We start from the raw sequence: 57,671 nt of genomic DNA on the forward strand, positions 1-57,671 counted from the left end.
GGCGATGGAGGAATGCATGACCTGTATGAAAACAGAACTCCGGTTTATACAAAAGGATATACAACTGATTTGCTTGGCGCAAAAACAATTTCATTCTTACAACAAAAACACAACAAGCCATTCTTTTTAAGCCTGCAGTTTACTGCGCCGCATTGGCCATGGCAGGGACCAAACGATCCTGCTTTGCCAGATACTGTTCCTATGAGTGGGAAACTCATGCAATCAATGGGTACGCCTGAAGTATATAAAGCGATGATGAAAAGTCTGGATGATCAGGTTGGAGTGATTATGAAAACATTGGAAGAAACAGGATTAGTCGCAAACACGATCGTGATCTTTACCAGTGATAATGGCGGTGAAAAATTTTCAGACATGGGACCATACGCAAAAATGAAGATGACGGTGTGGGAAGGTGGCGTGCGTGTTCCTGCATTTGTACGATGGCCCGGAAAAATAAAAGCGAATACGGTATCGCAGCAACAGGTGATCACCATGGATTGGACAGCAACCATTCTTGCAGCTGCGGGAGCGAAAGCAAATAAAAAATATGCACTTGATGGTATTGATCTCCTTCCGGTTCTTACAGGCAATCAACAAACTTTAGCAAGAACATTTTACTGGCGCATCTTTCAACGCCGCAATCAACACGCCATACTTGATCATAACTGGAAATACATTATTGATGAAACCGGTGAACATCTTTTTGATTTATCGGTTGATGAAGGAGAACGCAACAATCTTATTACCATCAAACCTGCAAAAGCAGAAGAGCTTAAGAAGAAATATAAAAGCTGGGAGCAATTGGTGTTAAAGCCGCTGCCATTGCAATGATTTTTTTGATCTTTTTTTGATATCGAACGTCCTAGTCAATAAAATCGCCAAGAGAAAAAGAACCTAGTCTATCATTCATCAGATTCGAACACACCTGCTTCCTCCATTTGCATTATCGATTCATAAATTGTCATGCTATGATAAATTTCGTCAGTATTATTCGATTCTTCCAGCATGTTCCAAAGCAATTGGGCCCCGTTTTTAGGAACACTTTTTATAATAACATAATGCCCATTTTCAGCTTTGAATAATTTGGAATTCTTTGGAAGATCAAATGTTGTTTCTTCAACCAGTTTGCTTTTTTTCAAAAAATCGTGGATGAGCTTATTGTTAAACAAACAACATTCCACAATCGGTTCATCGGATTTCTCATTCCGATAAACAACTAAATACTTAGTAATTAAATCGTAATCATCATATGATTCGCAAATATAAAACGGGTTTCCTTTTATTGATAAGCTCTGGTCAACAGCATACAATCCATTTTCTAATCTAAAAATTTTTGCTAACCCTGAAAAGTCATAAAGTGGAAATTTCAGATGAAATGAGGTATCGTTCAAACTTGAATCATTTGAATTGCAAAGAACTCCATCATATTTATTCACAAGTTGATAAAATGTTTCTTTCTCCTTTAGAACCAAAAAAGTAACAATCTTTTGCTCAGGAAGTATGGTATATCGAATATAACTTCCCAATTTTTTGATTTGTTCTTCCATTTCAAATTGTGTTTTTATCATTCTTGCCCTAGTAGCTCGTCGAGTTATATTTCCTGATTCATGAAACTGTAAAATACAACAAAGCCAAAAATAAAAAAGCGGCTCTTTTCAAAGCCGCTCTACTGTTTTCATTGCAGGTTTATATTTTGAATAACCATTCGTGTATATCTGCTGCTTTCCCTTCACGTATATCAGTTAAACGACGTTTCACTTCGGGAGAGATCGTCCACTTATCTGTATCAAACTTCATTACATTGTCTTTGTAACACAATTCTTTGATCATGGAAATGGTTGCAGCTGTACCTGTACCAAATACCTCTTTCAATGTGCCGCTGTTGTAAGCGTCCACTACTTCATGAATACTAATGGGTCGTTCTTCAACAGTTAAACCCATGTCTTTCAGAATTGCAATAACGCTGTCTCTTGTAACACCAGCAAGTATGGTGCCTTCATCAAGATTTGGAGTGATGGCTGTGTTACCAATGATCACAAATCCATTCATCATACCAAATTCCTGCAGGTATTTATGTTCAACTGCATCTGTCCACAATACCTGGTCGTATCCTTTTTTCTTTGCTTCGTTTGTAGGATACATCGATGAACCATAGTTACCAGCTGCTTTTGCAAAACCAACACCACCCGGTACTGCACGAACAAATTGCTCTTCCACATAGATCTTCATGGGCACTGCGTAGTACGGACCTGTTGGACAAAGAATGATCATGAACTTATATTTATCACTCGGCTTCACTCCTATTACATCATCATTCGCAAACATGAACGGACGGATATACAATGAATGATCCTTTTTCATCGGGATCCAATCCTTATCCACTTCAATGAGCTTACGCATGCCTTCAATAAAAATTTCTTCAGGCACAGCAGGCATCTGCATACGCTCTGCTGATTTGTTGAAACGATTATAATTATCGTATGGGCGGAAAATATAAGCTTCTCCATTTTCATGACGAAACGCTTTAATGCCTTCAAATATGCTTTGGCCGTAATGCATGGCAGCATTGGCAGGAGAAATGGTAATCGGTTGATAAGGTTTGATCTCTACATTCTTCCACTCACCATCTTCATAATCGGCAACCAGCATATGATCGGTAAAATGTTTACCAAAAGGAACATTACCCAGATCGAGGCTGCTCAGTTTACTTGTTTCAGATTTTGTAATTAATATTTCCATAGCACCAATCATAACTCGTTATTTTTGTGATGCAAAGAAACGAAAAAAATAAACAAGGGTTTTACTGCTTATCAACTATGTCGTTTGAAAACATTCAACTTACTGACGATCAATTAGCCGATCTCTACGGCAAACAACTCGTAATTGTTGAAAAAGGAGACAATATACCCAAGCCCGAAACCAAAGCAGCCAAACCCACCATTGCCCCTGAGCCTGTAGCTGCTACTGCTCCTTTGCAGGGCGTTACCGGCAAAAACAAGAAGCAGTTTGTGTGGCTGGTGGAAGAACATTATTTCCCTTACCTCAACGATGCAGATTTCCAGTTTCTGGGCGATGTACTGACCGCCTGCAAAATGAATATGGAAGATATAGCCCTTGTGAATGTGGCCAATAACCGTAATCATTTTGATGAACTGGTGCAGCAATTACAACCAAAATTCATCATAGCATCGGGTGTGCAGGTTGATGCGTTACCTATTCAACCGGCCGATTACCGTGTGCAGGAACAACAGGGTTATTTGTTATGTAGCATAGATACACTGGAAGCTATCCGCACTGATAAAAGCAAAAAATCAAAACTATGGCTGGCATTGAAACAAATGCTGGGCCTGTAAACCTGTTTATGCAACAACTCATTTTCGCCAGCGGTAACAGGCACAAAGCCGAAGAAATTGAAGCCGCTCTTCCGGAAGGTTTCCGCATTCTTACGATGAAAGATGCCGGAGTTGATGAAGAAATTCCCGAACCATTTGATACACTCGAAGAAAATTCGAAACACAAAGCCCAGTTCTTAGCAGAGCGTTTGCAGAAGGATTGTTTTGCCGAAGACACAGGGCTTGAAGTGGAAGCGCTGAATGGTGAACCGGGTGTACGTTCGGCCCGTTATGCAGGCGATGGCAAAGATTTTTCTGCCAATACAGATAAGCTTTTGGCTAATATGCAGGGAAAGGAAAACCGTAATGCCCGTTTCCGCACTGTTTTTTCGCTTATCCTTGATGGTAAGCTTTACCAGTTTGAAGGCATCTGTAACGGCACGATTTTAGAAAATAAAGCAGGAACAGGGGGATTTGGATACGACCCTGTATTTTTACCCGACGGAAGCAGCAAAGCTTTCGCCGAAATGACGATGGAGGAAAAGAACAAATACAGTCACCGCAAAAAAGGGCTCGACCTGATGATCGATTTCCTCAAAAAAAGTTAAGGAGAAACCAAGATGCAAAGCAACCAAATGATTCCTGATACCGACTTAATTAGTGGATGCATTTCCGGCGATCGTCGCATGCAGAAAGCTCTGTATGATAAATATGCCGGTAAAATGTACGCCGTTTGCCTCCGCTACATGGGCAATGCCGATGATGCACAGGATATATTACAGGAAGGATTTGTGAAGATCTTTAAAAACCTGGAACGTTTCAGAGGCGAAGGATCATTTGAAGGATGGGTACGACGCATTTTTGTAAATACCGCTATTGAACAGATCCGTAAAAAGAAAACAGACTTATCATTAACAGAGAAAGAAGAAAGTATTGAATACAAATCCGTTTCGGCGATTGAAAACATCAACGAAAAAGATTTGCTCAGGATCATTAAAGATTTATCACCCGGCTACAGAAGCGTGTTTAACCTTTATGTAGTTGAAGGATACAGTCATAAAGAAATTGGCGAACTGTTGGGCATCAGCGAAGGCACCAGCAAATCGCAATTGGCAAGAGCAAGAATGATCTTGCAGGAAAAAATTAAACGCTGAGCTGAATAAATCATGAACGACTCCACTCTTCAACAATTACTTCTGCAAACAGAAGTTGCCCCGCCAGAAATGGTTTGGGAGAAGATTGCTGTGGATCTTGATGAACTGGAAGAAGATAAACCGTTACAGTTACAGGTACTTCAGCTGGAAGAAGAAGCCCCTTCATTTATTTGGGAACAATTACAACCAGCATTAGACGATCTCTCGATTCAACAAAAAATAAATTCGGTTGAAGAACTTGTTCCCGCAACTGCATGGGAGCAAATTGAACAACAGCTGAACATTGAACAGAACGATGCATACATTGCTGCAACGTTGCAGTCAACTGAAGTAACACCTCCGGCAACTGCATGGAGTTTCATTGAAGAATCTCTGGAAGAAAGCGGAGCGAAAGTAATTTCCATCAACAGAAATTCTAAAAAACGTTTCTATCGTATAGCAGCAGCGGCAGCTGTTGTTGGTATTCTTGCATGGGGTGGTTACCGTTTGTTGAATACTAATTCAACTACATCAACAGCTCCAATAAGCATTGCAGCAAATCCTGTTGAAGAGAAACCTGCAGCAACAACTCCTGAGACAGCTGATACCAATATAGCAGTTGCCGAAGAACCTTCAGTTGCAACAACAAGTCGTACACAGATCAAAGAACGCATCAAACAAAAATTAGCTTCACCTGATGCATTGGCTTATGTTGAAACTCCTGATCACAGTTTGGAAAATAATGTTGCTTACCAGGGTATTCATCATAAGCAACCCGAGAAAACGAAAGAAACAAATGGCTTTTCTGAGAGTCAATACTTCATGGTATTGAACGATAATGGCGAGTTGGTTCGTGTGTCGAAAAAGATCAGCAACCTGAAATGTGCAGGCACAGCAACGGTTGATGCAGCTACCGCTTTTCAATCGAAAGATTGTAATGAACAGATCAAACTATGGCGTGAAAAAATGGCGATGGCAGCTGCTATCTCTGCTTCGGCCGGCGATATTGATCTGAATGCATTAATCAACAGTACCGATCAGCAATAAACACTTATCAAGCTTTTCATGTCACGCATCAAACTCACTTTACCGGAACAGTTTACGTTCACCGCCACTATTCCTATTCGCATTACCGATCTCAACTATGGCAACCATGTTGGTAATGATGCGGTACTTTCCATTATACATGAAGCAAGAATGCAGTTCCTCTCCCATCATGGATTTGCGGAACTCAATTGTGGCGGTGTTGGTTTAATTATGAGTGATGTGGGAATTGAATTCAAAAAAGAAATCTTCTACAGTGATGTTTTATCCGTGAATATTGCCGCTGTAAATTTCACTTCGGTTGGCTTTGATCTCTACTATCAGATTCTGAACAAAGAGAAAATTGTAACTGCACTTGCAAAAACCGGAATGGTTTGTTACGATTACGATAAGAAAAAGATTGCACAAGTGCCGGTTGTAGTGAAGGAGAAATTGAGTGGTGAATCGTGAATAGGCAACAAGTCGAAAGCTCAAGAATACTCTGCGGAAAACTCTTTATCTCCTTTCTCTCCCGATTGTTATCGGGATAAATGCGCCGAAAAAAATAACCCAAAGCGTTTGCAGTAATTACTTCATCAACTTTATTTCATTGAGCAGCAAGGCAGCATAGTTACTGTTTAATTGTACCAGCTCATTATACTTCTGCACAGCATCCTGCTTTTTATTTTGCTTTACATGACAAAGACCAATGTAGTAAATCGTTGTCTCAAAACCAGGCTTCAGTGTATTGGCTTTATTAAGATGACCCATTGCTTCATCAAACCGGTTCAATGAAAAAAGGGAGAATCCTAATTCAGAGTAAGAAAGATAATTCTGCTCTTCAAAGCTGCTGGCCTTTTGTAAGTATGGAACAGCATCGCTGAATTTACCAAGATCATTATAACACCAGCCAATGCGGTAATGAATTTTCTTTTCAGTGCTGTCTAAGGAAAGTGCTTTCAGGAAATCAGCCAAGGCAGCAGCAGTATTCTTCTTTGCATCTTTATACAGATCACCTCTTGCAATATAAACCTTCTCGTAATTGGCATTCAGTTTTATCACCTGGTTAAAATCAACCAAGGCTTCTTCTACCCTGCCTAATTTGTATTTTGCAAATCCGGCTTCATAGAGCGAACGAAAACCTGTTGGTTCTAATTTCACAGCCTGTTGAAGAATTGGCAAAGCAATATTGTATTGTCCCAGTTCATTATAACACCAACCCAACTCATAATGAGCGGCTGCGAATGTTGGTTTTTGTTCAATTGCTTTTTTGAAAAGCGGAATAGCCTCTGTGCATTTTCCATCACGACGAAGCTGACGACCGGCCTGGTAATTCTCCTCGGCTTTATCTGCCTGTGCAGAAGCCGCAATGAAGCTAACTAAAGCAACGATGAGTATAAAGAGTTTCCTGCACATGGGTTCTGTATTCAATCACAATAATAACGGAAGCTGTTGAAAGATCGCTCAACTGTTCCAGATCTTCCAGCTTTCTTCGGCCTGTATCACCAACATATCACCCCCATTTTTGATCGCTGCCCCACGCTCTTCAGCTAATTGCAGAAAAGCAGTTTTTGCAGGGTTGTAAACCAGATCGTAACAGAGATGATGATTGGTAAGGTATTGATACGGTAATGATGGTTTATCATGTACATTCGGTTGCATACCAAGGGGTGTAGTGTTGATAACTAACTGGTATTGCTGCATAACTGATTCATCAAGGTCTTCGTAACGGAGCATGTTAGCAGCATTCTTACGGGAAACATATTTGTAACCGATACCCAATTGCTTCAATACCCACACCACTGCTTTAGCTGCACCACCTGTTCCCAACACCAACGCCTGCTGATGATGAGGTTTTAAATACGGTTCAATTGATTGCCTGAAACCCAACACATCTGTATTGTAGCCGGTGAGTTCTCCATCTATTATTTTGATGCAATTACAGGCACCAATCTCCTTCACTGCTGCTGATTGATGATGCAGAAAAGGTAATACTTCTTCTTTGTATGGAATGGTAACGTTGATACCTTCCAGTCCGGCCACATCTTTCAACAACTGTGGAAACTGATCGATGGAAGAAATGGGATACAATTCATAATTGCAATTGCTGATTCCTTCTTCTGCAAACTTCTCCGTGAAATATTTTTTTGAAAACGAATGACTCAACGGGTATCCTATCAAACCAAATTGACGCATTATGCTTTCTGTTTATCGAGGAACATATGGAAGGTGTCGCCACGTAAACCCAAACGCATAGTCTCAAGCGGAATTACTTCTGACGGAGCAATATTTCCCAGGTTCACATTATGACCAACCAATTCAATAAAGTACAATTGTTGTGCTTTTTGTGGTGCTTCCCAAATAATCTTTTCTTCAGGGATCTGTGTAAGAATCTCCTGTACCAGACCTTCACGCACTTCACCACTTCCACGATAGATACCCACATTACCTGCTTCACGTGCTTCAGCTATGACGTAAGTAGAACCGGCTTCCAGTTCAGCACGCATAAGTTCGATCCATTTATAAGGTGGAATGATGTGAGCTGCATCTTTACTACCCACTTCGCTCAACACTGTTCCGTATTTTGTGAGTTTTTCAATATAACCGCATTTCTCAGCATGCGGAATTTCAATGGAACCATCACTCACTTCCATATACGTGATGCCATATTCTTTACAAACGCTGATGTAATCTTCAAACTGGTTGCGTATAAGGAATGCTTCAAACAAAGTACCACCGAAGTAAACCGGAATATTAAAGGAAGCATATACATCGAGTTTTGCACGAAGGTTGGGAGTAACGAATGAGGTGCCAAAACCAAGTTTCACTATATCTACATGTGGCTCAGCTATACTCATAAAGTTTTTAGCTTCTTCAACACTCAGCCCCTTATCCATCACCATTGTAATGCCATGGTTGCGGGGTTTCTTATTACGCTCAGGAATCTGTGTAAGGTTAAAATTCATCGACATACTTTTTTGATAGCCGCAAAAATAGGGAAGCAGCAGCAACCTGCAATTACAGATTTACTGACAGTGATCAACCCTTTGATTGATCTTAAATGGAACGGGTTCGTTTGTAGCGGGCAATAATGTCCACTACCTGTGGATGTTGCATGAGTTTAGGTTGTAGTTCGATGAGCTTTTTAATAAGCCTCGGAGCCTTTGCCATTGCATATTCAAGCTGCGTAATGGCCTGCTTGGTTTTCCCCTGTGCAAAAAAGATAGCTGCCCGGTAAAAGATAAATACCGGTTTGCTGCCGGTTGCTTCGTATGCGGCAAGGGCATATTCATCGGCACTATCAAGTAAATCGGCTTTGAGCATACATTCGAGAATAGCGCTCCAGCCCTTTACATTCTTAGGTCTTGATTTAATGACATTGGCATAATGCTCAATAGCTGTTTTGTATTCGCCTATTTCAACAAGTGCCATGCCCATTGCAAGGTTATATTCCGGTTGTGTACGATGAATACGTAAAGCCTGTTGTAATTGCTTGATACCGCTTTCGTATTGGGCCTCGTTAATGTAAGTGCAGGCAATTTTATAGTAAAGCTTGCTGTCCTCCGGATTCATGTGCGAAGCTTTGCGGTAATGAAACCTTGCCTGTGCGTATTGACCCATCCTATCGTAACAGTAACCTATTGCTTCGTGGATCACTTCTTCGGGTCTGCTGAGCTCAAGAACCTTTTCCAGCATTTCGATGGCATCCTTGTATTTGCGCAGGCGGATATATGCATCGCCGATATTGCGGTAGGCGTAATCGAACTTCTCATCAATGGTTATGCAGTACATATAGGCATCAATTGCCTTCTCGTATAACTTCAATCCCTGGTAAGCGGCGCCAAGATTAAACCATGCCAGTTCACTGTAAGGATTGTCGTTGATAATGTTGAGGTGAAGTTTGATCGATTCTTCATTACGACCGGTGAAATCGGTCCAGAAGCAGATCTTATAAAGGGCTTCTTCGTTAGTAGGCTCTTCTTCTAAAATGAGCTTCAGGCAATCGAATACTTTTTCAAATTCCTCATAGTCGTCATACACATCAGCCAACTCAAACAAAAGTTCAAGTCTTTCTTCCCCGCTAAACAGGAGCAATCCTTCTTCAAGCAACTCCACAGCTTTCTCCTGTTGATCCAACGCCAGGTAAGCATCGGTGCGAAGAATAAAGAGGTTGATATCGTTATGATCGAGGAGTTCGGCCTGTTCAAGCACTTCCAAAGCGGCCTTGTACTGGCGGGTAGCCAAAAGCAAGTCTGCCTTCTTCACCAGTAACACAGATGAATAAGGGTAGATCTCGATGCCCAGCTCGGCGGCCTGTAATGCCTGGGGATAGTCCTCCTTATCGTCAAAATGGTCTATCAGTTTTTCAAAACTTTCTTCTTCCAGGAAAGATTGCGAACGCCCGTTCTTCAGATTTTCAAAAAGACGGAGCAATTCCCTGATCTCTTCCTTGTCGTTTCTGGAGGGGTTTTGTTTCATGTAGTTGCGGGTGGGTTACTGTAATTTACCTTCTATTTCAGAAAATTTATACCAGCCATGTAACATTTAGTTATCAACACACGTTAATATAATTGTAATTTTGTGATAAGTGGCTTGACAGTTCCCTTTAATAATCTTTAAATTTGTAAGCAAATGACAACCAAAACAACATATCGCCAAAACTTTCTGCGGAACAGTTTACTGATTATGAGCTGTTTTGCTGTTTTTTATTCTGCTTCTTCTGCCACATATTATAGTGGTGGTGGAAAGAAAAAGGATAATAAATCAACGCTTACCTCGCTTAATCTGAAAAACAACCCACTGAGCCTTCAAAACGGATTCCGTTTCAAGAGTGGCTTCAATTTCTCAACCAGCAATAACAACAACCTTACAATGAGAGGTAACAGCATTACCTTCCAGAAAGGAAATAACCTGTATGTGTTGCCGGTAAAACAGAAAGTGGTCTTCAGCAAGTTTAAAGCTCCGCAAAAAGAAATTAAATAAATTAAAAACCCCGATGATGAATCGGGGTTTTCTTTTATCCTTAATTCTTCCGAATGTCTTTGATTTCTTTATAGGTCATTTCACGATAACCTGTTTTTGGTGTGTCGAACATTGCAGCAGGCACAGGATCAAAACTCACTTTATCTGCTATACAAGTCACTTTCATTTTCCCTAACTCCGATTCATATTCCAGCGGAAAGCCAGGCAGGTTCTTAAACTGAGCACCGTAGTCCTTATTCTGGAACACAAGATCAGTTGTGTAATACACTCTGAATGTGCTTCCATCTTTCAACTTAGCAATTGCCAGTTTACAGTTGTAGCCTAATATCTTCTTTGTTTCAGACATATACTCGAACTGGATGCCGGCATATTTTCCATTACGGTCTTCGTAATCGTCTTTGGTCATACGGATCAGGATCTTCTGTTCGCCATATTCGTTCATCACCACGGCATTGCCTTGTCTTGAATCGTGCAGGGTAATTGTTTTACCCAAAACGCTCGACAGCTCGGTACGGGTGTTGATGCCCTTGAAGTAGATCTTTTGCGTAGCGCCATCTAACAGATCGGCAGCTTTTGTTTCATTGTTCCCGGTATTCACCACAATATTGTAGGTTACAGTTCCCTCACCATACACCTGTTGTGCACGCAAAACAGCGAATGGAGCCATCAACAATAAGACCAGAGCCGTTCTAAGTAAATTCTTCATTTTTTGTGTTTGTTCGATACAGGTTAAAGATATAAAAATAGTATACCAAGTTGCACGTCTGGAAAACAAAAAACCCCGACGCATCGGTCGGGGCTCTATAGCTTTTGTTAAGATTATTTTTTGCCACCAGTTTTCTTGGTATCCTGCACTTTCTGGTTGGTTTGCTGAATTTGTTCAAGCCGCTCCTGCCATTTCGATTTTGTAACAGGTTTCTTCTTATTCTCCTGCAATTTGGCATGTATCTTCTCTTCATTGATAATAAACTTCTGGATCACAAACTGCAAGCCCAATGTTACAATGTTTGATACGGTATAGTACCATGTTAATGCCGAAGGAAGACTGTTAAAGATGAACAACAACATGATCGGGAAGAAATAGATCATGTACTTCATCACCGGGTTATCCTGTGTTGGTGTCATTTGCATATTGTACACAGAGATCAATAAACTGGTGATGGTAGCTGTAATGGTAAACAAGCTCACATGATCGCCATAGAACGGTATGTTGAATGGTAATGTGGCAATCGTATCATAAGACGAAAGATCTTTCGCCCAGAGGAAGCTTTCCCCACGCAAACCAATATTGGCATTAAAGAAGCTGTACAATGCAAAGAAGATAGGAATCTGCAACAATGCGGGAATACATCCACCTAATGGATTTACGCCGGCCTGACGGAACAATTTCATTTGCTCCATACTCATAGCCTGTTGATCACTTCCATGTTTCTTTTTCAACTCATCAATTTCCGGACGCAACACTTTCATTTTTGCACCACTTAAATAACTTGAATAGGTAAGTGGAGAAATGATCAAACGAATAAAGAATGTGAGCAAAAGAATTACAATACCCATGCTGCCTATATTCCTGTCGAAGAAATCGAATACGGGCATCACCACAAAACGGTTAATGTACTTTACAAACGCAAAGATGCCGTAACCGAGCTGCACATGACTTTCGAGTTTGTTGCCGATTGCTTTGAGTGTATGAAAATCGTTAGGGCCATAATACAACTGCATTGGAACAGTTCCTTGAGAGGCACCTGCAAGGTTGAAACGCAAGACTGATTTCACATCCATCACCTTTTGCAACGAATCATCTTTTTCTTCAGGCACGGCCCAAGTTGATTCACCATAAGCAAATGTTGAACCTGCAATGATCGATGTATTAAAGAACTGTTGTTTTACACCAATCCATTTTGTTTTATCGCCAAACTTTTTGGTGTCGCCTGTTCCTGCTGCTTCAAAATCATAATCTCCTTCTTCGTTGTAACCGAGATTGCTTTGTCCTTTCTCGTATTTAAGATCTTTCTCCTGCTGCTTTGCGGTGATATCCCAGTTAAGGTTTAGAATTCCTTGTGTTAAAAGTTTATCAGCACCATTCAATTTCACATTCCAATCAATGAGGTAATTATTATTCTTAATTGTATAAACATGTTCAATTGATTTTCCTGCAGAGTCAGCAATTCGAAACGTGATGGTTTGTCCATCAGCTGTTTTTGTAATGCCTGCATTGGTAAAATTTAATTGAGAAGTGAGCGCTGTTTTATTATCGCCTGTGTTAACAGAATAGATCAATTGATGCGCATCGCCACCCAACACCACCTGCTTACCATCGTAACGTTTGTAGTTCTTTAATTCAACTGATTTAGGATAGCCCCCTTTGTTGGTAAAGCTCACCTTCATCAATTCATTTTCAACAACTGTCAGTTGTTCTGAAAGTGCCGGCTGAAATTCTCCAGCGGCCTGCGTTTGTTGAGCAGAATCAAATTTCAATGTCGCCGTTTTCTGGGCAGCGGTATCAACCAACTTTCGCTTAGCTGCTTCCACTTTCGCTAAAGAATCAGCTGTTTTTTGTTTTTCGGCTTCAAGGGCACCTTGCTGACGTTGGGTAAAGAAAATATAACCAAACAACAGCACCATCATCGCAGCAAAGCCAATTATCGTATTCCGGTCAAAATTCATCTGAGTATTTATTTTGGAGGGGCAAAGGTAGGTATTTGGGAGGAAGATAGAAGTCAAGAATCAAGGCACAGGGTTCAAGGCACAAGATTTAAAACCCAATGCCCAAAAACCAATAATAAAACGGTTTCAAATAATCTTACGCATCTTGGGTTTTGTGCCCTGTGCCTTGGATTTTCTTTGCCCCGCTTTACCATTTCTTTTACAATAACTACTTTTATCACTCGTTTCTATCTTGCTTTAACCACGTTGCTGTTCCCGCTTTAACCAACCAAACTTTTAAAATCATTTAATTATGAGTCAACAGGCTACGCCCATGTACGCCGGGGAAGCGTATGTACCCACCCAAACCGATGAACTGCTTTGGTGGTTAGCTACCGCAGAGAAAGAATTGATCAAAGATTGTGTGGTTGACCGGAACCGCTACCGCATCGTTGGTATGAGTGTGCTCGCCACCTGGATCTTTGCCACACTCGCCTGGACCTACTTCTTCTCAACCGTTATCGACAATGTTTTTCTTTATGTTGGGAGCGGTGTGTTCATGGGCTTTGTGATCCTTAGCATCGACCGTGCACTGATCAAGGGCATCAATCAATTCAATAAACGAAAGATCACCCCTCTCCTTTTCCGTGGACTATTAGCATTAACAATCGGCACGTTTATGGCACAACCTGCCATTCTTTACATGTTTGATAAAGAAATAAAAATGCAGGTATCGCTTGATAATGAAAAACGAAAACTCACCAAGCGAACAGAACTTGATCTGTTATACAAGAACCGTAAAGATGAATTGCTGAAAGAAAAAACAGTTTTACAAAAAGACCTGGCAACAAAATATGCCGAAGTAAACAATGCCCGTGAAAAATTTATTGCAGAAACTGATGGCAGCGGTGGTAGCGGCAAAGTGGGTATACAGGATATTGCTATTGCCAAACGAAATGAATACCAGAAACTGGATGAAGAATACAAAGCACTGCAAACACAGCAGCAGCAGCGTATTGGTGCCATTGATGAAGAATTGAATGGCATGGAGACAACCATTAAAAAACAGGAAGCAGAATTTTTAAATTATCTCAACACCGGTTTTTTAACCCGTATTGAAGCAATGAATAACCTGCTGAAAGAAAATGATGCCTTGCAGTTCCGTTATTATCTAATTCTTATCATCCTGATGTTGATTGAACTAATGCCGGTGATCGCTAAAACATTATTACCTGTTGGTGTGTACGATGAAAAAGTAAAACAACGGGAAGCATTGGAAAAACAAATGGCCGAAGAAAGTGTGGACTATGAACGTGAAATGAAACGCCTTTACAATAAACTATCCATGCAGCAAGACACTGAAACCATGGAAGAGTTTTTCCGGATGCAAAAAGATGAACAAAAAACCAAACTCAATCATTTTGGCAAAGACTGGAAACGAAATGATGAAAATGTGCAGGGGTTCTGGGAAAAAATTAAACAGCAGATGATTGGAAGACCGGAAAATTAGTCTTTAGCCGGTAGTAATTAGTTATAAGTGAAAAAGTGAAGACTGATTGTCTTCACTTTTTATTTTTCAGCTTGTATTTTCTATTTACAGTTAGATCATCTCACTTTCCAGCAACGGATTTTTGATCGACTGTTGCTTCTCTGAATATTCTTTTGCGGCTTTAATAAAGTGTACAAATAAAGGTGCCGGACTTTCAACTGTGCTCTTTAATTCTGGATGATATTGCACACCAATAAAGAACGGATGCTTAGGGTGTTCGATGATCTCCACTAAACCTGTCTCCGGATTTTTTCCACTCGGGATCATACCTGCCTGCTCAAACGCTTCGAGATATTTATTGTTAAACTCATAACGGTGACGGTGACGCTCGTTAATATGCAGACTTCCGTAAATCTTTTCAGCCAATGAACCTTCTTTGATATCGCATGGATAAGAACCCAAACGCATCGTACCACCTTTGCTGGTGATCTTCTTTTGCTCTTCCATCATGTCAATTACAGGATCAGGCGTCTCAGGATTCATTTCAAATGAATGCGCATCTTTTAATCCCAATACGTTTCTTGCAAATTCCACACAAGCCATTTGCATACCTAAACAGATACCAAAGAATGGCAATCCGTTTTCACGTGCATATTTAATAGCAGTGATCTTCCCTTCAATACCACGGTTACCAAAACCTGGGGCTACAAGTAATCCATCTAATCCTGTTAACTTTTCAGCTACATTCTGATCAGTAATAAATTCACTATGCACATTCACCACATTCACTTTGCATTCATTCATGGCACCTGCATGAATAAAGCTTTCGAGAATTGATTTGTATGCATCCTGCAGTTCAATATATTTTCCAATCAAGCCAATATTCACCTGGCTCTTGGGATACTTTAATTTATCGAGGAATTTTTTCCAGTTCTCTAAATCCGGTTCAGGGAAAATCGTTACGCCAAGTTTGCGTAAACAGATCACATCTAATTTTTCCTTTAACATGAACAGCGGAACTTCATAAATGGTAGAAGCATCGCTTGCTTCAATTACCGCTTCCGGTTTTACATTACAGAACAAAGCAATCTTACGACGAATTTCTGTACTTAATGGACGCTCTGTACGACAAACAATAATATCAGGATGCACACCTTCCTGGCTCAGCATACGAACACTGTGCTGGGTAGGTTTGGTTTTTAATTCTTTTGCTGCTTTTAAATAAGGAATAAGCGTCAGGTGGATGACCAGGCAATCTTCTTCCGGCAATTCCCATTGAATTTGACGAACAGCTTCTACAAAAGGTAATGATTCAATATCACCCACCGTTCCACCAATTTCAGTGATCACAATATCATACTTCGAATCTTTACCCAGCAATAACATGCGGCGTTTAATCTCATCTGTAATATGCGGAACTACCTGTACGGTTTTTCCGAGGTACGCACCTTCACGTTCTTTATTGATAACTGTTTGATAAATACGTCCGGTTGTAACGTTATTCGCCTGTGTGGTGTGAATATTTAAATAACGCTCATAGTGACCCAGATCAAGATCCGTTTCTGCACCATCTTCTGTTACAAAACACTCGCCATGTTCGTAAGGGTTAAGTGTGCCGGGATCTACGTTGATGTAAGGGTCGAATTTCTGGATGGTTACTTTGAACCCACGGGACTGTAACAATTTGGCCAACGATGCGGCAATAATTCCTTTACCCAATGATGATGTAACGCCACCGGTTACAAAAATGAACTTGGCCATAAAATTAATTTACGAGTTTAGAGACCTACCGTAATGTATAATGGAAATAAATAAATAGTGGAGGTCATGCAAACCTACGATGATTTTTTTGATTGAAAAAATCGGTTGGTTGCATGTGGAAAACAAGAGAAAAGAAAGATTTGGAATTACTTCCCGATACTCTGATAACTCGTTTTTATACCTTTTATAAGTGATGAACTAAACCCGCTGTGTTCCATTTCATTAAGTCCGGCAATGGTACAGCCACGTGGCGTAGTTACTTTATCGATCTCTGCTTCAGGATGCGATCCTTTTTGTATCAATAATTCAGCAGCTCCATTTACAGTTTGCGCAGCAATAAGTGTGGCTGTTTTTGCATCAAATCCAATTTCAATACCACCTTGTATGCTTGCACGGATATAACGCAACGCATATGCAATGCCACAGGCGCCAAGTACTGTTGCAGCATCCATCAGTTTTTCATCGATAAGTGCAACACGACCAAGTTGAGAAAAAAGATCATGCACATAATCAAGTTGTTCCTGCACAGTATTTATTGAACTGATACAGGTCATACTTTCCTGGATTGAAATAGCGGTATTCGGCATTGCCCGGATAACAGGCATATTTGTTCCTACCCACTCCTGCATGTCTTTAATGCCAACGCCGGTAATTACACTTACCAACACATGTCTTGCCGAGTTGAGTTCCTCTTTCATGTCGAGCAACACATCTTTTATCTGGAAAGGTTTTACTGCCAGTATAACAAGGTCGGCATAACGTGCAGCTTCTTTGTTATCGCTTGAAACCAACACGCCCTTACTTTCAATATCGTTAAGGGTTTTAATATTCCGCTTGGTAATTATAATATGGCTGGGCAAACAAAATCCGCTTTTGATCAATCCTTCTGCAATCGCAACACCCAGGTTTCCTCCACCAATAATGGCAATCTTTTTATTCATAACTCAATTTTTTGCTAATAAAATGCCGCAGCGATTTTCACTGCGGCATGCTTTCGTTACAATGCTAAAATTAAGATTTATTATTTCAACGTAACAATTTTCATTTCAAGGATCACAATGCAGTTAACGCATGTTCGCTTTCATGACCAGCCAGTAAATTTTCAATTGCTGTATCATATTTTTCCTTCCAGCTTAACACAGTGCCCCACTCCATGCCATCAACGTCAACACTTCCGTTGGTAACAACACCAAGTTCAGCATAAGGATGATTACCCAATGCATTTTTGAACGCTGCCACTTGCTCTTCTTTCACTGTAACAACTACACGGCTTTGTCCTTCACCAAACCAATAAGCATCTTTACGGATGTTGCTGTCGTTGGCAACTACATCGAACCCGAGGTTATTATTGAAGCATGCTTCTAACAAAGTTGTAAACAAACCACCTTCGCTTACATCGTGTGCTGATGCAATTAATTTTTGTTTGATGAGTGAAGCAATTGTTTGTTGCAATACAAATTCTTCTTCCAGATCAAAATGAGGTGCCGGGCTATACTCAACTTTATGCAATTTGTGTAAGTATTCACTTGAGCCAAGATCATCTGTTGATTTTCCAATTAAGAAGATCACATCGCCTTCGGATTTAAAATCAAGCGTCATCTTATCGTTTATGTTCTCAAGTAATCCCACCATACCAATGGTAGGTGTTGGATACACTGCACCATCCGGACTTTGATTATAAAAACTTACGTTACCGCCGGTAACAGGTGTATCAAACTTTTTACAAGCTTCACCCATTCCTTTAATAGCATGCACAAATTGATAATACACTTGTGGATCGTAAGGATTACCAAAATTGAGACAGTTGGTGATACCTAACGGCAAGCCACCGCTACAAACAATATTACGTGCAGCTTCGCTCACAGCGATCATTGCGCCTTTATATGGATCAGCAAAAACATATTTACTGTTACAATCAGTTGTTACAGCTAAGCCTTTAGTTGTTCCTTTTACATGAACAACTGCTGCATCAGTTGGAGCATTGGTACTTGAGTTGCCTGTACCCACCATACTATCGTACTGATGATAAACTGTACGCTTGCTGGCGATGTTGGGGATTTGAATGATCTGTTCAGCAACTGCTTTCAGATCGTTTGGCACATCAATGCTGTTTGCATCAAAGGCTTTTATTTTTTCGAAGTATGCAGGTTCAGCATATTCTCTTGTGTATTGTGGTGCACCACCGCCCAACACTAATTCGTAAGCCGGCAATTCTGCTTCCAGTTCACCATGCATATAAAATTTCAATAAACCATCGGTTGTTACTTCTCCAATTTCTGAACAAGGCAAGTCCCACTTTTCAAATACATCCAACACAGCTTGTTCTTTTCCTTTCTCTACCACCATTAACATACGCTCCTGGCTTTCACTCAGCAAGAGTTCCCATGTCTTCATGTTTTGCTGACGTGTTGGAACTTTATCCAGGTCAATGCGCATACCCACTTCACCTTTTGCACTCATTTCAGCAGTAGAACAAATAATACCGGCTGCACCCATATCCTGCATACCAACAACTGCACCTGTTTGAATTACTTCCAGACAAGCTTCCAATAATTTCTTTTCCTGGAATGGATCACCAACCTGAACAGCTGGTAATTCTTCTGCACTCTCAGCAGTAATATCTGCACTGGCAAAACTCGCACCGCCAATACCATCTTTACCGGTTGCGCTTCCTACAAAGAATACCGGATTGCCTTCGCCGAGTGCGGTTGCAGAAACAGTTTCACCTGCTTTTACGATGCCCACACTCATGGCGTTCACAAGAGGGTTTGTATGATAACAATCTTCAAAGTAAATTTCGCCACCAACAGTAGGCACACCAAAACAGTTACCGTAATGACCAATGCCATGTACAATACCACCCAGCAAATGTTGTGTTTTTGCTTCTTTCAAATTACCGAAGCGAAGTGAGTTGAGTGCAGCAATTGGCCGTGCACCCATGGTAAAAATATCACGATGGATACCACCAACACCAGTTGCTGCTCCTTGAAACGGCTCAATGGCTGACGGGTGATTATGACTTTCAATTTTAAATACAACACCAAGATTATCGCCAATATCCATCAACCCGGCATTCTCTTCTCCGGCTTTTACTAACATACGTCCGCCTTCACGGGGTAATGTTTTCAGCCATTTGATGGAGTTCTTGTAACTGCAATGCTCACTCCACATACCACTGAAGGCGCAGAGTTCATTGAAGTTGGGCGTACGGCCGAGTTTCTGTTTAATTAATTCGAATTCTTCTTCGGTCAATCGAAGCTGCTGTGCGGTTTTTGCTGTTATTTCCATGATGTGTAAGAAAGCGCAAAAGTACAAATGCAGGGGCAACAGTTTGACTGTATGAAAAGAAATATTTTAATTTGCTCCCAATCTCATGACCTATTTACTGTTTGCTGTATACCTCGTTCTGTTCAGCTGGCTAATTACCAGGGTGAAATTTATTCAACAATCGGGGTTACCCAATTACTGGCTTATTGCATTATTTGTGCTGAAAGTTGCGGCAGGCGTTGCCTATGGTTGGTTTTATACCACCATTCCAAACTATGAGCAATCAGCTGATAGCTGGAAATTCTTTTTTGATGCAAAGAACGATACACAGCTTCTTTACAATGATCCTTTGCGTTATTTCACCAGCATTTATGACAATCCTTACGACAGAGACTATCGTCACCTTTTCTCCAGTGTAAATTCTTATTGGAACGATCTGAAACATACTTATATGGTTAAGATCGTTTCGCTGTTTAATGTATTCAGCGGATCAAGATATTATGTGAATGTGATCTTTTATTCATTCATTACCTTCTTTGGACCTATCGCATTCATACGTGTTATGAATGATGTGTTCCCTGATCGTAAACTGCTGATCACCTGTGGCACATTCCTTTTTCCCTCCTTTTTATTCTGGTCATCGGGTATTCATAAAGATGGACTCATCTTTACCTATGTGTCATTATTGGTGTTTGTTGTTTATTTCGGCATGAAGAAGAAAGAATTGGGCATAAAGGAATTTTTGCTCGTTGGCTTACTGTTGATGTTGATCTTCCCGGTGCGTAACCATGTTGTACTCGCATGTATTCCCGGCTTATTTGCATGGTGGCTGGCTGAGAAATATTTCAAACGAAAATGGATCGCTTTTGTGGGCGTAACCATTCTTGGCACTACCGCCTTCTTTTCCGCAAAGTATATTCATCCAAAACTTGATCTGCCAATCTCTATTGTACTACGTAATAAAGATTTTATTAAGCTGGGAGGAAATTCATTTTTACCACAACGAAAACTGGAACCAACATTTACCGGCTTTGTTCAAAACGCACCCCAAGCCCTGAACCACACATTGGTTCGCCCTTATGTAACAGAATTTTTATCGCCGCTTTATCTTGCAAGTGCGTTGGAAATATTATGCATCTGGATATTAGTTTCCGTATGGTTCTTCCGCTTCACCGATAATCCTTACAGGCATTCTGTTGTGCAGTTTCTTTTTCTTGTATCGATGGTCTTGTTATTACTTACAGGTTATATTGTTCCGCAACTGGGTGCCATCGTACGTTACCGTGCAATTTTCTTTCCTTTTATACTTGTTCCCATCATTGCAACTATTGCCTGGAAGAAAAACAAATTAGAATAAAATATATGTAACGTTTTTCCACACTAACTAACGTTCTAATTGGGGAAATAGCTGAAATTTTTTAGATTAAAAACAATTTCAATCGTAAATTAGCAGCGCAAATAGCAATATTTATTGTTTTTCTAAACTTATCAAAGCGGTAACACATGTCATTGTCAAAACTTGAGTACATCTGGCTCGATGGTTACAAACCAACTCAAAGCCTTCGCAGCAAAACAAAAATTGAAAAAGACTTCAGTGGTAAATTGGAAGATTGCCCAATGTGGAGTTTCGATGGTTCTTCTACTGAACAGGCCCTTGGCGGTTCATCTGATTGCTTGTTAAAACCAGTATATATTATACCAGATCCTCAGCGCAAAAATGGCTTCCTCGTTATGTGTGAAGTATTGAATGCTGATGGTACGCCGCACGTAACAAATGGTCGTGCATTGATTGAAGACGATGATAATGATTTCTGGTTCGGTTTCGAACAGGAATATTTCCTTTGGAATCCTGAAACAAATAAACCACTTGGTTTCCCTGAAGGTGGCTACCCTGCTCCTCAAGGTCCTTACTACTGCTCAGTAGGTGCAAACAATGCCTATGGCCGCAATATCATTGAAGAACATTTAGATGTTTGCTTAGAAGCAGGCTTAAATGTTGAAGGTATCAATGCTGAAGTTGCCGCAGGTCAGTGGGAATTCCAGATTTTCGCTAAAGGTGCAAAAGAAGCCGGTGATCAGATCTGGCTCGGTCGTTACCTGCTCGAAAGAATTGGTGAAACATACGGTGTTTCTATCAACTGGCATTGTAAGCCACTTGGCGCATTGGATTGGAATGGCAGCGGTATGCACGCCAACTTCTCTAACACATTATTACGTACCGCAGGCAGCAAAGAAATCTTCGACAAAGTTTGTGAAGCTTTCCGTCCTGTTGTAAAAGAACATATTGAAGTTTATGGTGCCGATAACCACCTGCGTTTAACAGGAAAGCACGAAACTGCAAGCATTCATGATTTCAGCTATGGTGTTTCTGACCGTGGTGCTTCTATCCGTATTCCTGTTCAGGTTCCTAAGTGGGGCTGGAAAGGTTACCTGGAAGACCGTCGTCCAAACTCAGCTGCAGATCCTTACAAAGTAGCTGCACGCATTATCAAAACAGTGAAATCTGTAAAAGCATAATTACTGAATAGAACTTTCAAAATCCCCCTTGTAAAAAAGGGGGATTTTTTTTCTCCATTACTTCCCGTTAAAAACCTGAAATTCGCAACGCAAACTGTTTGTATTATTTTCAACTGATTGTCGCCATTGTGCTGATCAAAATATTAAATACACTTTATGTCATTACGTTACCAGGCCATTAAAAATTTATCGACCCAGGAGAACATTGAAGTTAGTTCCCCCGCAAAGATCACTGCCATTTTTTGTCAGAATGTATTTACGCTTAAGACTGCCCGTGAGTATTTGAGCGATGAAGCATACAAAAGTCTTGTGTCATCAGTCAAAGGAAATAAAAAGATCGACCGCACCAACGCAAACCAGATAGCAGCAGGCATCCGTCAATGGGCCGAAAGCAAAGGCGTTACACACTACACGCACTGGTTTCAACCATTAACCGGATCAACTGCAGAAAAACATGATTCGTTCTTTACATTAAAAGGCGATGGTACGGCTATTGAAGAGTTTGATGGTGGCGCACTTATTCAACAGGAACCTGATGCCTCTTCATTCCCCAGCGGTGGTATACGTGCAACATTTGAAGCACGTGGTTACACGGCGTGGGATCCCTCCTCGCCTGCTTTTATCATGGAGATCGGTAACGGTAAAACATTGTGTATACCTACACTTTTTGTTTCTTACACAGGTGAGTTGCTCGATTACAAAGGACCGGTATTAAAAGCATTGGAAGCTGTAAGCAAAGCAGCCGTTGATGTTTGTTATTACTTCGATAAAAATATCACCAAGGTTACACCAACACTCGGTTGGGAACAGGAATATTTTGTAGTGGATGAAGCATTGTACAATGCACGCCCTGATCTGTTGTTGAGTGGACGCACCGTGTTTGGTCATCAATCAGCAAAAGGTCAGCAGCTAGAAGATCATTATTTCGGTTCAATTCCGGAAAGAGTGTATGCGTTCATGCGTGATTTTGAAAACGAATCATACAAACTTGGTATTCCATTACGCACACGTCATAATGAAGTGGCACCTGCGCAATTTGAATGTGCTCCCATTTTTGAAGAAGTAGCTGTTGCTATTGATCATAATTCTTTATTGATGGATGTAATGGATCGTGTTGCACGCCGTCATAAATTGAGAGTGTTATTGCACGAAAAACCATTTGCCGGCATTAACGGAAGTGGTAAGCATAACAACTGGAGCCTGAGCACTGATACAGGTGTAAACTTATTGGCCCCCGGTAAAACACCAAAGACCAATTTGATGTTCCTCACCTTCTTTATCAATGTAGTTCGTGCCGTAGATCAGTATGCTGATATTCTCCGGGCTTCTATTGCAGGTGCAGGTAACGATCATCGCTTAGGTGCAAATGAAGCGCCACCTGCTATCATTTCTGTTTTCGTTGGCAAATACTTAACGGAAGTATTAGATGCGGTTGAGAAACGTGTTACTACAAAATTTGATGAACAGGATGAAGCCATTCTGAAACTCGATCTGCATAAAAGTATTCCTGAGTTGATGCTGGATAATACAGATCGTAACCGTACTTCACCATTTGCTTTTACCGGTAATAAGTTTGAGTTCCGTGCTGTTGGTTCAAGTGCCAACTGTTCAAATGCAATGACGGTGCTCAACGCAATTATGGCGCAGACATTAACTGAATTCAAAGAAGAAGTTGATGGTTTGATTGAGAAAGGTGAGAAAAAAGAAATTGCCATCATGCATGTATTGCAACGCTATGTGAGTGAAAGCAAGAAAGTATTGTTTGAAGGTGATGGTTACAGCGAAGCATGGGCTAAAGAAGCTGAGAAGCGTGGATTACCGAATGTAAAAACAACACCATATGCATTAGATGCAATGGTTACCAAAAAAGCAAAAGAGTTGTTTGAAAATACAGGCGTGTATACACATGCTGAACTGGAAGCACGTCATGAAATTGAACTGGAGAAATACATTAAACAAGTGCAGATCGAAGGACGTGTAATGGGTGAACTTTGTACAAGCCATGTATTACCCGCTGCTGTGAAATACCAGAATGTATTGATCACAAATATCAAAGGGCTAAAAGACATTGGTATCAACAAAGAGTCTTATGCCAACCAATTGCAGATACTTGAAAAAATATCCTTACACATCAACAAGTGCAGCGACCTGGTGGAGCAAATGATCGAAGCACGTAAAAAAGCAAACGTGATTGAAGATACAAGAGCTAAAGCCATTGCTTATTGCGATGATGTGAAAGGCAAGTTCTTTGATGAAATACGCTACCATGTAGATAAACTTGAACTGCTGGTTGATGATGCCAGTTGGTATTTGCCGAAGTACAGGGAGTTGTTGTTCTTGCGTTAAGCTACTTACTATGTCAATTATACAAAGGCCTGCAGATTGTTGCGGGTCTTTTTTGTTTACGAAGTGGCATTCTAAAGTTTGATTTTCTGGGCACCGCCATATAACTTAGTAAAGCCATTACTCACAATGGCGTATCAAATTATTAAAGTATGATCTTTAGAAACTCACTTGTTATATTGTTTTCAATTTGTAGCTTCTTATTGAGTTGTAAAGGACAAAACACAAAAAATAAACTTCATTTAGCCGATTCAAATTTAAAAGTTGGACAAATTTGGAAATATAAAAACAGAACTGGAGAAGATAGTTCTACCGTAACAATACTTAAAATTGAGAAATATGAAAAAGGTGATACGATAATTCATATTCGAGTAGACAATATAAAAATTTATAGTCCTCAATCTGCCACAGGCTTCTCCAATGTTGTCGACCACTTGCCTTATTCAAAAAACGCACTTCTTAAATCGATTACAAAACTTGTTGGGCAGACTAATGACTTACCGGATTTTTCGGAAGGTTACAATCTTTGGAAAGAAGCTTGGGATAGTGGAGCAGCTGGATATTGGACTACTGATTTGAAAGAGGCAATAGATGGCGTTGATAAAAACTCTAGATCCCAAAAATAAAACTATACTGCGAGAAGTTTAGTCGCCGACCAACAACTAGACCACGGGGATCAACAACAAAAACTCAATAAATTCAACTCCAAATAAAAAGTCCCCCGCAGTAACGGGGGACTTTTCTTTATTTCATTTTGAAACCTTCCAAAAACTTCGTTGTGAAATTTCCTTTCCGGAAATTTTCATCGAGCATCAATTGCTGATGGAATGGAATGGTTGTTTTTACCCCTTCAATCACATACTCGCTTAATGCACGGCTCATAGTATTGATGGCTTCCTCACGTGTACGGGCAACCGCAATAATTTTTGCGATCATTGAATCGTAGTAAGGAGGAATCACATAACCTGCATACACATGCGAGTCGATACGGATACCATGTCCACCGGGCTGGTGCAACGTGGTGATCTTACCGGGTGACGGACGAAAATCATTGTATGGATCTTCGGCATTAATGCGGCACTCAATTGCATGCATCTGCGGTTCATAATTTTCACCGCTGATCTTTTCGCCCTGTGCGATCAATATCTGTTCTTTGATGAGATCAAAGTTTGTTACTTCTTCTGTTACGCAATGCTCTACCTGGATACGTGTGTTCATTTCCATGAAATAGAAATTGCGGTGCTTATCAACCAGGAACTCAATAGTACCCACACTTTCGTAACCAATAGCTGCTGCTGCTTTACAAGCTGCCTCACCCATTGCTTTACGTAATTCAGGTGTCATGAATGGCGAAGGTGATTCTTCCACCAGTTTCTGGTGACGGCGTTGAATAGAACAATCACGCTCACTTAAATGACAAACCGTTCCGTAGCGATCACCGGCAACCTGAATCTCAATATGACGAGGCTCTTCTACAAATTTTTCCATGTAGATACCATCGTTCTTAAAAGAAGCACCTGCTTCCTGTTTTGCTGTATCGTAGTTACGTTCCAACTCTTCTTCATTCCAAACAACACGCATCCCTTTACCACCACCGCCTGCGGTTGCTTTTAAAATCACCGGGTAACCAACCTCTTTTGCAATTTCTTTGGCTTGCTCTGCACTTTCCAACAAACCACCACCACCGGGTACAACAGGTACACCGGCTTTGATCATGGTTTCTTTGGCTGTGATCTTATCGCCCATTGAACGTATCTGATCAGGGGTTGGACCAATAAACTTGATTCCGTTTTGTCCGCATATCTCAGCAAACTTTGCATTCTCTGCTAAAAAACCATATCCGGGATGAATAGCATCTGCATTGGTGATCTCGGCTGCTGCAATAATATTTGGTACGTTGAGGTACGATTCTGCACCGGCAGGTTTACCAATACAAACTGCTTCATCCGCAAACTTTACGTGCAGGCTTTCACGATCGGCTGTTGAATAAACAGCAACCGTTTTTATGCCCATTTCACGACAGGTGCGGATGATACGCAATGCAATCTCACCACGATTGGCAATTAATATCTTTTTAAACATAAGTTTAATTTGAAAATTTGAGAATTAGCTAATTTGAAAATGATGTACAACAAGAAAATTGAAAATGAGTTTTACATTTTCAAATTTTCAAATTGATTAAGTGTCAAATTAACTAGGATCTACCAGGAATAAAGGCTGATCGTATTCAACCGGTGATTGATCTTCAACCAGTACTTTCACGATCTTACCCTTCACTTCACTTTCAATTTCATTGAAGAGTTTCATGGCTTCAATGATACATACCACTTTACCCGGTGTTACTTCCGATCCTACTTCTACAAATAAAGGTTTATCGGGTGAAGGCTTGCGATAGAATGTACCGATCATCGGGCTTTTAATCGTGATATACTTGCTGGTATCATCAGCTTTTGCTGCTGGCGGAGGAGCAGAACCTGCGGCAGGCAAGGCAGCAGGCGCAGGAGCCGGAGCAAATGCCTGCTGTGGCGCTTGCTGAAACTGACCTGAGATGAGTGTTTGCTGAATGATTTCTTCTTTTTGTTTTATTGTAACCTTAAAGTCTTTTTCTTCGATGGTGAGTTCACTGAGGTTGGATTTGTTGACCAGTTTAATCAATTCCTGAATTTGCTTAAAATCCATGATCGTGAGGTTTAAAATGTTTAATAATAACGGGCGGCTAAGATAAGGGAATTAGATTCGAAATATTCCAGTTTCATTAAAAATTGAGGTAAAATGAGGGATTTTCGGGCAAAAATGGCCAAAAATCAAACAAAAACGGGCAGTTTTAAAACTGCCCGTTTCGAATATGGTAATTAAAATCTTACTCTTTCACCCTTTCCACATAATCACCAGTTTTGGTGTTAATGCGGATCAATTCGCCCTCGTTTACAAACAACGGAACCATTACGGTTGCACCGGTTTCGATGGTAGCTGCCTTTAAGGTACGTGTAGCAGTATCGCCTTTCATACCAGGTTCGCTGTAAGTTACGAGCATCACAATTTTATCAGGCAATTCCACCGTCATTGGTAATTCGGTTTCGGTGTTGAGCAATACCGAAACTTCAGCTCCATCTTTCAAGAACTGCGGCGCATCGATCAATGCTTCCTGAACCACGATCTGCTCAAATGTTTCATTGTTCATGAAGTTATAGCCCGTATCATCTTTATAAAGGAACTGGAAATCTTTGCGTTCAACACGCACGGGATAAATCGTTTCACCACTGTTCCAGGTAATTTCTACTGAGCGTGCATTATCTACGCCTTTCAGCTTTGCCCACACTTTAGCTGCTGCACGGGCAGTCTTGTTTTCGCCAAATTCCACAATCTTGTATAAGCTGCCGTCAACTTTAATAATCATACCACGGCTGATGTCGGAAGTAGTTGCCATAAAAACTCGTTATTTAATTTGAGGCTGCAAATATAAGGCAACCTGCCTCAAAATTAAGAGTCCTTTTTAGAACGCTTACGCTCAAAAGATTGGCAACTCTTGTGGCTTCCGTATCTTGCAAACATGAGAAATGTCTTATTGATCCTTAGCCTTTTTTCAGTTACACGGGTTTTTGCGGTGAACGATTCTATTCCCCCGCATTTAAAAAACCTGAAACTTCCTGATTTTAAACTGTTATTGCCCGACAGCGTTACCAATTTTTATACTGAACAGCTGAGTACAAAAAAGACGACCGTCCTTATCAGCTTCAGCCCCGATTGCGACCATTGCAAGCAACAAACAAAAGAGATGATTGAAAACATCAAAGAGTTTAAAGATGTGCAGATCGTAATGGCCACTACCCTGCCATTTGAAATGATGAAAGCTTTTCATGCAGAGTACAAAATCGCATCTTACAAGAATATTGTCATGGGCCGGGATGTGTTGTATTTTTTCCCGAAATATTTCCTGAATCATTACCTGCCGCTCATTGCTGTTTACAATAAGAAAGGGGAATTACTGCATTATGCCGATGGTGGTTTGCCCACATCTGAACTCATCCGTTTAGTGAAAGAATAAAAAAGCGAATCACTTTTGAAAATGATTCGCCTCTTTGATAATAAGGTTGAATGATTGCGGGTTAACTGATCAGCATTTTTCTTTTTCTTTCTGCCAGGGAGTTGTAAAAAAGTTGAACGTGGTAGTTTTACTTTTTGTTTTGATGATGATCACTCCGTTTTTCCCTTTTACACCATAGAGTTTTTCTGCAGTTTCCCCTTTCAGCACATTGATGCTTTCAATATTATCAGGATCGATCTTTCCTACTTCTTCGTATTTGATTTCTTTACCATCAACTATGTATAAGATATCTTCTGCATTAGTACCGTTTCCGAAACCTATACCGATGTTTGGTTTTTTTGTTGCGGTGGTGGATGCACCTGTAGCATAACCAACTACTGTTACTTCTTTTACAGGTGATGTGGGAGAAGTTGCACTTACTTTACCCGGAACACTTACTGCTGCAGGGCTGCTCACGGTTGATGCAACTGAAACTTTTACAGGAACATCTGGTGCCGGCGGTGGCGGAGGTGGAATTTTACCGTACTTCTTTTCGTAAGAAGCTTCATTCTTTGTCCAGTCGGTAAGTTTCAATGCTTCAACAATATTTTTCTTCTTGTCTTTTACAATAACGATGCATTCGCCCATGTTATCGGCAATGGTTACGTAGTATCCTTTCTCATTTAATGCTACCGCTTCATGTGATGGCGCTGTTGGCACTTTTGGTGTTACAACTATTTCAACCGGGGCACCAGGCGTTGTTGTTAAGTTATATTTCTTTTCAACGGTTTCACGTTGTTCCTTAACATCAAGATCGTATTTTTCAATGGAACCATCTTTCAAACGGATCTGAATTGTATTTTTTCCATTCTCCTTTTTTACATCAACTGATTCAACATTGTTTGATTTAATTACAACCGGTGGTGCAGGTGGGGGTGGCACAAGTTTATCGATCTTACCATATTTCTTCTCAAAGGCAGTTTTCTCTTTTTCATTGTTCAGGTTATAGGTTTCAGTAGTGCCATTCTTTAATGTAATGGTGATCGTTTTCTCGCCATTGTTTTTATTTACGTTGACGTTTTCAATGTCATTTGCCGGAACGGTATCTCTAAGCAAAGCGTTTTGCTGAGCAACATCGTTACGTTTTTCTTTTTGTTTTACTTCCCTGAAGGCAAGCAAGAGCACTGCCACCAGCGGCAATACAAACAGGAAGCGGATGATCTGCACACGGGCAGATTTGATTTGATTCATCATGATGATTCGGTTTTTAAGTGATGAGAAATTAAAATTCGGTGCAATACTGTAATTGGTGTTACCAACAACTTTCAGCAGCAGGTATTGATATTGCTTTTTATCAACACCATCCTGCAATACTTTTTCGTCGGCAATAAATTCTAGGTTTTGCCTGATGGCTTTACGGATTAGCCATGCTGCGGGATGAAACCACAACAGCATACATAATAATTCAGCCAGCATAATATCAATGCTGTGTTTTTGTTTAACGTGCACAAACTCGTGGCGAATGATCTCCTGCAATTCAGCTTCCGTATGCAACTGACGATTGATATAAATACCCTTGTTAAATGAGAAGGGAACGATCTGTTCATTTACATCAAAAAGTTTTACATCACCTTCATTCAATAATGTTGCATTTGTTTTGATCCGCCGTAAACTGAATAACTGAATAACTATTCTTATACCCATGATCAACATACCTGTAACAAGTATAGCTATTGATACAGTCCATTGGTTCCATTCAAAGCCCGGATTCTTCAATTGAAGATTGTATACGGGAATAAGCTGAATAAACTGTGCTTCATCCAGTTCATGTCTGAAAAGAAAATCGGTTATGTTCATGAAAGGAATAGCAAAGCATAGCAAGCTATAACCTACGAGATACCAGCGGTTCCAGTTGTAAAACGTAAGACGTCGTAATACCAATTGGTAGAACAGGTACACAACCGCAAGAGCGATGGATACTTTCAGCAGATATTCAATAAGAAAAGGCATGTTGATTTGAAAATTTGATAATTTGAAAATTGAACATCAGCAACTCATCACTGATCATTCATTACTCATTACTTCTTCCCTTCAATCATTTCTACAATTTCTTTCAACTCTTTTGGTGAAAGCTTTTTCTGCTCCACAAAAAAGTTCACTAACTCCTTATAAGAGTTTTCGAAATACTCTTTTACAAATCCATTCATGAATTTCTTCTTATACTCTTCTTCTGTAATAGCCGGTTTATATAAGTAAGCATTACCAACAAGCCTGCTGGTAAGGTATCCTTTCTTCTCAAGATTTTTGATAGTAGAAGCAAGCGTTGTATATGGAATATCAATATCAAGATTATCGAGAAAGGCTTTCACATTTCCTTCGCCATTCCGCCAAACGGCCTGCATGGCTTCTTCTTCCTGTTGTGTGAGTTTTTCGAGCATGTCTACGAATTTTTCGTAAAGCTACGGTTTTTTCGTAGACGTCCAAATTTATTTTATCTCGATTTGTTAACTGATTGACAAAACAAAGGCCGGTGCAATTTGACCGGCCTCACTTATCATGACAATAGATTTATTCTTATTTCTCACACATTTCTTTCAGGTTACGTAATCCTTCTTCAAATTGTGTATTGAGTTGTTTGGTGATCGATGGCCCCATCAAGCGTGCAACCGGAAAAGGAAATGCACCAGTATTGCGCCACACCACTTTTGTTCCTCCGTCAACTTCTGTAAAATCCCATGCATCAATTGCCTGCGATTTAAATGGCTTCAAAAACACGAGGTCAAAATTAATAGCCTTGCTTGGCACTGTTGAACGAACAGTTAAACTGCCCTCGCCCACCTTTTTCCCATTCCAATAATATTTATGTCCTACCTGCATTGGACTACCTGTTACCGAAGATTGAGCATCCGGGTCTGCTTTTGCCCAGGGATTCCAATCCCTGTAGTGATTCAGATTGGCAATTTTATTATACACTTCTGCAGGCGGCTTGCTGATGATCGTTGATTTTTCTACGAGGTATTTTCCTGGCAATACAGCTGCCACAAGTAAAACAAGGGCAATAATGCCCAGGATAACATAGAGAATGATCATATTGGGTTGTTTTTGGTTTGTTTAAAGATAGTAATTCCTGTTTTGACATTTCGCCGTTCCTCCAATACCTTTGCGGCACTAAAATTTTTTCATTCTTAATTTAAATTGATTGATCCATGAAAGTTACTGTTGTAGGTGCCGGTGCCGTGGGTGCAACCTGTGCTGATAATATTGCCCGTAAAGAATTGTGCTCTGAACTGGTGTTGCTCGATATCAAAGAAGGTGTTGCCGAAGGTAAGGCCCAGGATATGATGCAAACTGCTACTCTGCTTGGCTTTGATACCAAGATCGTGGGCAGCACGAACGACTACAGCAAAACCGCTAACAGTGACGTAGTAGTGATCACTTCAGGTTTACCACGTAAGCCCGGTATGACCCGTGAAGAATTGATTGGTGTAAATGCAGGTATTGTAAAATCTGTTTGCGAAAACATTCTGAAGTTTTCTCCCAATGCCATCATCATTATCATCAGTAACCCGATGGATACGATGACATACCTGGCATTAACGTCAACAGGTTTACCAAAGAACCGCATCATTGGTATGGGTGGCACGCTCGATAGCAGCCGCTTCAAATATCAACTGAGCCAGCATTTGGGTTGTTCTCCTTCTGATTTGAATGCAGTGGTTGTTGGTGGACATGGCGACACCACGATGATTCCGTTAATGCGTATGGCAACATGGAACAGTGTTCCGGTAACAAAATTCTTAAGTGCAGAACAGCAGGAAAAGATCATTAAAGACACAATGGTTGGTGGTGCCACACTTACTGCATTGATCGGTACATCTGCATGGTATGCACCGGGTGCTGCAGGAGCTGCTTTGGTTGAAAGTATTCTGCGTGATGAAAAGAAACTCTTCACCTGCTGCGTAGCATTGGATGGTGAATACGGACAGAAAGATATTTGCTTAGGCGTTCCTGTTACAATTGGTCGTAACGGTTGGGAAAAAATTCTCGACTTTGAATTGAATGCTGATGAGCAGGCGCTCTTTAATAAGAGTGCAGATGCCGTGAGAAACATGAATGATGTGTTGAAGACATTATAATTTATAACATATCACAGGAATTATAAACTGATCGTCCCGAAATTCTGGAATACTTACAGAATTTCGGGACTTTTTTATATAATAACAGGGAACATCTCAATTTAAGAACCCGATCCTTTTAACTTCAGTTTTAATTAGGTATATTTATAGAACTAACCATCCTGTGAACATTCCCGCCATTTCCAATTTCTCCTGTAACTGACCTTACACTTATCTATTGCCTTGGTGTTGCAACTTAAATTTAGGTTATGAGAAATCCACTTGTGTTTTGTTTTACTTTATTTTTTTTATGCCTGCAAACCGCAACAGTATTTGCACAGGAGCCGGCGCAATTACATAATCCGAAAATTGATCTTAATATCAGCCCGGGACATAACCCGAGTATCAATCCGCAAAAGAACCCGGGTATTAATCCTAAGATGAACAGCAACATTAATCCGGTTTTGAATAAAGAAATTAATCCGGTAGAAAATAAATCGATCAATCCAAAAATAAATGCGTTAATCAATCCATTAAAAAACCAACTGCTCAATCCATTAATGTATAAACATCTCTACCCAAGCAGCGGTGCGTGGAAAGGATTGTATATCTACAACGAAAAAGATAATCTTATTGGTTACATCACAAGGCCCACAAGAGATGTGTTGATTTGTTTTGACGTTACAGGTGTATGGACCTGTTATTATGTACTTACTGCGCAGGGAACTTATAACCATTTTGATATGGATGGTAATTGGACGGGTGATTATATCTGTTCCGATTCAAATGCAGGATTCAATGTGTTTAATAAAGAAGGCGAATGGACAGGAAAGCATATTAAATAATCAAACACAATTATACCAGACGTTCCTTAATTGCTTTGCTCACAGCTTCAGTAGCAGAATGTACCTGCAGTTTCTCATAAATTTTTTTGATGTAAGATCGGATCGTTTCAAATGCATAACCCGTTTCATCTGCTATCATTTTATAACTGTTGCCTTTGCATAAAAGAGCAAGAATAACTTTTTCTTTCTCGTTGAAATTGTAAATATTAGCTGTAGTTGATTGTTGCATGGAGTTCACCACCATTTTAGCAATTGAAGGGCTCATGGGCGCACCACCATCCAACACCTCTTTTATAGAAGGGATTAATTTCTCTGAAACATTTTTCTTCAACAGATAACCGGAAGCTCCCGCACAGATGGCATCAAATACATGTGTACTGTCGTCGAAAACAGTAAGCATAATGATCTGCACGTCTTTGTTAAATGAGCGTATGATTTTTACTGCTTCAATACCCGTTCTGCCAGGCATATCAATATCCATCAGTATCACATCGGGAGTATTTTCTTTCACCTGTTGCTCTGCCTGCAGGCAATTATCATGAGAAGAAATTACTACAAACTCGTCTGTAAGTTGAAGTAATTCCTCAAGTCCTTTTCGTAAACCGTTGTTGTCCTCAAATATGATGATTTTTTTTACCATCTGTTTCACAAGTTAATAAAGTAACCATACCTCTTGTACCCCAATTCAGGTGATAGGCAAAAACAAGTCGATCGTTGTTCCTGCACCTGTTGCAGTATTTATTTGCAACTCACCTCCCAGTTCTTTGGCTCGTGATTGCATATTGTGCAATCCATTACCTGCGTTCTTTTTGCTGTCAGTAAATCCTCTCCCATTATCTTTTACTGACAAATGCAATTTATGATCGTTCAGCATTGTTAATGTGATCAAGAGATTTTTACAGTTACTGTATTTTACTGCATTGTTCACTGCTTCTTTAAATATGAGAAAAATATTCTTCCTGTAAGCAATATCAAGTTTGCGGCTCATCATATTTTCATTCGTATCAAACGCCAGTTCAATTCCTCTTGCTTCACATAATTCTGCTGCATATTCTTTCATGCGGACCAGCATACTTTCAAGTGAATCGTTTGTCGGGTTAATTGCCCACACAATATCACTCATGCTTTCCATTGTTTGTTGTGCGGAATCTTTGATGCGGTTAAGATAACCTTCGATACTTTTTTGATCATCGCCTTTATTAAGTGCCACTTTACTTAGTACATTTATTGTTGTAAGAGCTGAACCAATATCATCATGCAGATCTCTTGAAATGCGATGACGCAATCGTTCCACTTCCAGTTTTTTATTTAACTGGTAACGATATATGCCATAAACAATGGCTGCAACTCCGAGCAAACACAATAACCTGAACCACCATGTTTGCCAAAAGAACGGATCAACAGTAAATGAGAATACAGCTTCCTGCAACGATGTTGTGCCTGCATGACTTTTTGCTCTTAATCTGAAACGATAATTCCTCGGCGGTAGATTTTGATAATTTAGCGTGTTGATGTTTACCGCCTCTTCCCATGCATTATTATATCCTTCTAACATGTACTCATACCTGTTCAACGACGGCAATGAGAATTGCAATGCAGAAAAATTAAAGACAATTTGCCGTACCGGTGATGCAAAAGACACATGACTACTGTCCCGAAAAATACTATCGGTATATAACACATCATTCACTTTAAGTGATGATAAGACCAAAGGAAATTTTTGTTGAGCTGACTTAGCGGCATTGCGTAGAAATAATAAACCGCCGCCAACTGCCACCAGCAATTCTTTCCGCTCCTGATCATAAGCTGTGTAATGTGGTATGATCTCGTCAGATGAGAATGAAGAAAAACTAAACATCTCCTCACGTGAAAAAGGAGGTAGCACTTTCATTGAATAAGTATTAATGGCGCTGATATGTTTACCAGACATTACCCACAATAGCGAGTCGCTATAACTGAGTGCATAGATATTATTGCTTACCAACCCTTGTTTCATGCTCAGCCTTGTAAAGAATTTGTTTACCGGCTCACCTTTATTGGAAAAGTACAATCCTCCGGAATGTGTTGCAATCCATAGTCTGCCGGAAGCATCCTGAGTAATATCATTTACAAGGTTAAGGTCAGTATAATCGGGCGAATCACTTGTTTCACTGTATAGTGTCAACTTCTTTGTGATAAGATCATATTTATAAATACCATGACTGAATGTGCCGATCCAAACACAATGGTTTAATGTATCGGAAAAAAGAGCAGTGCTTGCAACAATTCCATTGAAACGTACCGAATCATTACCGGGTATGATGTACTTTTTCAGCGATGCATCATAATAATAAAGTTTGCCATGAAAACTCGAGAACCAGTAATTGCCTTTTTCATCCTGCACCATATCCCTGAAACTTACGTCTGCTCCGGCCGATGGTATTGCGAATTTTTCGAACTTATTGTTTTGTTCATTTAATGTATACACAGCTTTTTTCGTGAGTAACCATATTTTTCCTGCACGGTCGGCGCAAACATTGTAACACCTGTCGAGTCGTTGGCCTTTATGATCAACTGTAATTTTTTGTATAGACCCTGTTCTGCGGCTGATGATAAACACTGCATTGCTGTCTGAGCTGCAAACAAAATACCGGTCATTCCTTTTATCATGATAAACACCGCCCATTGGGTTATTGCTTACCTGGTAGGTAACATCTAACAATGGAAGAAAAGCAGACCGTTGATTATTGCGATCGAACTTGACAATACCATTGTTTGATGCGATCCAGCTGATGCCGGTTGAATCATGATAAATTGTTTGTACTGATCCTTCTGCAAGTGAAGAAGATAATTGAGGAATATGTCTTTGCAGAAATGAATTCCCGCTTCTCGGTTCGATAAACAACATGCCGTACTCTGTACCTAGCCAGATGTATTGATCAGCAGGTGATGAAAAAAATCTTGATGGATAAGAAAGCTGAGAAGGCTGCAATTGTTTATACTCATTCAGACGTTCATCGTAACAGAACAACTTTTCCTGCGCAGCCGTTAAATATACTTTCCTGTTTTGCTGATCATAAGCAAGGTCAATAAAATCGCCATAGTAGCCTGTACCTATCAATGTGTACTTGCCCGAGAGTTTATTAAAACTGAACAGTCCGAGTGTTGTTCCAAGCCAGAACTCATTCTCATTCCTTGCAACAATTTTTATTACTGAACAATAACGATTATAATATTGCGGCAACAAAGCATTTACCACATTCCGCCATGGGTAATGACGAAGCTTTTGTGTTCTGTTGCTGTAAACAGATAAACCTCGCCCATCCGGCGCCATCCACACTTCATTGCTATCATCAACAAAACAACTCCATACATTTGGGTTGAGAAGAAATGTTGATGAGTCTTGTCCTCTTGCATAAAATGTGAACCAATGTTTTGTTACAGGATCATAGCGGTTTAATCCATTTGCTGTAGCCACCCATATCTTTCCATTCTTATCTTCAGCGAGATCATTGATCACTTCGTTTGACAATTCATTTAAACGGGGATAAAAAACAGTGAAGTTGTAACCATTGTAACGGTTAAGTCCGTTGCGTGTGCCTACCCATAAATAACCTGTTTTATCTTTTAAGAAACAGGTAACCCTGTTATCAGACAAGCCATCTTTTTCAGTAAGTGTTTCGTAAAATTGCTGTTGCTGTGCCTGTAAAGTAAGCACAGGAAAGGAACAGAGAATAAGCAACAGGTATTTACCCATTTGCTAAAAATACAAATCTCTGCGGGAGTATGGTAGTAGTTGGCGTATGATCAACGTAATTCCTTTGCCCATGCCTGTGCTGTTGCTGCAATGGCTTCCACATCCTGCAACATCATGCATTTGAAATGTCCTTTGGGGCATTTATCTCTGCCTATTTTTGAACAGGGGCGGCAACCAAGTTTTTCCACTTCAAACTTTGTAGTAAGTACAGGTGCATTACCATAATAGGGAGCTACGCCCAACAATGGCATAGTGTTTCCCCAAACTGCAATAACGGGTTTCTTTAATGCAGCTGCGATATGCATCAACCCTGTATCATGCGAAATGACAAGTTTTGATTTGCGGACAAGATCTGCACTTTCGTTAATAGAGAATTTTCCGCTGGCATTGTAGATCTTAATGGGATCGATGGCCGCAATAGCATCTCCTGCTGCTTTATCATCAGGTCCACCAAGTAATACAATGGGATGATGTAAGGAAGCACAAAGCTTCTGTAATTTTTCAACCGGTAATCGTTTGGTAAAATGAGCAGCGCCAATAACGATCGCTACATAACCAAGCGAATGTGAATGTGGCAGGTCCCCTTGCTTTATTTCTTCATCTTTTGGAATAAAATAATCCATTCCCTTGCCATCGTTCTTTACGCCAAATGATTTTACTGTTTCAAAATTCCGATCAACAATATGCACGTCGGGCATGAGGTTGATCTTGAAATTCGTGAGCAGGAACTTTTGAATATTCAGTTTATTAAAGGAGAACGCTTTTACTTTCAGTGTGCGTTTAATACGTAGTGTACGCAGGTTATGATGAAGGTCAATGATGTAATCGTATTTCTCCTGCTTCAGTTCATGTATCAACAGATCCCAATCGTTGTTGAGATAATAGAATTTATCAACGTAGGGATTGCCAGCAATTACTTTATGAAAACTGAACTTGGTGAGGTAATGCACTTCTGCATCGGGCAACTGCTGTTTTAAACAACGTACAACAGGTGTTGTAAATACAATATCACCAATGGAGCTGAAACGGATGATTAGGAATTTCATATTGTAAAGTTCATAGTTAATGGATAATGGTTCATGGATGCCTTTAACTATTAACTATCAACCATGAACTATCAACTTAAGGTAACATTTCTTCTCCTTCAATATAATTCAAATCCTTGTGAAAAGTTTCCTGTGTAAAGTAAGCAGCCACTAATGTGATCACCATTACAATTACACCTGTGGTAATTCCGCTTTTTGTTAACCCCCATCCCCAGTTCTTTTGAAACAGATTTAAGAACATCAGATTGATCAATGGCAAAGCACCACGCACCATATTCGGAATAGTGGTAGCAGCAGTTGCACGCAGGTTGGTTCCAAACTGTTCTGCACCCATCGTTACAAAAATTGCCCAGAAGCCTGTGCTAAAACCGAGCCATGCACAAATGGAATACATGGCAACATCACTGTTATTTATTGGAGAAAAGAACAACACTAAACCAATAATGGTGAAGCCATAAAAAAGATACAATGCTTTCTTCCGGCTTTTGAAATACTGGCTTACAAGACCAATCAAGATATCCCCTGTTGCAATTGCAGCATAAGCAAACATAATTGCACGACCACTATCTATTTTTGAAGCGCCATAAAATTCATTGGCAAAACGGTTACTCAGGTTTACAAGCACACCGATCACATACCAGGTTGGCAAGCCAATTAAAATGGCAAGCATGTATTTTCTGAACCGTGAAGCATTATTAAAGAACATCAACACATTACCACGGCTTACTTTGGATTGCTTTAGTTCCTTGAACATGCCGCTCTCTGCAACACTTACACGAAGCAGTAACAAACCAATACCTAATCCTCCACCTATTTTATAGCATAACCGCCAATCCTGGGTGTATTGAAATGTGAAGTACGCAAATACAGCACCAAACAAGCCAATGCCGGCAACTAATGATGTACCAACACCACGTTTATTTTTAGGAAGTAATTCACTTACCAGAGTAATACCTGCACCAAGTTCACCTGCCAAACCAAGACCTGCAACAAAACGTGCATAGGCGTATTGATCTACTGTTTGCACAAAACCAGTTACAAAGTTTGCAATGGAGTATAAAAGTATAGAACCAAAAAGCACACTCAGTCTTCCTTTCCTATCACCTAAGGTTCCCCATAAAATTCCACCGATCAATAAGCCAACCATTTGCCAGTTGATGATCTTGGTACTTGCAGCAATCATAGCAGCAGTATCAGCTTTGTCAATACCAATACCAACAATGCTTGGTTCACGCACAATGGTAAACAACAAAAGATCATAAATGTCAACGAAGTAGCCCAATGCTGCAACAACTACAGCAAGGGAAAAAATGGAATGCTCTTTTTGGTTGGTCATAAGCAAGAAATATCAATCGTTCTTAGTCTTCGGCTTCTCCGCTTTTTTTCCGAAGAAAAATTTCCAGAATACAGGAGCCGTTGTTACAGCAATGATGATGATCACGATCAACTCCAGTTTATCTTTCAGTTCAATACCAAATTGATTTTTCACCCAAATCTGTAAAAAATGCCCGGCAAAGATCATACTCACCACCCATGCCACACATCCTACCACATTAAAGAATACAAACTTCTTACGATCCATGCCCACAATACCTGCTACAATAGGTGCAAAGGTGCGGATGAAAGGAAGAAACCTGGCAAACACAATAGCACCGCCACCATGCTTGTCATAAAAATCATGCGCTTCATGCAGGTAACGTTGCTTGAAGAGGAAATTGTCTTTCCAGTTATACATTGCCGGACCAACTTTTCGACCTGTCCAGTAACCAACAAGGTTCCCTAATATACCTGCAGCCGATATTAGTGCACAAAGTATCAAAAGTTCAAACCATTCGTTCTGTACACCTCCAAGACCAACAACTTTTAAAAATTCACGGGCAAGATTAGTGCTGTATATACCCGCAACAAATAACAAGCTGTCGCCGGGTAAAAAGAATCCGAACAACAAACCTGTTTCAGCAAAAATGATAAAGAGCAATAACCACAATCCCCCATATTTAATATAGAACATGGGGTTAAGAATATCTTTCCAGGTGAATTGTTTGTACAATTCAACTGTCATACCTTCTTTTAGATCAGCCACTGCATATTTCTTTGCATCATATTCTTTACCTGAAAACGTAACTGAGTCGGTTGCGTTAATTGTAAGTGTAATAGTTCCGTCTTTTGTGGTTGCATATTCTACACCATCCACAGTAAACTTATCGGCAGGTGCTTCGTACTGGTTAAACACCCTCACATTCACTTGTTTTTGTGCAGAAAGACTTGCAGTTGCAAACGTTGCAACAAATAACATCAATACCTGAATCAAACTTCTGTTCATTTTCAATTTGTACTTTTTATAGTTGTCCTGTTCGTTTCTTTGAGATCAGGCTGTGTGTGAATGATTTTGATGATCATGATGGCCGTGATCATGATGATGTCCATGTCCGTCGTGTAACTCCCCTTCCCATTTACTTACTACAGATGTTGCCAACGCATTACCAACCACGTTGGTTGCGCTGCGGAACATATCGCAGAAGTGATCGATGGGAAGAATAAGTGCCACGCCTTCGGGCGGAATATTAAACATGGCGCATGTTGCCAACACCACCACCAACGATGCACGTGGCACACCGGCAATACCTTTACTGGTGAGCATCAATACAAGTAACATCACGAGTTGTGTACCAAGATCGAGATGTATACCGTATGCCTGAGCAATGGCCAAACTAGCAAACGTCATATACATCATACTGCCATCGAGGTTAAATGAATAACCAAGCGGCAATACAAACGCAACAATTTTATCCTTGCAGCCAAAGCGTTCCAGTTCTTCAGTAAGTTTTGGAAATACTGCTTCACTGCTGGTTGTACTAAACGCAATAAGTAATGGGCCGCCAATGCGGCGAAGCAATAACTTCATACGATGTGGCCCCAGAATTAAAAATCCAACTCCTATTAAAATAAGCCACAGAATCGCAATACCTAACAGGAAGTATAAAAAGTAAATAAGATAAAACTGGAAAATGCCCAATCCTTTTGCAGCAACTACAGCTGCCAACGCCCCAAACACACCAATAGGAGCAAAATTCATGACATAATTCACCATCTTTAAAATGATGTGCGATGCAACATCAAGCGCTTTGATCAATGGCTTTGTATAATCACCAATAGCTGCTGCGGCAACACCAAAGAAAATTGAGAAAACCACGATCTGTAAAATCTCGTTTGAAGCCATCGCTTCAAACAAACTCCTGGGAATGATGTGCTCAACAAAATTCTGTACAGAAAAGGTTGATGTTTTTGTCATCAGGTCTTTTACACCTTCAGTATCAGCCTGGCTGAGATCAATATATGCACCCGGTTTAAATACATTCACCAACAACATACCTAATAACAATGAAGCAAGTGATGCCGTTACGAACCAAAGCAAGGCTTTACCACCCACACGACCAACGGCTTTGAGATCGCCCAGCTTTGCAATACCCACCACCAACGTTGCAAATACCAATGGTGCAATGATCATTTGCACAAGACGGATGAAAATGCTGCTGAGCAGTTTGATATTCTTTGAAAAACTCTGTATGGTTTCGGCCGATGCACTTACATGAACAATATAGCCAACTAAAATACCCATGGCCATTGCCACAAGGATATAGATGGTTAAACGATTTCCCTTACCCATGCTTTTTAATTATGTGCCGCAATATACGGCTTTCGGGTTGCACAGAAGCGCCGCTAAACCGTTAATAAATCTTTTGATGGTTATTTACAATAAATCTCTATTTTTCCAGCTTATTACTGTTAGTAAATTAAAATCTATAACCAATCAAGTATGAGTTTATTTGCAAAGAAACCATTAGATCAAATGCTTGCCCAGGCCGAAGGAAAAGGCTTGAAACGTACCCTGGGAGCAGGTAATTTGGTGGCGCTGGGTATTGGTGCCATTATTGGAGCGGGGCTGTTTGTTCGTACAGCTGCTGCTGCAGGACAGGCTGCCGGTCCTGCTGTTACTATTTCTTTTATTGTTGCTGCGGTGGGCTGTGCATTTGCCGGTTTATGCTATGCTGAATTTGCTGCTATGATCCCTATTGCAGGAAGTGCGTATGCTTATAGTTATACCACCATGGGTGAATTAATTGCCTGGATCATTGGATGGGCTCTGATTATGGAATATGCGTTGGGTGCCGCCACTGTATCAATTGCCTGGAGTGAATATTTGAACAAATTATTTGGAGGCAGGATTCCTTATGAATGGAGCCACTCGCCTTTTGAAAGTTTTACCGATTCAGCAGGTGTATTGCATTCAGGTATTATGAATGCCCCGGCATTGATCATTTTACTGCTGCTGACATTACTATTAATTAAAGGAAGCCAGGAATCGGCATTGGTAAACATGGTGATCGTGTTTATTAAAGTAGCCATCGTTCTTATTTTTATTGCAGTAGGTTGGCAGTTTATTAATCCTGCAAACCACACGCCATATTTAATTCCGGAAGGAACGGCACCCGTAGTTGACAATGCCGGAAAAGTAATTGCCGATTACAGCGGTGTGTTTAAACACGGCTGGGGCGGTGTGCTTGGTGGTGCTGCCATTGTATTTTTTGCGTTCATTGGTTTTGATGCTGTAAGTACTGCGGCACAGGAAGCAAAAAATCCAAAACGTGACATGCCGATCGGTATCCTCGGTTCTTTAGTTGTGTGTACCATATTATACATTCTCTTTGGACATGTATTAACCGGGGTTGCCAACTGGAAAGATTTTGTTGATCCTGAAAAAGGAAGAGAAGCATCAGTAGCTTATGCGATCTCTGAATTTATGACCGGTTACGGATGGTTGGCAACTGCTGTTACTATCGCTATCCTTGCCGGTTTCTCCTCTGTTATTTTGGTGATGTTGATGGGCCAGAGCCGTATCTTCTATACCATGAGTAATGATGGATTGATTCCGAAAGCATTTGGTGAATTGCATCCGAAATACAGAACACCGTACAAAGCCAACTGGATCTTATTCATTTTTGTTGGATTGTTTGCTGCGTTTGTACCGGGACATGTAGCCGGTGATCTTACTTCATTCGGTACGCTGTTCGCTTTTGTTTTGGTAAGTGCCGGTGTTTGGATTCTGCGCAAAAGAGAACCAAATATTGAACGACCATTCAGGGCACCATTGGTACCTGTTGTATCTACACTGGGCGTACTTATCTGCACAGGTATGATTGTAGCGCTTGATGCACAAACGCTGAAAGTTGCATTTGGCTGGATGGCCGTTGGATTAGTTGTGTATTTTGTGTACAGCCGCCACCACAGTAAGCTCAGAAACTTTACAGAGATATTACCACACGCTTCAGATTTTGAGCGTAAGGAAAAAGAATAATCAACGCTTTGTTTTAAAAAACGTCCCGCCAAATGGCGGGACGTTTTTGTTATTGCTCAGATGAAATCCAATTTATTCTAATGTACCAAACGACACTCTTCCCTTCGCATCATTTGCGTAATAACTGCCAATGATATATCGGCCGGTTTGCCTGCATATAGCCACGGCAGCGCCAAAAAAATTGATTGATTCTATATCTGCATCAAGAATTGTTCGTTTGTAATCCCATGATCCTATTGGGTTCGTTCTTTCATAAAACCAAACTGATCCACTATTAAATAACCCTTCGGAATCTCTGAAAGGAGCTCCCACTAATATTTTCTCGCCTTTCATCGCTATTGACTGTCCAAAATAATCTTCGTCTTTGTGATCAGTTATACTCAGCACCCTTCTGATAGTAAAAGAATTTACAGAAGTATCATAAACGAATATCCCAACACTCCCGGCAAAATCACTGCTTCCTATAACCGCTCCGGGAGCAGCTGCCAATATCTTATCCCCTTCAATGGCAACAGTACTGCCAAAATGATCTTCAAATGCCTGTGTTAAATTCACAATTTTCTGTTCCATGTTCCATCCTGTAGTTCCATTTGCAGAATAAAACACATAAGCTGCTCCGGCCTGACTTATGTTATTTACTCGTTTATCAGGTGCGCCAATCACAATCCTGTTCGCATCAATTGCCACACTATGTCCAAAAAAATCACTTCCGGTTGCTTCACCGTGTATAAATTTATTATTTTGGAACCAATTACTGCCGTTATGTAAAAACAGATAAGCAGCACCCTGATTCGTATAACTTCCATTGTCTTTTCCGGGAGCCCCCACTAAAATTCTGTTATTACTTACCGCAACAGAACGGCCAAAATTAAAAGGGTCATTCATCGACACAACTTCGTTAGGTAATAGTTTCGCATGCTGGCTCCATTGATTATTCATAAGTCTAAACACGTAAACGGCACCATGACTTCCCTGTCCGTTTACATCCTCACTTGGAGCACCCACTACCAGTAAATCATTTGACATCGCCACGCTGCTGCCAAAACGGGCATTTGCGTGTAAGTTGTTGATGCTTATTTTTTGATGTTGTGTCCAGCTTCCGTTATTGAACCTGAAAATATAAACCGAGCCTTGATTGGAGATGCCGCCCTCATCATCACCCGGTGCACCGATTGCTGCATAGTCGCCATCTATCGCTACGGTTGAACCAAACTGATCAAAATCTTCTGCATCACTTACCGAATAATTTACCGGATAAATTTCTTTTTCAGTTGCAAAAGGCATGGCACGCCAGTTCATTCCGGTGTAGATATATAAACATTGTTTATCCGTATCAAATACCATAAGGCCACCATCACCGTTTGTAACGGGAATGGCTAAACGTTGCGCACTGGTCATGCGGGGAAACATCACTCCCTTGTCGGTGCTTTTAATATCGAGCATGGCCCTGCCGTTGGGTTGTGAACCATCAGCATTGATGCCAACATTTTGTGCGAAGCTGCTGTAAATGAAAATGAAGAAGGTGATTACAAAGATTAACTGTTTCATTGTTTTGATTTTAGGTTTCAAAACTATTATGAGCTCGTCTTTGATTTATTTACCATTTCGTAAATGGAAGATTTGTTGAGCATACAACAAAAACGTTGCAAACACACTCACATAAAAAAACACAGCTGATGCTGTGTTGTAAAACTGTAACGCAAAAATGCATTATCGCTTTGTACTGCCGGTGTATGAAACGGGCAGATAATGATAACCGATATAGGCGATTTTCCATTCACCGTTGTGCTTTTCAAGAATACGAAGCTCCACCGATCTGCCAAGAAATTTATTGGTACCACCTTCAAACGAATCCTGTTCAAATGTATACCACGCAACATCCTTGTAAATGCGGAAGTTTTCATTGAAACGTTTCTCGTACGATCCTTTCCAATAGGTACGGTCTTCTTTAAATTGTAATTCTTTTACTTTTTGCAATGTATCAAACCCGTTAAAGAAACGCACTTTATCTTCATAGCCTTCCCAATAACCATGCTGTCGGAAATAATCTGCATTTACAAAATTCTTTTTCCATCCTTCAAAATCCTGTCTGTAATACGTGGCTGTTTCATTGCTGATGACGTTGCGGATTGCTTGTTGCTCTTTCTCTATTTCGCTGTTTTGCGATATAGCTGCAAAAGCAGAAAGCAGACAGAGAATTAAAAATTGAATCTTTTTCATATAATGGTGTTTATCAGTAAAATTATGACCCTGCGCTACTGAATGTTTGTAGCATTTATCAAACGACGGGTTTGATTGAGCAATTAGTTTTCTTTTGATGCATACCAAGTGCCGGCACCTGACGTATTGTTACCACTACCCCATGTGCCGTTTACCAGTTTATTGGCAGCTTTATCAATGGTGGCCTGCACAGAAGCAGAACCATTGCTGTTTGTAAATTCATAGTGACCGGTAAACGTATCGCCATTAACCTGCCATGTACCAATGCCGGAAATACCACCGTTGCCATTGATACGCTCCAGTACTCCGCCAGGCTTTACATTTATTTCAAACTGGCTGCCCGGGGTATTAGATCCAGAGCCCAGCTTACCTACCCAACTTCCTTCAATGGTAAAAGCGGGAATATTGCTGTCTTTTTTACATGCTGAGAAAACAGAAACTGCAAGAAGGAACAAAAAATAACGTTTAGTGATTTTCATGATCAAGATGTTTAACTGATGATAAATGATGACTACCGCAAAACTATTTGCAGTAGGTTTTGATCGGAAATAAAAATGAGTAACCGGAAAAATGAATGAGTAAATAACATTGCAGAATAAACAACAAAGCGGCCATACAGCCGCCTTGTATACCCAAAACCTAAACCATCTGTTTCAAAACTTATTGCTTCTCTAATTCGATTGTACCACCATTTGTTTTACTCGGACTGTAGCCCCATGTACCCATAATGGCTCCATCAAAATCAGTATAAAGTCCGGCGATCTTATGCACCTGCCCGTTGCTGGTATGTGTATAGCTACATTCGAAGTTGATGCCGCTAAGTTGCCATGTGCCATTTGCAATGATCTGCCCCTGTTCGTTTAAGCGTGTAAGTGTTCCGTTGCTTTTGAAATCGAATTTGATAAACCCTGTTGGGGTTTGATTTACATCGCCCCATTTTCCCTGGTAAATTCCGGCAAAAGACGATGAAGATGTTTTGTCTTTTTTACAGGACACAATTGTAGTGACCAGTAAAACAGCTACGATGATGCTTTTCATAATGTTCATTGTTGTAAGTTTTAATTGTTAGTGATGAATTGCTGTTATTGTTTTTTAAGTTGAAAGGTGCCGCCATCGCTTGTGTTGGCATTAAAACCCCATTGCCCATCAATAGTTCCTTCTGCTGCATTGAAGGTGCCGGCAATGGAATATTGTTGTCCTTCTTTTGTGTAGATACCAATGAAAACTGTGCTGCTGAGCGACCATGTACCGGTTGCTTCCACAGTTCCGGCTTCGTTGATACGTTCCAACACAGCACCGGGCTTAAGTTTAAGACCATAGAAAAATACAGGAGTTGCTGTGCCCTCGCCATACTTCCCTTTCCATGTGCCATCGATGGTAACAGGCTCTTTTTGTTCAGGCACTGTGTTTTCTTTTTTACAGGCACTGAAAATAAAAACTGCCATGAGTACAAAAATTGTTTTGCTGAGAATGAAACGAAGAAAATGTTTTTCGGTTTGCATGTTTGAAAAAAGGTTTAATGATCAATGTTTAATAACAGAACAAACCTACATGCAGCAATAGCAGATTAAAAACCATATTGAGTAAACAGCAACTGTAGTTAGCATACTGCAAAAAAAATCCCCACTTTAATGAGCGGGGATACAAAACAAATAGCTGAACTCAGAACTTCGAAAACAGTTCCATAAATTCCTGTTTCCTGCTGCGAGAAATAGAAACAGTGGCATCGTTATCCATAACAATATAACCACCATCGCCCCGCACAAATTTTTTAATACGGTTAATGTTGATAAGAAAAGAACTGTGTACACGATAAAAATCAGCACCACTCAATGCCTCATCAATATCTTTCAACACTTTTGATACAAGTATTTTTTTACCGCCGTCCAGCACCACATTTGTATAATTACTTTCTGCCTCGCAATAAATAATATCCGCTGTTGGTACAAATATCAACCCATCGTTGGTGGTGAGTGCAATACGCTGCGGCGTGGTCTTTACCTGCTGATGCATACTTTGCAGCAACAGATCAAATTGCTCTTTGGTCGGGATCGTTTTACGTTCTTCTATACGTTGTACCGTTGCTTTCAGATCTGCAGGATCAACCGGCTTTAATAAATAATTAAGGGCGCTGTATTTAAATGCCTTGATGGCAAACTGATCATAGGCAGTACAAAAAACCACATCAAAAAAAAGTTTGTCAAACTGCTCCAGCATATCAAAGCCATTCATCTTTGGCATTTCTATATCGAGAAACACCACATCGGGTTTAAGTTTATGAATTGCTTCAATACCCTGCTCTGCCGATGAACACATCGCTGCAATTTCAACCGAAGGGCAATAGGTTTTAATGAGCCACTCCATCATTTCGAGTGCATTCTTTTCATCATCGATTAAAACACAGCGTATCATAGTTGTTCATTTTAATTAACAATCAACAGGAATTTTCAATATAACTCTGGTGCCACTGGCCATACCATTCATATCATACAGATCTTCAATTTCAACTGATGCATCGATCTTTGCCTGTTTATTCAACAAAGCAATTCGGTCTTCCGTAAGCTTCATGCCCAATGATTTTTTTGTAGAAGCTGATTTACTCTTCAGCTCTTTTGCTTTTGCACGTCCCACACCATTATCTTCTATTACACACACCAACATCGTTTCTTTTTTTCCTGAAATACTGATGGTGAGATGCCCCGCTTCTTCTTTATGTAACAAACCATGCCAAATGGCATTCTCAACATAAGGTTGTATGATGAGCGGAGGCAAACAAACTGCATCCACCGGCAAATCGTCGCTTAGTTTTATTTCATACGAAAATTGTTTTTCAAAACGGATAGCTTCCATATCAATATACAAACGAAGTGCTTCCAATTCGCTACTTAACGGAATGGTTTTGCTGTTGGAGTTGTCAAGGATCAAACGAATGAGTTTTGCAAAACGTGTAAGGTAGAGCGAAGCTGTTGCCTGGTCACTCTTCACGATGTAGCGGTTGATGGAATTAAGACAATTGAAAATAAAATGCGGATTCATTTGTGCCCGCAATGCCTGCATTTCCACTTCCGCCATTTTTTGTTTTGTTGCCATAAGTACTTTCTCCGCTTCCTGCTTTTCTGCTTCTGCTTTTGCTTTTACAATTTTATTAGCACACAAATTCGCAATTGTTGAAAGTACCGACAAGTGACGTTGAGTAAAGAACCCTTTTTTTGAGTGTTCGCAATCGATCACTCCCAGAACGGTTGTATCGATCATGATGGGCACAGTAATTTCGGAGTAACGAAAATCGCCATCCTGTATATAACGATCATCTTTACTGGTGTCGTTTACAATTTCTGCAACACCGGTTTTTGCAACCGTTCCGGTGATGCCTTTACCCAATGGAATTTCAATGGGATTAATGATCGTTAACTGCTCGGGCGATTTTGCACCATAAGCAGCTTTCTGTACCAGTACATTCTTTTGCGGATCGAACAGATAAATTACACAATCTTCAAAATGCAAACGACCTATGCAGTTACGGGCAACATCCCACAAAATTTCATCAACCGTTTGTTGCTGGTAGATACTGCCCGATATATAATTGATGGCTTGTTCTGTTTCAAGTTCTTCCTGCTTTAATTGGAATTTTTTGTTCCGGTTGTGTACATACAGCCACAACATGAATGAAAGAACTGCTGTACAAATAACCAGGAACCAGGTAGATATCCAGAAAGGTTTTGCTACACGAAAAGCAAAACTGTTTTTTGCACTTACCCATGTTATATCGTTTACTGAAGCCTGTACCAATAGTTGATACTTTCCTGATGGTAACGACGTGAGTCGAACAACATTCGTATTGCCCAGCTCCTTCCATTCATGATCAAGACCTTCAATTTTATAACGATACTTTACTTTATCTGCATTGTTATAATAAGGTGCCACCAGTTCCACTTCGAGTGAGCGGTTGCTGTAAGGTATTTCCAATAATTCTGTGAAATCGCAATACGAACTGTCGTTACTGCCTGAGTGAACATTTTGTATGAATACATTCAACTGCCTGGTACTATAATCAAATGTTTCAGGTAATACGTAGTTGATGCCGTTTGCACCGCCAAAGAAAATAATGCCGTCTTTATTACGATAAGGCCCATTCGCATTGAAGCCATAGCCCTGTACATTGTCAGCATAATCAAGCAGATTCAATTCATTGGTTGATGGATTGAATCTATAAATCCCTTTTTCTGAAGTGGCCCACAGCATCCCTTTTTTATCTTCATAAACCGAATTAAGAACAATGCCATCAAATCTGTTTGTAAAGGGCTTTACTGAAATACTGTTATTCGTATAGGAAGCAATGTACAAACTGCCCGTTCCTGTTATCAGCAGATCGTCATTTGCTCTAAGATGACCGGCCCATAACGGCAGATGCCGATCGGGGCCAGGCATGCTTGCAATATGCTTTAATGAATCGCTTAAAAGATGTACTCCTCTTCCTGTGATCACCCATATCTTGTCATCTGATCGTTCAATGGCACGATTGGTATTTTCTTTTGCTGCGGGAACATCGATCATGGATAATTTGTAACTGCCGCCTTCCAGTAAATACAAACCATCTCTGCCCAACATTAAAAAATTTCCATTGCGGAGTGTGGTAATATCATCAATAAAATCCCGTTCGATATAAAGTTTTACACTGTCGTTTGTATAGATGGGCCGGCGATATTGTTCGGTTGCCGGATTAAAGATCCATATGCCAAGATTTGTTGGACCAAGAATGATGTTCTTTCCATCATAAGCAATACCTCTTACAGACGGATGATTTAATTTGTTCGGCGCATCAGGTACTGCTGTATAAATTTTCCATAGTCCGTCACTTTTTCGCCATTGCACAAAACCATTACCGGTGGCAATCCATAAATTTCCTGCATCATCTTCCACCATTTGCCGCACATTGTTTACAGAGCCTTGCGGCTGATTACCCGGTTGCGGAATACGCAGCAAACCCAATGGCTGTTTGCTTAATGAAAATCTTGCGATACCGGCAACGGATAAAAGCCATGCTGTATTTTCATCATCGAGAAAAATATGGTTACTGTAATCATTACCTATTACCGGATAACCATTCTGATAAAAATTAAGTTTCTTAAAACTGTTGGATGAACTGTTGTACTCAAAGATACCTTCCCTTGTTACCAGCAGGTATTTGTGTGAATCAAATTGCACAAGACTTCGAATGCTGAATGTTTTGCCCGATGTAAGTTGGTATGCAGCGGGCAACAGCACTTTCGTTTGTGTTCCTGTTGCATAATCGTAGAGAAACGTTTCATTTGTCCAGGTGCTGGCAAACAGACGATCATCGGTTACAGCAAAAATGCGGAAGTTGTTAGTGCTGGGTAATGCACTGATCTGTCTTGATTTGAAATCATACAAATAAATGGAATCGGCTTTGCGAAAAAAAACAGACAAGTTTCTGCTGGCAAATACATCCACACTGTAATTCTTTCCATTTCTATAAACATCTGCTGCTTTTGCGAAAGCATGCCTGTTCTCATCAAATAAATGAAACCCTTCGTTTGATAATAAATACAAGCTGCCGTTGCTCAATTCGAATAAATGAGCCCTTGCATGTTTTGCATCCTGCATGTCAACAGCTACTTCCACAAAACCATCGAAATCATTTTCAAATCTTACAACAGCAGTTACAGCGCTTGCCCATATCCTTCCTTTTTTATCGCAATAGAGATGGGCAAAATTGCCATCGAGTTTAAATTCTTTGATCCGTTTCCCATCAAAGCGCTGTACACTTCCCGGGTAGAGTATCCACACAAAGCCCTGTTTATCTTTGACGAGCTCCCTGTAATTGCCCGGCCGGATGCCGATGGAATAATCAAACAGTTGTAAATGATAATCGGGCAGTTGGGCATGGGTCGTTTGTTGCACGACCAATACCAAGAAAAGGAGCCCTATGTTACGCAGTAAATGCAGCATGCAGCGTTCAGGTTATACAGCACGTAACTTACCTCAAAGCCCAAAACCAATCAATACCCGTTGCGTGAAATGCCAAAATACTGCGTAACCGACAAAAAAGAAAGTGTGGATGGCAATTTTGGCCTGTGCGAAACCAAGCCATTTGATGCATGGTAGATAGGTTACATCTCCCTAAATTTGCGCCCTAATCAATAAACAAATGGGACGGATTTTTGAAGTTAGAAAGAGTACCATGTTTGCCCGTTGGGATCGCATGGCCAAACAGTTTACCCGTATTGGTAAAGAAATTGTGATTGCCGTTAAAGCTGGTGGCCCCGACCCCGGAACAAATGCTGCCCTGCGTCGTTGCTTTCAGAATGCCCGCAGTGTGGGTATGCCGAAAGACCGTGTGGAAGCTGCCATTAAAAGAGCCCAGGGCAAGGAACTCATTAACTATGATGAAATTCTGTACGAAGGATACGCACCTCATGGTGTTGCAATTCTTGTTGAAACAGCAACGGACAATCATGTGCGTACTGTTGCAAATGTGAAAAGTCATTTCAATAAAGGTGGTGGTACGCTGGGTAACAGCGGATCGGTAAGTTTCCAGTTTAAAAAGATGGGTGTGTTTAAATTAAAGCCCGAAGGTTTGAATGCTGAAGAGATGGAACTGGAGCTGATCGATTTTGGTTTGGAAGAATTGGGTGAAGGCACAGGTGAAAATGGCGAAGATGTATTAGTCGTTCGTTGTGCATTTGCCGATTTTGGTAATATGCAAAAAGCTTTGGAAGATAAAGGCATTACGCCGTTAAGCGCAGAATTGGAATGGATTCCTACTACCACAGTTCCTGTAACAGATGAACAGGCAGAGGATGTAAGTAAACTGATTGAACGTTTAGAACAGGATGATGATGTGCAGAAGGTGTTTCATAATATGGGATGATGAATAATGAGTCATCAGTGATAAGAAAATTATAATGAGAAGGGCTGCCGGTTGCAGCCCTTCTGAATTTCAAAAATTCGTTGCGTAACTTTATTCAATGGAACAATTGAACCGACTGGTTTTATTCGATGGCGTTTGCAACTTCTGTAATTTCTGGATTCAGTTTGCACTGAAGCGGGATAAGAAAGGAAAGCTGACCTTTGGTTCACTGCAGGGCGAAACGGCGCATCGTATATTGCCTCAGTACAATATTGATCCAACCATTCTTACATCAGTAATTTTTATAGAAGACGGGATTGCTTATCGTGAATCAACTGCTGCATTAAAAGTATGCAGGCATTTAGATGGTGGCTGGAAATTATTGTATGCGCTCATCATCATTCCCGCATTCATCAGAGATGGTATTTATAAATGGATCGGCAAGAACCGTTATAAATGGTTTGGCAAACAGGAAAGTTGTATGCTGCCAACTCCTGCGCAACGTGCAAGGTTTGTGGATTGAAAAGACGATGGGCCACATACGATAGACCATCACACCCCACCCGTTACTGGTTACTCACCTCTCAATACTCCCCTCTTACCTCAAATTCTCCTTTCATATAAAACACACATTCTCCACCCATCATTAAACGCTCTGTATTTTTCTGTTCGCAGATAATATCGCCGCCACGTTTGCTGAGCTGTTTTGCAATCATTTTTTTCTTATCAAGTTTTTCACTCCAAAAAGGAATCAATTGTGAATGTGCGGAACCAGTTACGGGATCTTCATCAATACCGGCTGATGGAGCAAAGAAGCGTGAAACAAAATCAACTGTATTTCCCTTGGCAGTAAGGATTACCATTTCACCTGTTTTTTTCATGGCAGTGAAATCGGGTTTGGCATTGATCACTTCTTCTTCAGTTGCTACTTCAATTAATAAGTCACGGTATTTGTAAGCCCCATGTATTTCTTTAACACCGAGTATTTCAGCAATACCATCCGGATAATCATTAATACGTTCAGGCTTCCAGGAAGGAAAATCCATTTCATAGTTGGTGCCGTTTTTCTCAACGGTTAACAAACCACTTTTTGAACTGAATGTGACAGATGGTTTGTTATAACCAAGCTGCGTGTACAATACAAATGCACTTGCCAATGTTGCATGACCGCATAAATTAATTTCAAGCTCGGGTGTAAACCAACGGATATCATAATCAGCTCCATCAACCTGTGATGGCACAAAGAATACAGTTTCAGCAAGATTGTTTTCCATCGCCAGCTTCTGCATCAATTCATCATCGATCCATTTTTCTAATGGGACAACAGCAGCCGGATTTCCTTTGAACAACGTTGAAGTAAATGCATCAACCTGGTATAAATTCAGTTTCATATATCGTTTTTAGAAGTATGCAAATTAGGAAAGTATCACCGACATGAATATGTGATTTTAGATAAACGGTGTGAATGGATTCTTAATAAAATCGTGGTAACGCAAGTTTATACCGCACAACAACAATTCGAAATACGACAATAAATACAATTGCAATAATAGTTGCAAACGGACTGAACATATCAACCTTTAATAACAAGAGATAAAGTATTCCACCTAAAATAGAAACAGAAGCATAAATTTCTTTTCGGAAAACGAGTGGCACATTGTTGAGCAACACATCTCTGATTACACCACCAAACGATCCTGTGATAGTGCCCAATGCTACACAAATACCCGGACTGAATTGTAATTCCAGTCCTTTCTCTACGCCAATAAGTGTAAACAAACCAAGACCAAACGCATCAAATAAAAATAAGGTGCTAGTAAAACGTTTGAGATAGTTACCAAAGAACATGGTGCCGATTGCCGCTGCAATAATTACAATGGTTGTTGTTCCGTTCCTTAACCAGCTTACCGGTGTATCGCCGATCAATACATCACGCAATGTTCCGCCACCAATAGCCGTAACAAAAGAAAGAATGATCACACCAAACGGATCAAGCTTTTTCTCCATGGCAGAGAAAGCACCTGAAACAGCAAAGGCAAACGTTCCGAGTATGTCGATGATGGAAAGGAAGGACATTTTTTCTGTGAATAGTTAATTAAAAATAGGCAATTGACAACAGGCAATAAGCAAGAAAAACAACAGGCGTTCTTAATATTTGTCGGGATTGTTAAGCATGTGATTCAAAAGTTTTCCAACTTGATTACTCAAATCATACAAATTATCATACTTATCTTGAGAAATATATTGACAGGCCAATGCAAATTCAAGCCAGCCCTCCGTTTCTGAATTTTCCATATCTGAATCCGATACCTTGGCAACGAAATGCGCAGGGTATATTTTCTTTCTATAGGCTTCCCGTAAACAAATACAAACACTGCGTGATGAGCGTCTGATCTGATCGGTAAGAGAATATGTTTCCTCTTTTGGAAATGATTTGGCCAGTTGAAAAATCTGCATAGCAAGGGAAAAAGCAAGCTGATACACTTTGGTATCTTTCACAGTTTTAGCAGCCATATTATTGGTATTTGATTTACAAACTACAACAACATTCCCAATTGCATATTTCCCGTTGCCTATTCCCAACTCACTCCCGCATCATCTCCTGCAACACCGTCATGATCTCTTCAACATTTGGTTTGCTGAAGTAATCACCATCGCTGCCATAGCCCGGACGATGTGCTTTACCGGTAATGGTACGTGGAGCAACATCAAGATATTTATAACCGCCTTGTTCTTCCATCACTTTATTGAACATATAAGCTGCTGCGCCTCCGGGTACATCTTCATCAATGAAAGCGATGCGGTTTGTTTTCTTTAATGATTCAAGAATAACATGATTAACATCAAATGGCAAGAGTGTCTGCACATCAATAATTTCACAACTGATGCCGAAACGTTCAAGCTGTTGTGCCGCATCATCAATAATTCGGAGAATAGAGCCGTATGATACAATCGTAATATCTGTTCCTTGTCTCACCACTTCCGGCACTCCCATCGGCACTGTGAAAGAAGAAAGATTAGAAGGCATTTTTTCTTTCAAGCGATAGCCATTCAAACATTCGATCACCAGACCCGGTTCATTGCTTTGCAACAACGTATTGTACATACCTGCTGCCTGCACCATATTGCGTGGCACACAAACATACATACCACGAAGACTGTTAATGATCATACCCATTGGTGAACCGCTGTGCCAGATGCCTTCTAAACGATGACCTCTTGAACGGACGATCAACGGTGCACTTTGACGGCCTGCAGTTCGGTATTGTAATGTTGCCACATCATCAGTGAGTGGTTGCAACCCATATACTAAATAATCGAGGTATTGAATTTCTGCAATAGGACGAAGGCCACGCATTGCCAGACCAATGCCTTGTCCCATAATGGTCAACTCACGAATGCCCGTATCAAAAATGCGGTTCTCACCGTGTTTTGTTTGCAATCCGGCAAAGCCCTGGTTCACATCACCAATAAAACCGAGATCCTCACCAAAAGCAACGGCCTTTGGATTGTTGGAAAATAATTGATCGAAATAACGGTTGAGAATTTCATAACCATTCAACAACGAAGCATCATCTGCATATTCTGCTTTTACTTCCGCTACTTTCATAGCACTGGCTGCACCTTCATGATACAAATGTGAACTGAACAGTAATTCGTTTTCCTTCTGTAGCTTTTTATAAAGTTCATTTGCAGAAGAAGAAACGCCAGACACAGAAATTCCTTTATACAATGCACTCATCACATCACGACGGTTAGGCTCACGAAGCTTGTTTAATTCACTGATCACCTGTTCAACTTCTTCTTTGTTGGGAGATGATGCAGCAGCCTGTTGCAGTGCAGCAATTACTTCTGTAACCTGTTTTTTGATGGGCAATTCAAATTCTTTCCACGCTTCATTCTTTTCATTGCGTGCAAACTCTTTTGTTTCACGCTCAATTGTACTCAATTGATCTTCATCTGCCAGGTTGTTTTCAATGATCCATTCCTTCATCTTCTTAATACAATCCCACTCACGCTCCCATTGTAAGCGATCTGTTGTTTTATAACGCTCATGGCTACCCGAAGTTGAATGGCCTTGTGGCTGCGTTACTTCTTCCACATGAAACAATGCCGGTGTATGTGTGGCACGTATCTTTTCAATACCGGCTTCAAACACTTCGCACATACCTGCATAATCCCAGGCTTTTACTTTATAAATTTCAATACCTGTGGTGCCATCTTTTTTCTGAAATCCTTTCAATGCTTCTGAAATAGAACCTTTGGTTGTCTGGTATTTTTTAGGAACAGAAATGCCGTAGCCATCATCCCAGATAAACACAGCTAAAGGAATCTGCTGTACGGCAGCTGCATTCATGGTTTCCCAGAAGTGACCTTCACTTGTTGATGCATCGCCAATTGTAGCAAAGCAAACTTCGTTTCCTTTATTTGAAAGTTGTGTGAACTGTTTCAATACATCGGAATGGCGGAACAATTTTGACGCCAACGCCAATCCAACCGAACGTGGCATTTGTGCAGCAGTTGGAGCCATACCTGAAGTGAGATTCTTTCTGTTTACCAGGTCGAGAACATTGCCATCAGTATCCACAAATTCAGAGGCAAAATGAGAGTTCATCTGGCGACCGGCACTATGCGGATCATGAGCAGTATCCGGATCGGCATAAAGTTGGGCGAAGAATTCTTTTAACGTTGCCACACCGGTAGCAAACGCAAAGGTTTGATCACGGTAATAACCACTGTAAAAATCGCCGGGCTGGAAAAACTTAGCCATTGCAAGCTGGGGTACTTCCTTACCATCGCCAAAAATGCCAAACTTGGCCTTGCCCGTAAGTACTTCTTTCCGGCCAAGAAGACTGGCTTCACGACTGAGGCAAGCGATGCGGTAATCCTGTAACACTTCCCGCTGAAAATGCTCAAAAGAGAGCTGCTGGAGTTGCAAGGTTTCGTTAGTGGTTGATTCCATG

At 40.5% G+C, this 57,671-nt stretch carries 52 protein-coding genes (1 of these 52 only partly in view); 18 read left to right on the forward strand and 34 right to left on the reverse strand.

The features are described 5' to 3' along the window. On the forward strand, positions 1 to 831 hold the 3' portion of the coding sequence (locus VK159_RS07665; RefSeq protein WP_324229540.1) for a sulfatase-like hydrolase/transferase. It extends 492 nt beyond the left edge of the window; 831 of the gene's 1,323 nt are visible here — the last part of the coding sequence; the start codon falls outside the window, past its left edge; the stop codon is at positions 829 to 831. A gap of 71 nt (positions 832 to 902) precedes the next feature. On the opposite strand, the gene VK159_RS07670 is transcribed toward VK159_RS07665, so the two are convergent. Together VK159_RS07670 and VK159_RS07675 are read right to left on the reverse strand one after the other, a co-directional pair. After that, entirely contained in the window at positions 903 to 1,547 is a 645-nt protein-coding gene (locus VK159_RS07670; RefSeq protein WP_324229541.1) for a hypothetical protein, read from the reverse strand. A gap of 139 nt (positions 1,548 to 1,686) precedes the next feature. Then, entirely contained in the window at positions 1,687 to 2,751 is a 1,065-nt protein-coding gene (locus VK159_RS07675; RefSeq protein WP_324229542.1) for a branched-chain amino acid aminotransferase, read from the reverse strand. A gap of 65 nt (positions 2,752 to 2,816) precedes the next feature. Between VK159_RS07675 and VK159_RS07680 the strand changes: the two genes are divergently transcribed. The 5 genes from VK159_RS07680 to VK159_RS07700 are packed head-to-tail and all read left to right on the forward strand — an operon-like array spanning position 2,817 to position 5,959. Next, the gene (locus tag VK159_RS07680) at positions 2,817 to 3,353 is read left to right on the forward strand and encodes a hypothetical protein (protein ID WP_324229543.1); all 537 of its coding nucleotides are present in this window, start codon (positions 2,817 to 2,819) and stop codon (positions 3,351 to 3,353) included. Beyond that, the gene (gene rdgB / locus VK159_RS07685; protein WP_324229544.1) at positions 3,320 to 3,940 is read left to right on the forward strand and encodes an RdgB/HAM1 family non-canonical purine NTP pyrophosphatase; all 621 of its coding nucleotides are present in this window, start codon (positions 3,320 to 3,322) and stop codon (positions 3,938 to 3,940) included. Before VK159_RS07680 ends, rdgB begins: the two co-directional genes overlap by 34 nt. Before the next feature lie 12 nt (positions 3,941 to 3,952). Beyond that, positions 3,953 to 4,486 (forward strand): RNA polymerase sigma factor, encoded by a 534-nt coding sequence (locus tag VK159_RS07690; protein WP_324229545.1) that lies wholly within the window; start codon positions 3,953 to 3,955, stop codon positions 4,484 to 4,486. Between the two features lie 12 nt (positions 4,487 to 4,498). Next, positions 4,499 to 5,512 (forward strand): hypothetical protein, encoded by a 1,014-nt coding sequence (locus VK159_RS07695; RefSeq protein WP_324229546.1) that lies wholly within the window; start codon positions 4,499 to 4,501, stop codon positions 5,510 to 5,512. An 18-nt stretch (positions 5,513 to 5,530) separates the two neighbouring features. Next, a complete protein-coding gene (locus VK159_RS07700) occupies positions 5,531 to 5,959 on the forward strand; it encodes a thioesterase family protein (RefSeq protein WP_324229547.1) in 429 nt (142 codons plus the stop codon). A gap of 117 nt (positions 5,960 to 6,076) precedes the next feature. Here the strand turns inward: VK159_RS07700 and VK159_RS07705 are convergent, their stop codons facing one another. From VK159_RS07705 to VK159_RS07720, 4 genes are all read right to left on the reverse strand, one after another. Continuing rightward, positions 6,077 to 6,904 (reverse strand): tetratricopeptide repeat protein, encoded by an 828-nt coding sequence (locus tag VK159_RS07705; protein WP_324229548.1) that lies wholly within the window; start codon positions 6,902 to 6,904, stop codon positions 6,077 to 6,079. Between the two features lie 48 nt (positions 6,905 to 6,952). After that, positions 6,953 to 7,684 carry a shikimate dehydrogenase gene (gene aroE / locus VK159_RS07710; protein ID WP_324229549.1) on the reverse strand — a complete coding sequence of 244 codons (732 nt, stop codon included), beginning with the start codon at positions 7,682 to 7,684 and terminating at the stop codon, positions 6,953 to 6,955. Then, the gene (locus VK159_RS07715; RefSeq protein ID WP_324229550.1) at positions 7,684 to 8,454 is read right to left on the reverse strand and encodes a phosphosulfolactate synthase; all 771 of its coding nucleotides are present in this window, start codon (positions 8,452 to 8,454) and stop codon (positions 7,684 to 7,686) included. Before VK159_RS07715 ends, aroE begins: the two co-directional genes overlap by 1 nt. Positions 8,455 to 8,545: 91 nt before the next feature. After that, positions 8,546 to 9,967: a tetratricopeptide repeat protein gene (locus VK159_RS07720; RefSeq protein ID WP_324229551.1), complete on the reverse strand. Its 1,422-nt coding sequence runs from the start codon at positions 9,965 to 9,967 to the stop codon at positions 8,546 to 8,548. Positions 9,968 to 10,120: 153 nt separating this feature from the next. Here VK159_RS07720 and VK159_RS07725 point away from each other — a divergent pair, with 153 nt between their 5' ends. Next, a complete protein-coding gene (locus tag VK159_RS07725; protein ID WP_324229552.1) occupies positions 10,121 to 10,471 on the forward strand; it encodes a hypothetical protein in 351 nt (116 codons plus the stop codon). Between the two features lie 40 nt (positions 10,472 to 10,511). Here the strand turns inward: VK159_RS07725 and VK159_RS07730 are convergent, their stop codons facing one another. Beyond that, complete coding sequence (locus tag VK159_RS07730) at positions 10,512 to 11,177, reverse strand: hypothetical protein (protein WP_324229553.1); 666 nt, start codon at positions 11,175 to 11,177, stop codon at positions 10,512 to 10,514. Between the two features lie 113 nt (positions 11,178 to 11,290). After that, on the reverse strand, positions 11,291 to 13,138 hold the full coding sequence (yidC, locus tag VK159_RS07735) for a membrane protein insertase YidC (protein WP_324229554.1): 1,848 nt from the start codon (positions 13,136 to 13,138) through the stop codon (positions 11,291 to 11,293). A 292-nt stretch (positions 13,139 to 13,430) separates the two neighbouring features. On the opposite strand from yidC, the gene VK159_RS07740 reads away from it, so the two are divergent. After that, entirely contained in the window at positions 13,431 to 14,627 is a 1,197-nt protein-coding gene (locus VK159_RS07740; RefSeq protein WP_324229555.1) for a DUF4407 domain-containing protein, read from the forward strand. Positions 14,628 to 14,717: 90 nt separating this feature from the next. Here the strand turns inward: VK159_RS07740 and VK159_RS07745 are convergent, their stop codons facing one another. The 3 genes from VK159_RS07745 to purL all read right to left on the reverse strand — a co-directional run bounded on the left by VK159_RS07745 (position 14,718) and on the right by purL (position 19,655). Continuing rightward, on the reverse strand, positions 14,718 to 16,367 hold the full coding sequence (locus tag VK159_RS07745; protein WP_324229556.1) for a CTP synthase: 1,650 nt from the start codon (positions 16,365 to 16,367) through the stop codon (positions 14,718 to 14,720). 146 nt (positions 16,368 to 16,513) lie between these two features. Next, positions 16,514 to 17,308, reverse strand: a complete 795-nt coding sequence (gene proC / locus VK159_RS07750; RefSeq protein WP_324229557.1) for a pyrroline-5-carboxylate reductase — start codon at positions 17,306 to 17,308, stop codon at positions 16,514 to 16,516. 112 nt (positions 17,309 to 17,420) lie between these two features. Further along, entirely contained in the window at positions 17,421 to 19,655 is a 2,235-nt protein-coding gene (purL, locus tag VK159_RS07755; RefSeq protein WP_324229558.1) for a phosphoribosylformylglycinamidine synthase subunit PurL, read from the reverse strand. 85 nt (positions 19,656 to 19,740) lie between these two features. Here purL and VK159_RS07760 point away from each other — a divergent pair, with 85 nt between their 5' ends. The 4 genes from VK159_RS07760 (at position 19,741) to VK159_RS07775 (ending at position 25,120) form a co-directional block, all read left to right on the forward strand. Beyond that, positions 19,741 to 20,991 (forward strand): hypothetical protein, encoded by a 1,251-nt coding sequence (locus VK159_RS07760; RefSeq protein ID WP_324229559.1) that lies wholly within the window; start codon positions 19,741 to 19,743, stop codon positions 20,989 to 20,991. A 146-nt stretch (positions 20,992 to 21,137) separates the two neighbouring features. Then, positions 21,138 to 22,151 carry a glutamine synthetase beta-grasp domain-containing protein gene (locus tag VK159_RS07765; RefSeq protein WP_324229560.1) on the forward strand — a complete coding sequence of 338 codons (1,014 nt, stop codon included), beginning with the start codon at positions 21,138 to 21,140 and terminating at the stop codon, positions 22,149 to 22,151. Positions 22,152 to 22,307: 156 nt separating this feature from the next. Then, positions 22,308 to 24,497 carry a glutamine synthetase III gene (locus tag VK159_RS07770; RefSeq protein WP_324229561.1) on the forward strand — a complete coding sequence of 730 codons (2,190 nt, stop codon included), beginning with the start codon at positions 22,308 to 22,310 and terminating at the stop codon, positions 24,495 to 24,497. Positions 24,498 to 24,646: 149 nt separating this feature from the next. Continuing rightward, complete coding sequence (locus VK159_RS07775) at positions 24,647 to 25,120, forward strand: hypothetical protein (RefSeq protein WP_324229562.1); 474 nt, start codon at positions 24,647 to 24,649, stop codon at positions 25,118 to 25,120. A gap of 118 nt (positions 25,121 to 25,238) precedes the next feature. Here the strand turns inward: VK159_RS07775 and accC are convergent, their stop codons facing one another. The 3 genes from accC to efp form a co-directional block, all read right to left on the reverse strand. Next, complete coding sequence (gene accC / locus VK159_RS07780; protein WP_324229563.1) at positions 25,239 to 26,576, reverse strand: acetyl-CoA carboxylase biotin carboxylase subunit; 1,338 nt, start codon at positions 26,574 to 26,576, stop codon at positions 25,239 to 25,241. 108 nt (positions 26,577 to 26,684) lie between these two features. After that, the gene (gene accB / locus VK159_RS07785) at positions 26,685 to 27,173 is read right to left on the reverse strand and encodes an acetyl-CoA carboxylase biotin carboxyl carrier protein (RefSeq protein WP_324229564.1); all 489 of its coding nucleotides are present in this window, start codon (positions 27,171 to 27,173) and stop codon (positions 26,685 to 26,687) included. Positions 27,174 to 27,354: 181 nt separating this feature from the next. Further along, positions 27,355 to 27,921 (reverse strand): elongation factor P, encoded by a 567-nt coding sequence (gene efp, locus VK159_RS07790; RefSeq protein WP_182801548.1) that lies wholly within the window; start codon positions 27,919 to 27,921, stop codon positions 27,355 to 27,357. A gap of 123 nt (positions 27,922 to 28,044) precedes the next feature. On the opposite strand from efp, the gene VK159_RS07795 reads away from it, so the two are divergent. Then, entirely contained in the window at positions 28,045 to 28,539 is a 495-nt protein-coding gene (locus tag VK159_RS07795; protein ID WP_324229565.1) for a hypothetical protein, read from the forward strand. A 69-nt stretch (positions 28,540 to 28,608) separates the two neighbouring features. On the opposite strand, the gene VK159_RS07800 is transcribed toward VK159_RS07795, so the two are convergent. From VK159_RS07800 to VK159_RS07810, 3 genes are all read right to left on the reverse strand, one after another. Then, on the reverse strand, positions 28,609 to 30,528 hold the full coding sequence (locus VK159_RS07800; RefSeq protein WP_324229566.1) for a M56 family metallopeptidase: 1,920 nt from the start codon (positions 30,526 to 30,528) through the stop codon (positions 28,609 to 28,611). Between the two features lie 68 nt (positions 30,529 to 30,596). Beyond that, a complete protein-coding gene (locus VK159_RS07805) occupies positions 30,597 to 30,956 on the reverse strand; it encodes a BlaI/MecI/CopY family transcriptional regulator (RefSeq protein WP_182801551.1) in 360 nt (119 codons plus the stop codon). Between the two features lie 136 nt (positions 30,957 to 31,092). Next, positions 31,093 to 31,608, reverse strand: coding sequence for an SRPBCC family protein (locus tag VK159_RS07810; RefSeq protein WP_324229567.1), 516 nt, complete (start codon positions 31,606 to 31,608; stop codon positions 31,093 to 31,095). 116 nt (positions 31,609 to 31,724) lie between these two features. Between VK159_RS07810 and mdh the strand changes: the two genes are divergently transcribed. Both mdh and VK159_RS07820 read left to right on the forward strand, forming a co-directional pair. Continuing rightward, complete coding sequence (mdh, locus tag VK159_RS07815) at positions 31,725 to 32,654, forward strand: malate dehydrogenase (protein WP_324229568.1); 930 nt, start codon at positions 31,725 to 31,727, stop codon at positions 32,652 to 32,654. A 248-nt stretch (positions 32,655 to 32,902) separates the two neighbouring features. Beyond that, positions 32,903 to 33,478 carry a hypothetical protein gene (locus tag VK159_RS07820; RefSeq protein WP_324229569.1) on the forward strand — a complete coding sequence of 192 codons (576 nt, stop codon included), beginning with the start codon at positions 32,903 to 32,905 and terminating at the stop codon, positions 33,476 to 33,478. A 10-nt stretch (positions 33,479 to 33,488) separates the two neighbouring features. Here VK159_RS07820 and VK159_RS07825 read toward each other — a convergent pair whose 3' ends face one another. From VK159_RS07825 to VK159_RS07850, 6 genes are all read right to left on the reverse strand, one after another. After that, positions 33,489 to 34,118 (reverse strand): response regulator transcription factor, encoded by a 630-nt coding sequence (locus tag VK159_RS07825; protein WP_324229570.1) that lies wholly within the window; start codon positions 34,116 to 34,118, stop codon positions 33,489 to 33,491. Between the two features lie 45 nt (positions 34,119 to 34,163). Next, a complete protein-coding gene (locus VK159_RS07830) occupies positions 34,164 to 37,214 on the reverse strand; it encodes a sensor histidine kinase (protein ID WP_324229571.1) in 3,051 nt (1,016 codons plus the stop codon). A 50-nt stretch (positions 37,215 to 37,264) separates the two neighbouring features. Next, positions 37,265 to 38,260: a glycosyltransferase family 9 protein gene (locus VK159_RS07835; protein WP_324229572.1), complete on the reverse strand. Its 996-nt coding sequence runs from the start codon at positions 38,258 to 38,260 to the stop codon at positions 37,265 to 37,267. Between the two features lie 76 nt (positions 38,261 to 38,336). Continuing rightward, a complete protein-coding gene (locus VK159_RS07840) occupies positions 38,337 to 39,596 on the reverse strand; it encodes an MFS transporter (RefSeq protein WP_324229573.1) in 1,260 nt (419 codons plus the stop codon). Positions 39,597 to 39,608: 12 nt separating this feature from the next. Further along, positions 39,609 to 40,583: a DedA family protein gene (locus VK159_RS07845; protein WP_324229574.1), complete on the reverse strand. Its 975-nt coding sequence runs from the start codon at positions 40,581 to 40,583 to the stop codon at positions 39,609 to 39,611. Positions 40,584 to 40,628: 45 nt separating this feature from the next. Further along, entirely contained in the window at positions 40,629 to 41,927 is a 1,299-nt protein-coding gene (locus VK159_RS07850; RefSeq protein WP_324229575.1) for a dicarboxylate/amino acid:cation symporter, read from the reverse strand. A 150-nt stretch (positions 41,928 to 42,077) separates the two neighbouring features. Here VK159_RS07850 and VK159_RS07855 point away from each other — a divergent pair, with 150 nt between their 5' ends. Next, complete coding sequence (locus VK159_RS07855; RefSeq protein ID WP_324229576.1) at positions 42,078 to 43,616, forward strand: APC family permease; 1,539 nt, start codon at positions 42,078 to 42,080, stop codon at positions 43,614 to 43,616. A 72-nt stretch (positions 43,617 to 43,688) separates the two neighbouring features. Here the strand turns inward: VK159_RS07855 and VK159_RS07860 are convergent, their stop codons facing one another. The 7 genes from VK159_RS07860 to VK159_RS07890 all read right to left on the reverse strand — a co-directional run bounded on the left by VK159_RS07860 (position 43,689) and on the right by VK159_RS07890 (position 51,806). Next, on the reverse strand, positions 43,689 to 45,164 hold the full coding sequence (locus tag VK159_RS07860) for a hypothetical protein (RefSeq protein ID WP_324229577.1): 1,476 nt from the start codon (positions 45,162 to 45,164) through the stop codon (positions 43,689 to 43,691). Positions 45,165 to 45,326: 162 nt separating this feature from the next. Next, positions 45,327 to 45,836 carry a hypothetical protein gene (locus VK159_RS07865; RefSeq protein WP_324229578.1) on the reverse strand — a complete coding sequence of 170 codons (510 nt, stop codon included), beginning with the start codon at positions 45,834 to 45,836 and terminating at the stop codon, positions 45,327 to 45,329. Positions 45,837 to 45,919: 83 nt separating this feature from the next. Further along, a complete protein-coding gene (locus tag VK159_RS07870; protein WP_324229579.1) occupies positions 45,920 to 46,315 on the reverse strand; it encodes a hypothetical protein in 396 nt (131 codons plus the stop codon). 181 nt (positions 46,316 to 46,496) lie between these two features. Next, a complete protein-coding gene (locus tag VK159_RS07875; RefSeq protein WP_324229580.1) occupies positions 46,497 to 46,874 on the reverse strand; it encodes a hypothetical protein in 378 nt (125 codons plus the stop codon). Between the two features lie 44 nt (positions 46,875 to 46,918). After that, positions 46,919 to 47,338 carry a hypothetical protein gene (locus VK159_RS07880; RefSeq protein WP_324229581.1) on the reverse strand — a complete coding sequence of 140 codons (420 nt, stop codon included), beginning with the start codon at positions 47,336 to 47,338 and terminating at the stop codon, positions 46,919 to 46,921. Between the two features lie 160 nt (positions 47,339 to 47,498). Beyond that, positions 47,499 to 48,248: a LytTR family DNA-binding domain-containing protein gene (locus VK159_RS07885; protein ID WP_324229582.1), complete on the reverse strand. Its 750-nt coding sequence runs from the start codon at positions 48,246 to 48,248 to the stop codon at positions 47,499 to 47,501. Between the two features lie 15 nt (positions 48,249 to 48,263). Next, positions 48,264 to 51,806 carry a sensor histidine kinase gene (locus VK159_RS07890; protein WP_324229583.1) on the reverse strand — a complete coding sequence of 1,181 codons (3,543 nt, stop codon included), beginning with the start codon at positions 51,804 to 51,806 and terminating at the stop codon, positions 48,264 to 48,266. Positions 51,807 to 52,005: 199 nt separating this feature from the next. Here VK159_RS07890 and VK159_RS07895 point away from each other — a divergent pair, with 199 nt between their 5' ends. After that, the gene (locus VK159_RS07895; RefSeq protein ID WP_324229584.1) at positions 52,006 to 52,728 is read left to right on the forward strand and encodes a YebC/PmpR family DNA-binding transcriptional regulator; all 723 of its coding nucleotides are present in this window, start codon (positions 52,006 to 52,008) and stop codon (positions 52,726 to 52,728) included. 97 nt (positions 52,729 to 52,825) lie between these two features. Further along, the gene (locus VK159_RS07900) at positions 52,826 to 53,230 is read left to right on the forward strand and encodes a thiol-disulfide oxidoreductase DCC family protein (protein ID WP_324229585.1); all 405 of its coding nucleotides are present in this window, start codon (positions 52,826 to 52,828) and stop codon (positions 53,228 to 53,230) included. A gap of 61 nt (positions 53,231 to 53,291) precedes the next feature. Here the strand turns inward: VK159_RS07900 and VK159_RS07905 are convergent, their stop codons facing one another. The 4 genes from VK159_RS07905 to VK159_RS07920 form a co-directional block, all read right to left on the reverse strand. Then, positions 53,292 to 54,098, reverse strand: coding sequence for a PhzF family phenazine biosynthesis protein (locus tag VK159_RS07905; RefSeq protein WP_324229586.1), 807 nt, complete (start codon positions 54,096 to 54,098; stop codon positions 53,292 to 53,294). 82 nt (positions 54,099 to 54,180) lie between these two features. After that, positions 54,181 to 54,783, reverse strand: a complete 603-nt coding sequence (locus tag VK159_RS07910; protein ID WP_324229587.1) for a trimeric intracellular cation channel family protein — start codon at positions 54,781 to 54,783, stop codon at positions 54,181 to 54,183. A 72-nt stretch (positions 54,784 to 54,855) separates the two neighbouring features. After that, positions 54,856 to 55,221: a four helix bundle protein gene (locus VK159_RS07915; RefSeq protein ID WP_324229588.1), complete on the reverse strand. Its 366-nt coding sequence runs from the start codon at positions 55,219 to 55,221 to the stop codon at positions 54,856 to 54,858. 70 nt (positions 55,222 to 55,291) lie between these two features. Next, the gene (locus VK159_RS07920) at positions 55,292 to 57,670 is read right to left on the reverse strand and encodes an alpha-ketoacid dehydrogenase subunit alpha/beta (RefSeq protein WP_324229589.1); all 2,379 of its coding nucleotides are present in this window, start codon (positions 57,668 to 57,670) and stop codon (positions 55,292 to 55,294) included. Between the last annotated feature and the right edge of the window lies 1 nt (position 57,671).

The sequence above is a fragment of the Lacibacter sp. genome (genome assembly GCF_035299325.1).
GTDB lineage: Bacteria > Bacteroidota > Bacteroidia > Chitinophagales > Chitinophagaceae > Lacibacter.

What these genes read in the sequence shown, in the direction of transcription:
- VK159_RS07670 (WP_324229541.1), bottom strand. Translation starts at nt 1,547, where the DNA reads ATGGAAGAACAAATCAAAAAATTGGGAAGTTATATTCGATATACCATA.
- VK159_RS07675 (WP_324229542.1), bottom strand. Translation starts at nt 2,751, where the DNA reads ATGATTGGTGCTATGGAAATATTAATTACAAAATCTGAAACAAGTAAA.
- VK159_RS07680 (WP_324229543.1), top strand. Translation starts at nt 2,817, where the DNA reads ATGTCGTTTGAAAACATTCAACTTACTGACGATCAATTAGCCGATCTC.
- rdgB (WP_324229544.1), top strand. Translation starts at nt 3,320, where the DNA reads ATGGCTGGCATTGAAACAAATGCTGGGCCTGTAAACCTGTTTATGCAA.
- VK159_RS07690 (WP_324229545.1), top strand. Translation starts at nt 3,953, where the DNA reads ATGCAAAGCAACCAAATGATTCCTGATACCGACTTAATTAGTGGATGC.
- VK159_RS07695 (WP_324229546.1), top strand. Translation starts at nt 4,499, where the DNA reads ATGAACGACTCCACTCTTCAACAATTACTTCTGCAAACAGAAGTTGCC.
- VK159_RS07700 (WP_324229547.1), top strand. Translation starts at nt 5,531, where the DNA reads ATGTCACGCATCAAACTCACTTTACCGGAACAGTTTACGTTCACCGCC.
- VK159_RS07705 (WP_324229548.1), bottom strand. Translation starts at nt 6,904, where the DNA reads ATGTGCAGGAAACTCTTTATACTCATCGTTGCTTTAGTTAGCTTCATT.
- aroE (WP_324229549.1), bottom strand. Translation starts at nt 7,684, where the DNA reads ATGCGTCAATTTGGTTTGATAGGATACCCGTTGAGTCATTCGTTTTCA.
- VK159_RS07715 (WP_324229550.1), bottom strand. Translation starts at nt 8,454, where the DNA reads ATGAATTTTAACCTTACACAGATTCCTGAGCGTAATAAGAAACCCCGC.
- VK159_RS07720 (WP_324229551.1), bottom strand. Translation starts at nt 9,967, where the DNA reads ATGAAACAAAACCCCTCCAGAAACGACAAGGAAGAGATCAGGGAATTG.
- VK159_RS07725 (WP_324229552.1), top strand. Translation starts at nt 10,121, where the DNA reads ATGACAACCAAAACAACATATCGCCAAAACTTTCTGCGGAACAGTTTA.
- VK159_RS07730 (WP_324229553.1), bottom strand. Translation starts at nt 11,177, where the DNA reads ATGAAGAATTTACTTAGAACGGCTCTGGTCTTATTGTTGATGGCTCCA.
- yidC (WP_324229554.1), bottom strand. Translation starts at nt 13,138, where the DNA reads ATGAATTTTGACCGGAATACGATAATTGGCTTTGCTGCGATGATGGTG.
- VK159_RS07740 (WP_324229555.1), top strand. Translation starts at nt 13,431, where the DNA reads ATGAGTCAACAGGCTACGCCCATGTACGCCGGGGAAGCGTATGTACCC.
- VK159_RS07745 (WP_324229556.1), bottom strand. Translation starts at nt 16,367, where the DNA reads ATGGCCAAGTTCATTTTTGTAACCGGTGGCGTTACATCATCATTGGGT.
- proC (WP_324229557.1), bottom strand. Translation starts at nt 17,308, where the DNA reads ATGAATAAAAAGATTGCCATTATTGGTGGAGGAAACCTGGGTGTTGCG.
- purL (WP_324229558.1), bottom strand. Translation starts at nt 19,655, where the DNA reads ATGGAAATAACAGCAAAAACCGCACAGCAGCTTCGATTGACCGAAGAA.
- VK159_RS07760 (WP_324229559.1), top strand. Translation starts at nt 19,741, where the DNA reads ATGACCTATTTACTGTTTGCTGTATACCTCGTTCTGTTCAGCTGGCTA.
- VK159_RS07765 (WP_324229560.1), top strand. Translation starts at nt 21,138, where the DNA reads ATGTCATTGTCAAAACTTGAGTACATCTGGCTCGATGGTTACAAACCA.
- VK159_RS07770 (WP_324229561.1), top strand. Translation starts at nt 22,308, where the DNA reads ATGTCATTACGTTACCAGGCCATTAAAAATTTATCGACCCAGGAGAAC.
- VK159_RS07775 (WP_324229562.1), top strand. Translation starts at nt 24,647, where the DNA reads ATGATCTTTAGAAACTCACTTGTTATATTGTTTTCAATTTGTAGCTTC.
- accC (WP_324229563.1), bottom strand. Translation starts at nt 26,576, where the DNA reads ATGTTTAAAAAGATATTAATTGCCAATCGTGGTGAGATTGCATTGCGT.
- accB (WP_324229564.1), bottom strand. Translation starts at nt 27,173, where the DNA reads ATGGATTTTAAGCAAATTCAGGAATTGATTAAACTGGTCAACAAATCC.
- efp (WP_182801548.1), bottom strand. Translation starts at nt 27,921, where the DNA reads ATGGCAACTACTTCCGACATCAGCCGTGGTATGATTATTAAAGTTGAC.
- VK159_RS07795 (WP_324229565.1), top strand. Translation starts at nt 28,045, where the DNA reads ATGAGAAATGTCTTATTGATCCTTAGCCTTTTTTCAGTTACACGGGTT.
- VK159_RS07800 (WP_324229566.1), bottom strand. Translation starts at nt 30,528, where the DNA reads ATGCCTTTTCTTATTGAATATCTGCTGAAAGTATCCATCGCTCTTGCG.
- VK159_RS07805 (WP_182801551.1), bottom strand. Translation starts at nt 30,956, where the DNA reads ATGCTCGAAAAACTCACACAACAGGAAGAAGAAGCCATGCAGGCCGTT.
- VK159_RS07810 (WP_324229567.1), bottom strand. Translation starts at nt 31,608, where the DNA reads ATGATCATTCTCTATGTTATCCTGGGCATTATTGCCCTTGTTTTACTT.
- mdh (WP_324229568.1), top strand. Translation starts at nt 31,725, where the DNA reads ATGAAAGTTACTGTTGTAGGTGCCGGTGCCGTGGGTGCAACCTGTGCT.
- VK159_RS07820 (WP_324229569.1), top strand. Translation starts at nt 32,903, where the DNA reads ATGAGAAATCCACTTGTGTTTTGTTTTACTTTATTTTTTTTATGCCTG.
- VK159_RS07825 (WP_324229570.1), bottom strand. Translation starts at nt 34,118, where the DNA reads ATGGTAAAAAAAATCATCATATTTGAGGACAACAACGGTTTACGAAAA.
- VK159_RS07830 (WP_324229571.1), bottom strand. Translation starts at nt 37,214, where the DNA reads ATGGGTAAATACCTGTTGCTTATTCTCTGTTCCTTTCCTGTGCTTACT.
- VK159_RS07835 (WP_324229572.1), bottom strand. Translation starts at nt 38,260, where the DNA reads ATGAAATTCCTAATCATCCGTTTCAGCTCCATTGGTGATATTGTATTT.
- VK159_RS07840 (WP_324229573.1), bottom strand. Translation starts at nt 39,596, where the DNA reads ATGACCAACCAAAAAGAGCATTCCATTTTTTCCCTTGCTGTAGTTGTT.
- VK159_RS07845 (WP_324229574.1), bottom strand. Translation starts at nt 40,583, where the DNA reads ATGAACAGAAGTTTGATTCAGGTATTGATGTTATTTGTTGCAACGTTT.
- VK159_RS07850 (WP_324229575.1), bottom strand. Translation starts at nt 41,927, where the DNA reads ATGGGTAAGGGAAATCGTTTAACCATCTATATCCTTGTGGCAATGGCC.
- VK159_RS07855 (WP_324229576.1), top strand. Translation starts at nt 42,078, where the DNA reads ATGAGTTTATTTGCAAAGAAACCATTAGATCAAATGCTTGCCCAGGCC.
- VK159_RS07860 (WP_324229577.1), bottom strand. Translation starts at nt 45,164, where the DNA reads ATGAAACAGTTAATCTTTGTAATCACCTTCTTCATTTTCATTTACAGC.
- VK159_RS07865 (WP_324229578.1), bottom strand. Translation starts at nt 45,836, where the DNA reads ATGAAAAAGATTCAATTTTTAATTCTCTGTCTGCTTTCTGCTTTTGCA.
- VK159_RS07870 (WP_324229579.1), bottom strand. Translation starts at nt 46,315, where the DNA reads ATGAAAATCACTAAACGTTATTTTTTGTTCCTTCTTGCAGTTTCTGTT.
- VK159_RS07875 (WP_324229580.1), bottom strand. Translation starts at nt 46,874, where the DNA reads ATGAAAAGCATCATCGTAGCTGTTTTACTGGTCACTACAATTGTGTCC.
- VK159_RS07880 (WP_324229581.1), bottom strand. Translation starts at nt 47,338, where the DNA reads ATGCAAACCGAAAAACATTTTCTTCGTTTCATTCTCAGCAAAACAATT.
- VK159_RS07885 (WP_324229582.1), bottom strand. Translation starts at nt 48,248, where the DNA reads ATGATACGCTGTGTTTTAATCGATGATGAAAAGAATGCACTCGAAATG.
- VK159_RS07890 (WP_324229583.1), bottom strand. Translation starts at nt 51,806, where the DNA reads ATGCTGCATTTACTGCGTAACATAGGGCTCCTTTTCTTGGTATTGGTC.
- VK159_RS07895 (WP_324229584.1), top strand. Translation starts at nt 52,006, where the DNA reads ATGGGACGGATTTTTGAAGTTAGAAAGAGTACCATGTTTGCCCGTTGG.
- VK159_RS07900 (WP_324229585.1), top strand. Translation starts at nt 52,826, where the DNA reads ATGGAACAATTGAACCGACTGGTTTTATTCGATGGCGTTTGCAACTTC.
- VK159_RS07905 (WP_324229586.1), bottom strand. Translation starts at nt 54,098, where the DNA reads ATGAAACTGAATTTATACCAGGTTGATGCATTTACTTCAACGTTGTTC.
- VK159_RS07910 (WP_324229587.1), bottom strand. Translation starts at nt 54,783, where the DNA reads ATGTCCTTCCTTTCCATCATCGACATACTCGGAACGTTTGCCTTTGCT.
- VK159_RS07915 (WP_324229588.1), bottom strand. Translation starts at nt 55,221, where the DNA reads ATGGCTGCTAAAACTGTGAAAGATACCAAAGTGTATCAGCTTGCTTTT.
- VK159_RS07920 (WP_324229589.1), bottom strand. Translation starts at nt 57,670, where the DNA reads ATGGAATCAACCACTAACGAAACCTTGCAACTCCAGCAGCTCTCTTTT.